This is a genomic window from Stenotrophomonas sp. RIT-551, from assembly GCF_026241915.1.
Classification (GTDB): Bacteria; Pseudomonadota; Gammaproteobacteria; order Xanthomonadales; family Xanthomonadaceae; genus Stenotrophomonas; species Stenotrophomonas bentonitica_A.
Window position 1 is genome coordinate 56981 of the sequence record NZ_JAPJIU010000007.1, and the last position, 56808, is coordinate 113788.

General features: G+C 59.8%; 53 protein-coding genes and 1 pseudogene (2 of these 54 only partly in view). 18 read left to right on the forward strand and 36 right to left on the reverse strand.

The features are described 5' to 3' along the window. Positions 1–175, reverse strand: the start of a protein-coding gene (gene creB, locus ORK51_RS10370; protein WP_070426902.1) for a two-component system response regulator CreB. It extends 515 nt beyond the left edge of the window; 175 of the gene's 690 nt are visible here — the first part of the coding sequence; it begins with the start codon at positions 173–175; its stop codon lies beyond the left edge, outside the window. Between the two features lie 45 nt (positions 176–220). Here creB and ORK51_RS10375 point away from each other — a divergent pair, with 45 nt between their 5' ends. The 4 genes from ORK51_RS10375 (at position 221) to ORK51_RS10390 (ending at position 6157) form a co-directional block, all read left to right on the forward strand. Beyond that, entirely contained in the window at positions 221–1078 is an 858-nt protein-coding gene (locus tag ORK51_RS10375; RefSeq protein ID WP_266084850.1) for a 23S rRNA (adenine(2030)-N(6))-methyltransferase RlmJ, read from the forward strand. A 127-nt stretch (positions 1079–1205) separates the two neighbouring features. Next, complete coding sequence (locus tag ORK51_RS10380) at positions 1206–1751, forward strand: GNAT family N-acetyltransferase (RefSeq protein WP_019184458.1); 546 nt, start codon at positions 1206–1208, stop codon at positions 1749–1751. A 235-nt stretch (positions 1752–1986) separates the two neighbouring features. Further along, a complete protein-coding gene (gene mfd, locus ORK51_RS10385) occupies positions 1987–5454 on the forward strand; it encodes a transcription-repair coupling factor (RefSeq protein ID WP_266084851.1) in 3468 nt (1155 codons plus the stop codon). 106 nt (positions 5455–5560) lie between these two features. Beyond that, positions 5561–6157 (forward strand): HD-GYP domain-containing protein, encoded by a 597-nt coding sequence (locus ORK51_RS10390; RefSeq protein WP_019184460.1) that lies wholly within the window; start codon positions 5561–5563, stop codon positions 6155–6157. Positions 6158–6243: 86 nt separating this feature from the next. Here the strand turns inward: ORK51_RS10390 and ORK51_RS10395 are convergent, their stop codons facing one another. The 3 genes from ORK51_RS10395 to ORK51_RS10405 form a co-directional block, all read right to left on the reverse strand. Then, positions 6244–8337 (reverse strand): M13 family metallopeptidase, encoded by a 2094-nt coding sequence (locus tag ORK51_RS10395; RefSeq protein ID WP_046272079.1) that lies wholly within the window; start codon positions 8335–8337, stop codon positions 6244–6246. A 220-nt stretch (positions 8338–8557) separates the two neighbouring features. Beyond that, positions 8558–9307, reverse strand: a complete 750-nt coding sequence (gene gpmA / locus ORK51_RS10400) for a 2,3-diphosphoglycerate-dependent phosphoglycerate mutase (protein WP_046272080.1) — start codon at positions 9305–9307, stop codon at positions 8558–8560. Positions 9308–9394: 87 nt separating this feature from the next. Next, a complete protein-coding gene (locus ORK51_RS10405) occupies positions 9395–10441 on the reverse strand; it encodes a cation diffusion facilitator family transporter (RefSeq protein ID WP_266084852.1) in 1047 nt (348 codons plus the stop codon). 143 nt (positions 10442–10584) lie between these two features. On the opposite strand from ORK51_RS10405, the gene ORK51_RS10410 reads away from it, so the two are divergent. Next, a complete protein-coding gene (locus tag ORK51_RS10410) occupies positions 10585–12009 on the forward strand; it encodes a diguanylate cyclase (RefSeq protein WP_266084853.1) in 1425 nt (474 codons plus the stop codon). A gap of 128 nt (positions 12010–12137) precedes the next feature. Further along, on the forward strand, positions 12138–13271 hold the full coding sequence (locus ORK51_RS10415) for a metallophosphoesterase (RefSeq protein ID WP_070426897.1): 1134 nt from the start codon (positions 12138–12140) through the stop codon (positions 13269–13271). Positions 13272–13303: 32 nt separating this feature from the next. On the opposite strand, the gene ORK51_RS10420 is transcribed toward ORK51_RS10415, so the two are convergent. The 4 genes from ORK51_RS10420 to ORK51_RS10435 form a co-directional block, all read right to left on the reverse strand. Then, positions 13304–13579, reverse strand: a complete 276-nt coding sequence (locus ORK51_RS10420; protein ID WP_266084854.1) for a hypothetical protein — start codon at positions 13577–13579, stop codon at positions 13304–13306. 69 nt (positions 13580–13648) lie between these two features. Next, entirely contained in the window at positions 13649–16339 is a 2691-nt protein-coding gene (locus ORK51_RS10425; protein ID WP_266084855.1) for a serine/threonine-protein kinase, read from the reverse strand. Next, positions 16336–16938, reverse strand: a complete 603-nt coding sequence (locus ORK51_RS10430; RefSeq protein WP_266084856.1) for an ECF-type sigma factor — start codon at positions 16936–16938, stop codon at positions 16336–16338. Before ORK51_RS10430 ends, ORK51_RS10425 begins: the two co-directional genes overlap by 4 nt. Before the next feature lie 112 nt (positions 16939–17050). Beyond that, positions 17051–19024, reverse strand: coding sequence for an oleate hydratase (locus ORK51_RS10435; protein ID WP_266084857.1), 1974 nt, complete (start codon positions 19022–19024; stop codon positions 17051–17053). Positions 19025–19246: 222 nt separating this feature from the next. On the opposite strand from ORK51_RS10435, the gene ORK51_RS10440 reads away from it, so the two are divergent. The 3 genes from ORK51_RS10440 to ORK51_RS10450 all read left to right on the forward strand — a co-directional run bounded on the left by ORK51_RS10440 (position 19247) and on the right by ORK51_RS10450 (position 23422). After that, positions 19247–19633 (forward strand): BlaI/MecI/CopY family transcriptional regulator, encoded by a 387-nt coding sequence (locus ORK51_RS10440; protein WP_266084858.1) that lies wholly within the window; start codon positions 19247–19249, stop codon positions 19631–19633. Further along, positions 19630–21132 carry a M23/M56 family metallopeptidase gene (locus tag ORK51_RS10445; RefSeq protein ID WP_266084859.1) on the forward strand — a complete coding sequence of 501 codons (1503 nt, stop codon included), beginning with the start codon at positions 19630–19632 and terminating at the stop codon, positions 21130–21132. Before ORK51_RS10440 ends, ORK51_RS10445 begins: the two co-directional genes overlap by 4 nt. Before the next feature lie 115 nt (positions 21133–21247). Further along, complete coding sequence (locus ORK51_RS10450) at positions 21248–23422, forward strand: TonB-dependent receptor plug domain-containing protein (protein ID WP_266084860.1); 2175 nt, start codon at positions 21248–21250, stop codon at positions 23420–23422. A gap of 6 nt (positions 23423–23428) precedes the next feature. Here the strand turns inward: ORK51_RS10450 and ORK51_RS10455 are convergent, their stop codons facing one another. Both ORK51_RS10455 and ORK51_RS10460 read right to left on the reverse strand, forming a co-directional pair. After that, positions 23429–24562, reverse strand: coding sequence for a fatty acid desaturase family protein (locus tag ORK51_RS10455; protein WP_266084861.1), 1134 nt, complete (start codon positions 24560–24562; stop codon positions 23429–23431). Positions 24563–24564: 2 nt separating this feature from the next. Then, a complete protein-coding gene (locus ORK51_RS10460; protein ID WP_266084862.1) occupies positions 24565–25638 on the reverse strand; it encodes a ferredoxin reductase in 1074 nt (357 codons plus the stop codon). A gap of 93 nt (positions 25639–25731) precedes the next feature. Between ORK51_RS10460 and fabR the strand changes: the two genes are divergently transcribed. Next, positions 25732–26394 (forward strand): HTH-type transcriptional repressor FabR, encoded by a 663-nt coding sequence (fabR, locus tag ORK51_RS10465; protein ID WP_026069985.1) that lies wholly within the window; start codon positions 25732–25734, stop codon positions 26392–26394. A 150-nt stretch (positions 26395–26544) separates the two neighbouring features. Here the strand turns inward: fabR and ORK51_RS10470 are convergent, their stop codons facing one another. Beyond that, positions 26545–26907 (reverse strand): glycine zipper 2TM domain-containing protein, encoded by a 363-nt coding sequence (locus ORK51_RS10470; RefSeq protein ID WP_019184476.1) that lies wholly within the window; start codon positions 26905–26907, stop codon positions 26545–26547. Positions 26908–27297: 390 nt separating this feature from the next. On the opposite strand from ORK51_RS10470, the gene ORK51_RS10475 reads away from it, so the two are divergent. Next, positions 27298–27693 (forward strand): barstar family protein, encoded by a 396-nt coding sequence (locus tag ORK51_RS10475; protein ID WP_266084863.1) that lies wholly within the window; start codon positions 27298–27300, stop codon positions 27691–27693. A gap of 634 nt (positions 27694–28327) precedes the next feature. Here the strand turns inward: ORK51_RS10475 and ORK51_RS10480 are convergent. From ORK51_RS10480 to ORK51_RS10505, 7 genes are all read right to left on the reverse strand, one after another. Then, the gene (locus ORK51_RS10480; protein WP_070426888.1) at positions 28328–28615 is read right to left on the reverse strand and encodes a hypothetical protein; all 288 of its coding nucleotides are present in this window, start codon (positions 28613–28615) and stop codon (positions 28328–28330) included. 693 nt (positions 28616–29308) lie between these two features. Next, positions 29309–30133 (reverse strand): hypothetical protein, encoded by an 825-nt coding sequence (locus tag ORK51_RS10485; RefSeq protein WP_266084864.1) that lies wholly within the window; start codon positions 30131–30133, stop codon positions 29309–29311. Then, positions 30130–30936, reverse strand: a complete 807-nt coding sequence (locus ORK51_RS10490; protein WP_266084865.1) for a hypothetical protein — start codon at positions 30934–30936, stop codon at positions 30130–30132. Before ORK51_RS10490 ends, ORK51_RS10485 begins: the two co-directional genes overlap by 4 nt. A gap of 56 nt (positions 30937–30992) precedes the next feature. Then, positions 30993–31499: an LA2681 family HEPN domain-containing protein gene (locus tag ORK51_RS17925; protein WP_429000656.1), complete on the reverse strand. Its 507-nt coding sequence runs from the start codon at positions 31497–31499 to the stop codon at positions 30993–30995. A gap of 267 nt (positions 31500–31766) precedes the next feature. Then, positions 31767–32516 carry a hypothetical protein gene (locus ORK51_RS10495; protein ID WP_266084866.1) on the reverse strand — a complete coding sequence of 250 codons (750 nt, stop codon included), beginning with the start codon at positions 32514–32516 and terminating at the stop codon, positions 31767–31769. A gap of 107 nt (positions 32517–32623) precedes the next feature. Continuing rightward, a complete protein-coding gene (locus tag ORK51_RS10500) occupies positions 32624–34894 on the reverse strand; it encodes a hypothetical protein (RefSeq protein WP_266084867.1) in 2271 nt (756 codons plus the stop codon). Between the two features lie 129 nt (positions 34895–35023). Further along, on the reverse strand, positions 35024–35542 hold the full coding sequence (locus tag ORK51_RS10505; protein WP_266084868.1) for a hypothetical protein: 519 nt from the start codon (positions 35540–35542) through the stop codon (positions 35024–35026). Between the two features lie 296 nt (positions 35543–35838). Here ORK51_RS10505 and ORK51_RS10510 point away from each other — a divergent pair, with 296 nt between their 5' ends. The 3 genes from ORK51_RS10510 (at position 35839) to ORK51_RS10520 (ending at position 37796) form a co-directional block, all read left to right on the forward strand. Continuing rightward, complete coding sequence (locus tag ORK51_RS10510) at positions 35839–36714, forward strand: lysozyme inhibitor LprI family protein (RefSeq protein WP_266084870.1); 876 nt, start codon at positions 35839–35841, stop codon at positions 36712–36714. Between the two features lie 61 nt (positions 36715–36775). After that, positions 36776–37294 (forward strand): hypothetical protein, encoded by a 519-nt coding sequence (locus ORK51_RS10515; protein ID WP_266084871.1) that lies wholly within the window; start codon positions 36776–36778, stop codon positions 37292–37294. A 109-nt stretch (positions 37295–37403) separates the two neighbouring features. Further along, positions 37404–37796 (forward strand): hypothetical protein, encoded by a 393-nt coding sequence (locus ORK51_RS10520; RefSeq protein ID WP_266084872.1) that lies wholly within the window; start codon positions 37404–37406, stop codon positions 37794–37796. 56 nt (positions 37797–37852) lie between these two features. Here the strand turns inward: ORK51_RS10520 and ORK51_RS10525 are convergent, their stop codons facing one another. From ORK51_RS10525 to ORK51_RS10545, 5 genes are all read right to left on the reverse strand, one after another. Next, entirely contained in the window at positions 37853–38179 is a 327-nt protein-coding gene (locus tag ORK51_RS10525) for a hypothetical protein (RefSeq protein WP_266084874.1), read from the reverse strand. An 8-nt stretch (positions 38180–38187) separates the two neighbouring features. After that, positions 38188–39333 (reverse strand): fimbria/pilus outer membrane usher protein, encoded by a 1146-nt coding sequence (locus ORK51_RS10530; protein WP_266084875.1) that lies wholly within the window; start codon positions 39331–39333, stop codon positions 38188–38190. Positions 39334–39344: 11 nt separating this feature from the next. Continuing rightward, positions 39345–39983, reverse strand: coding sequence for a fimbrial biogenesis chaperone (locus ORK51_RS10535; protein ID WP_266084876.1), 639 nt, complete (start codon positions 39981–39983; stop codon positions 39345–39347). A gap of 885 nt (positions 39984–40868) precedes the next feature. Continuing rightward, complete coding sequence (locus ORK51_RS10540; RefSeq protein ID WP_266084877.1) at positions 40869–41165, reverse strand: hypothetical protein; 297 nt, start codon at positions 41163–41165, stop codon at positions 40869–40871. Between the two features lie 129 nt (positions 41166–41294). Next, positions 41295–41975, reverse strand: coding sequence for an SPOR domain-containing protein (locus tag ORK51_RS10545; protein WP_266084878.1), 681 nt, complete (start codon positions 41973–41975; stop codon positions 41295–41297). 141 nt (positions 41976–42116) lie between these two features. Between ORK51_RS10545 and ORK51_RS10550 the strand changes: the two genes are divergently transcribed. Both ORK51_RS10550 and ORK51_RS10555 read left to right on the forward strand, forming a co-directional pair. Continuing rightward, positions 42117–42572: a hypothetical protein gene (locus ORK51_RS10550; protein ID WP_266084879.1), complete on the forward strand. Its 456-nt coding sequence runs from the start codon at positions 42117–42119 to the stop codon at positions 42570–42572. 82 nt (positions 42573–42654) lie between these two features. Continuing rightward, positions 42655–43113 carry a hypothetical protein gene (locus tag ORK51_RS10555; RefSeq protein ID WP_180855480.1) on the forward strand — a complete coding sequence of 153 codons (459 nt, stop codon included), beginning with the start codon at positions 42655–42657 and terminating at the stop codon, positions 43111–43113. 86 nt (positions 43114–43199) lie between these two features. On the opposite strand, the gene ORK51_RS10560 is transcribed toward ORK51_RS10555, so the two are convergent. The 10 genes and pseudogenes from ORK51_RS10560 to ORK51_RS10600 all read right to left on the reverse strand — a co-directional run bounded on the left by ORK51_RS10560 (position 43200) and on the right by ORK51_RS10600 (position 50466). Further along, positions 43200–44552, reverse strand: coding sequence for a hypothetical protein (locus ORK51_RS10560; RefSeq protein ID WP_180855481.1), 1353 nt, complete (start codon positions 44550–44552; stop codon positions 43200–43202). Positions 44553–44815: 263 nt separating this feature from the next. Then, a complete protein-coding gene (locus ORK51_RS10565; protein WP_266084880.1) occupies positions 44816–45574 on the reverse strand; it encodes a hypothetical protein in 759 nt (252 codons plus the stop codon). Between the two features lie 38 nt (positions 45575–45612). Further along, a pseudogene (locus tag ORK51_RS17930) lies at positions 45613–45720 on the reverse strand (SOS response-associated peptidase family protein); the annotation flags it as partial. Positions 45721–45860: 140 nt separating this feature from the next. After that, positions 45861–46136 (reverse strand): hypothetical protein, encoded by a 276-nt coding sequence (locus tag ORK51_RS10570; protein ID WP_180855483.1) that lies wholly within the window; start codon positions 46134–46136, stop codon positions 45861–45863. A gap of 137 nt (positions 46137–46273) precedes the next feature. Continuing rightward, on the reverse strand, positions 46274–46882 hold the full coding sequence (locus ORK51_RS10575; RefSeq protein ID WP_180855484.1) for a hypothetical protein: 609 nt from the start codon (positions 46880–46882) through the stop codon (positions 46274–46276). Positions 46883–46904: 22 nt separating this feature from the next. After that, positions 46905–47987, reverse strand: a complete 1083-nt coding sequence (locus tag ORK51_RS10580; protein ID WP_180855485.1) for a tetratricopeptide repeat protein — start codon at positions 47985–47987, stop codon at positions 46905–46907. Between the two features lie 202 nt (positions 47988–48189). Beyond that, positions 48190–48615: an H-NS family nucleoid-associated regulatory protein gene (locus ORK51_RS10585; RefSeq protein WP_100468001.1), complete on the reverse strand. Its 426-nt coding sequence runs from the start codon at positions 48613–48615 to the stop codon at positions 48190–48192. Positions 48616–48731: 116 nt separating this feature from the next. Continuing rightward, the gene (locus ORK51_RS10590) at positions 48732–49088 is read right to left on the reverse strand and encodes a hypothetical protein (RefSeq protein WP_180855486.1); all 357 of its coding nucleotides are present in this window, start codon (positions 49086–49088) and stop codon (positions 48732–48734) included. A 72-nt stretch (positions 49089–49160) separates the two neighbouring features. Then, complete coding sequence (locus ORK51_RS10595; protein ID WP_180855487.1) at positions 49161–50171, reverse strand: ArdC family protein; 1011 nt, start codon at positions 50169–50171, stop codon at positions 49161–49163. Beyond that, a complete protein-coding gene (locus ORK51_RS10600; protein WP_180855488.1) occupies positions 50161–50466 on the reverse strand; it encodes a hypothetical protein in 306 nt (101 codons plus the stop codon). Before ORK51_RS10600 ends, ORK51_RS10595 begins: the two co-directional genes overlap by 11 nt. 476 nt (positions 50467–50942) lie before the next feature. Between ORK51_RS10600 and ORK51_RS10605 the strand changes: the two genes are divergently transcribed. Continuing rightward, complete coding sequence (locus ORK51_RS10605; RefSeq protein ID WP_180855489.1) at positions 50943–51476, forward strand: type 4 pilus major pilin; 534 nt, start codon at positions 50943–50945, stop codon at positions 51474–51476. Here the strand turns inward: ORK51_RS10605 and ORK51_RS10610 are convergent. From ORK51_RS10610 to ORK51_RS10620, 3 genes are all read right to left on the reverse strand, one after another. Then, on the reverse strand, positions 51473–53356 hold the full coding sequence (locus tag ORK51_RS10610) for a DNA primase family protein (RefSeq protein ID WP_180855490.1): 1884 nt from the start codon (positions 53354–53356) through the stop codon (positions 51473–51475). The genes ORK51_RS10605 and ORK51_RS10610 overlap by 4 nt on opposite strands. A 688-nt stretch (positions 53357–54044) precedes the next feature. Continuing rightward, positions 54045–54812, reverse strand: coding sequence for a helix-turn-helix transcriptional regulator (locus ORK51_RS10615; RefSeq protein ID WP_180855491.1), 768 nt, complete (start codon positions 54810–54812; stop codon positions 54045–54047). Beyond that, positions 54805–56535, reverse strand: a complete 1731-nt coding sequence (locus ORK51_RS10620) for a tyrosine-type recombinase/integrase (protein ID WP_266084882.1) — start codon at positions 56533–56535, stop codon at positions 54805–54807. The genes ORK51_RS10615 and ORK51_RS10620 overlap by 8 nt, the downstream gene beginning before the upstream one ends. A gap of 177 nt (positions 56536–56712) precedes the next feature. On the opposite strand from ORK51_RS10620, the gene mutS reads away from it, so the two are divergent. Then, a protein-coding gene (gene mutS, locus ORK51_RS10625) for a DNA mismatch repair protein MutS (protein ID WP_429000653.1) crosses the window boundary here: on the forward strand, positions 56713–56808 show its 5' end (the start). Its footprint extends 2520 nt past the window's final position; 96 of the gene's 2616 nt are visible here — the first part of the coding sequence; its start codon is at positions 56713–56715; the stop codon falls past the right edge of the window.

Consider the following 56808-nt stretch of genomic DNA (forward strand, 5'->3'; position numbering starts at 1 on the left):
GGCCGACATCCAGCACCACCACGTCGAAGGCATGCTGGCGCAGGCGGGCCAGCGCCTGCCCGCCGAGCAGGCAGTGCTCGGCACCGTAGCCTTCGCTGCGCAGCGCATACAGGACGGTGTCGGCGATGGCGGTTTCGTCCTCGACCACCAGGACGTTGTGCAGGGGGTGGCTCATGCGCGCAGCATAGCCGCTGGGCCCGCCGCCCCGTACACTGCGCCGATGAATTACCGCCACGCCTTCCATGCCGGCAACCATGCCGATGTGCTCAAGCACATCGTGCAGCTTGCCCTGCTCGACACCTTCAAGCGCAAGGACAGCCCGTTCTTCGTGCTGGACACCCACGGCGGCGCTGGCCGCTACCTGCTGGCCAGCGAGGAAAGCCGCAAGACGCTGGAGGCCGAAGATGGCGTGATGCGCCTGATGGCCCAGCCCCAGCTGCCGGCCGTGGTCGAGCGCTACCTCAAGGCGGTCCAGGCCGACAACCCGGTCGGGGCGATGATCAGCTATCCCGGCTCGCCCCTGTTGACCGCCCAGACCCTGCGCGAGCAGGACCGCATGGCCGTCTGCGAAGTGCAGGACGCCGAGGCCGCGGCGCTGAAGGCACTGTTCGCCCATGACAGCCGGGTCGGCGTGTACCACGCCGATGGCTATGCCCAGAACAAGAAACTGCTGCCGCCCAAGGCCAACGGTGTGAAGATCGGCCGCGGGCTGGTCCTGATCGACCCGCCTTACGAAGGGCAGGACGCCGAGTACCAGGCCATCCTGGCCTCGGTGACCGAGATCCTGGGGCGCTGGCCGCAGGCCAGCTTCGCGATCTGGTTCCCGATCAAGCAGCGCCGGACGATCCTGCATTTCCTGCGCAAGGCCTGCGCCCTGCCGGTGAAATCGGTGCTGACCGCCGAGCTGCTGATCCGCCCGGACGACTCCCCGCTGCGGCTCAACGGCAGCGGCATGCTGCTGCTCAACCCGCCGTGGCAGTTCGACCAGGTGCTGGCCCCGGCGATGCCGGTGCTCAAGCAGCACCTGGGCGAGGCAGGCGCCTCGACCCGCCTGCAGTGGCTCAAGCAGGCCGAATGACCCCCTGAATCCCAGGCCGGCACCCCGGCCTGGCCGGCGTTTCCCGGCCGACACGGCGTGAGTGATCCGTTCACGGAACGCTGCCCCCGGGATGCGAGAATCCGAAGACCACCAAGGAATCACCGGTATGGCTACCCGTAACCGCATGCCGCCCTGGCACGAGATTTTCAAGGCACCCAGTGGCCACGAGCTGCTGATCCGCCCCATCCGGCCCGAAGACGGCCCGCCGCTGCATGCCGCGTTCAGTCTGTTCGGTCCCGAAGAGATCCGCGACCGTTTCCTGCAGTCGGTGACCGAACTGTCGCCGGAGACGACGCAGCGCCTGACCCACCCGAATCCCAAGAGCGAAATCACCCTGGTCGCGGCCGAGTCCCTGCCCGCCGGTGAAGCCGTGGTGGGTGCGGTTGCGCGCGCCTCGATCATTCCCGGCACCCGCGAAGCCGAGTACGCGATCCTGGTCAGCCGCTTCCTGGTCGGCCAGGGCCTGGGCCGCCAGCTGATGCGCAAACTGGTCAAATGGGCGCGCGGCAAGTACCTGGATCGCCTGTACGGCGATGTCGCCGAAGAGAACGAGCCGATGAAGCAGCTGGCCGCCTCGCTGGGCTTCCAGCCGATCCCCCACCCGAACGGCACCCCGGGCCTGGTGCGCATGGTGCTGGAACTGGACAGCTGAAACGGGGGCGCGTGTCCGCGCCCTGATCCTGATCCGTAGAGCCGGCCGCTGGCCGGCTCGCGGACATCGTGCATCGCCTGGAGCCGGCCAGCGGCCGGCACTACCGCACTCCCGGTACTACCTCACTACCGGTACTACTGGTACTACAGGCACGACCGGCAACGGGATCGTCCCTGCGCTTGCCGCCGCTGGATGACGCGGCCGCCACGTTGCGGTCTGCTAAAATCGACGGTTCATGTCACGCACCTCCTATCCCGCTCCGCCGCTGCCACGTCCTGGACAGCTCCGCGCCTGGTGGCGCGCTCCCGCTTCGGCGACAGCGCTGGCGTGGTACATCGCCCGCGCGGCACAGTCGCACGACGGGCCGTTGCTGGTGGTCGCGCGCGACAACCATGGCGCGAACCAGATCGAAGCCGACCTGCACACCCTGCTGGGCAGTGCTGGCGATGTGCCGATCGTGGCCTTCCCGGACTGGGAAACCCTGCCCTACGACGCCTTCAGCCCGCACCCGGACATCATTTCCCAGCGCTTGGCGGCGCTGCACGCCCTGCCCGCGCTCAAGCGCGGCATCGTCGTGGTGCCTGTGCAGACGCTGCTGCAGCAGTTGGCCCCGCTCAAGTACGTCATCGGCGGCAGCTTCGACCTGACGGTTGGGCAGCGGCTGGATCTGGATGCGGAAAAGCGCCGTCTGGAATCGGCCGGCTACCGCAACGTGCCGCAGGTGATGGACCCGGGTGATTTCGCCGTGCGTGGCGGCCTGCTGGATGTCTATCCGATGGGTGCCGATGCGCCGCTGCGGGTGGAACTGCTGGACGAAGACATCGATTCGATCCGCGCCTTCGATCCGGAATCGCAGCGTTCGCTGGACAAGGTCGAGGCCGTGCACATGCTGCCCGGCCGCGAAGTGCCGCTGGACGATCTCAGCGTCTCGCGGGTGCTTGCTACGCTGCGCGAACGCTTCGACGTGGACACCCGCCGCAGCGCGCTGTACCAGGATCTCAAGGCCGGCATCGCACCTGCCGGCATCGAGTATTACCTGCCGCTGTTCTTCGACCAGACCGCGACCCTGCTCGATTACCTGCAGCCCAACGTGCTGCCGGTGCTCGCGCCCAACGTGTTCGAGGCCGCTGCCGCTTTCTGGGCGCAGACCCAGAACCGCTACGAACAGCGCCGCCATGATGTGGAGCGCCCGCTGCTGGCCCCGGAAGAGCTGTACGCCAGCCCGGAACAACTGCGCGCCACGCTCAACGGGCTGGCCCGGGTGGAGGTCTGGCCGCCGGATCACGACCGCATCGCCGATGCGCAGCCGCTGGGCGACCAGCCGCTGCCTCCGCTGCCGGTCGCCGCGCGTGATGCGCCGGCCGGAGAAGCGCTCAAATCCTTCATCGGGCATTACCCGGGCCGGGTGCTGATCGCCGCCGATTCCGCCGGCCGCCGCGAGGCGCTGCTGGAAGTACTGCTCGCCGCGGAGCTGAAGCCGCCGGTGGTCGCCGACCTGCCCGGCTTCCTGGCCGATGACAGCGTGCGCTTCGGCATCACCGTGGCGCCGCTTGAAGACGGCTTCGCGCTGGAGAACCCGCCGATCGCGGTGCTCACCGAGCGCCAGCTGTTCCCGGAACGGGCCGGCCAGCAGCGCCGCAGCCGCCGCGCCGGGCGCGAGCCCGAGGCGATCATCCGCGACCTCGGCGAGCTGAGCGAAGGCTCGCCGATCGTGCATGAAGACCACGGTGTCGGCCGTTACCGCGGCCTGATCGTGCTCGATGCCGGCGGCATGCCCGGCGAGTTCCTGGAAATCGAATACGCCAAGGGCGACCGCCTGTACGTGCCGGTCGCCCAGCTGCACCTGATCAGCCGCTATTCCGGTGCCTCGCCGGAAACCGCTCCGCTGCATTCGCTCGGTGGCGAGCAGTGGACCAAGGCCAAGCGCAAGGCGGCCGAAAAGGTCCGCGACGTCGCCGCCGAACTGCTGGAAATCCAGGCACGTCGCCGTGCCCGTGCCGGCCTGGCGCTGCACGTGGACCGCGCGATGTACGAGCCGTTCGCGGCCGGGTTCCCGTTCGAGGAGACGCCCGACCAGCTCGCCGCGATCGACGCGACGCTGCGCGATCTGGCCAGCAGCCAGCCGATGGACCGCGTGGTCTGCGGCGACGTCGGCTTCGGCAAGACCGAAGTCGCCGTACGCGCCGCGTTCGCCGCGGCCAGTGCAGGCAAGCAGGTGGCCGTGCTGGTGCCGACCACGCTGCTGGCCGAACAGCATTACCGCAACTTCCGCGATCGTTTCGCCGATTGGCCGCTCAAGGTGGAGGTGCTGTCGCGCTTCAAATCCACCAAGGAGATCAAGGCCGAACTGGAGAAGGTCGCGGCCGGCACCATCGATGTGATCGTCGGTACGCACCGGCTGCTGCAGCCGGACGTGAAGTTCAAGGATCTGGGCCTGGTCATCGTCGATGAAGAGCAGCGCTTCGGTGTGCGCCAGAAGGAAGCGCTCAAAGCGATGCGCGCCAACGTGCACCTGCTCACGCTGACCGCCACGCCGATCCCGCGCACGCTCAACATGGCCATGGCCGGGCTGCGCGATCTGTCCATCATCGCCACGCCGCCGCCGAACCGCCTGGCGGTCAAGACCTTCATCACCGCCTGGGACAACGCGCTGCTGCGCGAGGCGTTCCAGCGCGAGCTGGCCCGTGGTGGCCAGCTGTACTTCCTGCACAACGACGTGGAGAGCATCGGCCGCATGCAGCGCGAGCTGGCCGAGCTGGTGCCCGAGGCCCGCATCGGCATCGCGCACGGGCAGATGCCCGAGCGCGAGCTGGAGCGGGTGATGCTTGACTTCCAGAAGCAGCGCTTCAACGTGCTGCTGTCGACCACGATCATCGAATCGGGCATCGACATCCCCAACGCCAACACCATCATCATCAACCGCGCCGACCGCTTCGGCCTGGCCCAGCTGCACCAGCTGCGCGGCCGTGTCGGTCGCTCGCACCACCGTGCCTATGCCTACCTGGTGGTGCCGGACAAGCGCGCGATGACGCCCGATGCCGAAAAGCGCCTGGAGGCGATCGCCTCGATGGACGAACTTGGCGCCGGCTTTACCCTGGCCACGCACGATCTTGAGATCCGCGGTGCGGGCGAACTGCTCGGCGAAGACCAGAGCGGGCAGATGGCCGAGGTCGGTTTCAGCCTGTACACCGAACTGCTCGAACGGGCGGTGCGCAGCATCCGCCTGGGCAAACTGCCGGACCTGGATGCGGGCGAAGAAGCGCGCGGTGCCGAGGTCGAACTGCATGTGCCGGCGTTGATCCCGGACGACTACCTGCCCGACGTGCACACCCGACTGACACTGTACAAGCGCATCAGCAGCGCGCGCGACGGCGGTGAGCTGCGCGAACTGCAGGTGGAGATGATCGACCGCTTCGGCCTGCTGCCGGACCCGGCCAAGCACCTCTTCGCCATCGCCGAGCTCAAGCTGCAGGCCAACGTGCTGGGTATCCGCAAGCTGGAACTGGGCGAGAACGGTGGCCGCATCGTGTTCAATCCCAAGCCGGAGATCGACCCGATGGCGGTGATCCAGCTGATCCAGAAGCAGCCCAAGCTGTATACGATGGATGGGCCGGACAAGCTGCGCATCAAGCACCCGTTGCCGCTGCCTGAAGACCGCTTCAGTGCCGCCAAGGCATTGCTGCTGACCCTGTCCCCGCGCTGATTTCACGCCTGGCGCCGCTCGCCAGGCGGTATCTTTCCACCGGCACGGGCGGCATGCCGTCCTGCCAGGATGGCGGTCTTCCGGCCGCCCACCACCGGACGCCCCCATGTTCGACTCCCCCCGGTTCGACGCTGCCCATCCGCAGGCGTGTTCCATCGATGCCCTGTCGATGTCACTGCAGATGCGCGACCAGTACACCCGATTCCATTGCGACCGCGTCGGCCTGCTCGGCGAGCAGCTCGGCCGCCTGTGCGATCTGGATGACGCGCAGCGCGCACACCTGGCCCTGGCTGCGCGCTTCCACGACATCGGCAAGATCGGCATTCCGGACAACGTGCTGCTGCACCCGGCCCGGCTGGATGACGAACAGCGCGCGATCATGCGAACCCACCCCGAGCGCGGTGAACGCATCTTCGCCGCGACCGGGCGCAGCGACGCGGCCGAGGTGGCGCGGCTGATCCGCGCACACCACGAGGCCTTCGACGGCGGCGGGTATCCGGATGGGCTCAAAGGCAGCGCGATCCCGCTGGGTGCACGCGTGCTGACCATCGTCGATGGCTACGACGCGATGACCAGCGCCCGCCCGTACCGGGGGCCGATGCCGCATGCCAAGGCGATGGGCATTCTTGCCGACCAGCAGGGCGGCCTGATCGACCCGGAAGTGTTCGGCCTGTTCACCCGGATGATGGCCGCCACTACGTAGTCTCGGCCTGGGTTTGGCGCGAGCGTGCGGGAAAAGAAAAACCCGGCTTTCGCCGGGTTTTTCATGTCTCACTCAACCGCGTGCGATCACCAGATCACAACGCGCTTGTCGTCGGCCCGCACCATCGCATCGCCGGCCTTGCACTCGAACGCCTGCGCGTACGCCGGCATGTTCGACGGCGCACCGTTGGCACGGAAGTTGGCCGGGGCGTGCGGATCGGTGTTCAGGCGCACGCGCAGCTCGCCTTCATTGAAGTTGCGGCGCCACACGGTGGCCCAGTTCATGAAGAAGCGCTGGTCCTGCGAATAGCCGTCGACCTCGACGTTGGCCTTCGGGTCTTCCTTCAGCGCCATCTGCAGCGCGTCGTACGCCACGGTCAGGCCACCCAGGTCGCCGATGTTCTCGCCCAGGGTCAGCTTGCCCTTCACGTTCACGCCCGGCAGCGATTCATAGCCGTCGAACTGCGCGACCAGCTGGTCGGTACGCTGGGTGAAGGCGGCACGGTCGCTGTCGGTCCACCAGTTGTCGAAGTTGCCGTTGGCGGCGAACTGGCTGCCCGAATCGTCGTAGCCGTGCATCATCTCGTGGCCGATGACCGCACCGATGCCGCCGTAGTTCAGCGCCGGATCGGCCTTGGCGTCGAAGAACGGCGCCTGCAGGATCGCCGCCGGGAACACGATCTCGTTCTTGGTGGCGTTGTAGTAGGCGTTGACGGTCTGCGGGGTCATGCCCCACTCGGTCTTGTCCACCGGCTTGCCGATCTTGTTGAGCATGTAGCGGTAGTTGAACGTGCGCGCGGCCTGCATGTTGCCCAGGTAGCTGTCGCCGTTGGTTTCCAGGCCCGACCAGTCACGCCACTTGTCCGGGTAGCCGATCTTCGGGGTGAAGCTGGCCCACTTCTCCAGCGCCTTCTTGCGGGTGTCTTCGCTCATCCACTCCAGCTTCTCCAGGCGCGCCTTCAGCGCCACCGAGAGGTTCTCCACCAGGTGCTGCATCTGCACCTTGGAGTCGGCCGGGAACACGGCGTCGACATACATCTGGCCCAGGCCTTCGCCGATGGCGCCGTTGACCGACTCCAGCACGCGCTTCCAGCGCGGCTGCATTTCCTTCTGGCCACGCAGGGTGGTGCTGTAGAAATCGAAGTTGGCCTTTTCGAAGGCGCTGCTCAGGTACGGCGCAGCGTCATCGATGGTGTGGAAGCGCAGGTAGGCCTGCCAGGTGGCCGCCGGCACGTCGGCCAGCATCTTGTCCACTTCCCCGAAGAAGCCCGGCTGGGCCATCGAGAACTTCTGCGCGGCCGGCACCTTCAGGGTGTCGAACAGCGCGGTCCAGCTGAAGTTCGGGGTCAGCTTGTCCGCGTCCGCGGCGCTGACCGGGTTGTATCGCTTGGCCGGGTCACGCATTTCGATGCGCGACATCGAGGCCTTGGCCAGGCGCGTCTCGAAGTCCATCACGGCCTTGGCCTGGGTCTTGGCCTGCTCGGCATCGACGCCGGACAGGGTCAGCACCTGGGCGATGTAGGCAACGTACGCATCGCGGATCTTGGCCTGCGAATCGTCGAAGTAATAGCCCTTCTCCGGCAGGCCGAGGCCGCCCTGGCCGACATAGGCGATGACGTTGGCCGAGTCCTTGTAATCGGCGTTGGCGAACAGCGAGAACAGCACGCCCTGGCCCACCGCCTGGCTGTCGCGCAGGTACTGGGTGATGGCGGCGGTGTCGTTCAGCGCGGCGATCTTGTCCAGCTGCGGCTGCAACGGGGTGATGCCGGCGGCCTCGATCTTGGCTTCGTCCGAACCGGTCTTCCAGATGTCACCGATCTTGGCTTCCACCGTGCCGGCCTTGGCCTGGCTGGCGGCAGCCTGCTGGACCAGCGCGTGCTGCACTTCCAGCGAGCGCTCGCGCAGGATTTCGAAGCTGCCCCAGGTGGTCTGGTCGTTCGGGACCGGGTTGGCCTTGAGCCACTTGCTGTTCACGAACCCGTTGAGGTCGGTACAGGCGGCGATGGCGGTGTCCAGATCGGCATTGTTGAGCGAGATCAGCGCGGTCTTGATCTGCGACTGATCGAATGCCGGCTTGGCATCGGCAGTGGCGGCAGGCGCGGTATCGGTCTTGCCACAGGACGCCAGCGACACGGCGATGGCGGCGGTCAGGCCCAGCGGGACCAGCTTGGAAAACTTCATTCGACTCTCCGGCTACAGATGGATGCATCACCCGGATCACGGGCAATCGGGCAGCGTAGCGCGGGAGGGGCCGGGGCGGACCGGCCAAAGGTCACACCATCGCGCAGCGGTAGAGCTACCCCATGGGTGGCTGCAGGACGCCGGCGTCGCGTGCAGCCCCCCATGGGGTGGCCCTGCCCGCGGGGGTAAAGAAAGGCCGGCTTGCGCCGGCCTTTCGTTGTTATTTCGCCTTGCCCTGGTTCGCCACGGCCTCAGCCGCCTTGCGCGCCGCTTCCGGGTCGCCCAGGTAGCGGAACGACTGCACGGTCAGGTCGTCGTTGAGTTCAAACAGCAGCGGGATGCCGGTCGGGATGTTGAGCTCCAGGATGGCTTCCTGCGAGACGTTGTTGAGGTACTTGTACAGCGCGCGCAGCGAATTGCCGTGGGCGGTGACCAGTACGGTCTTGCCATCCTTCAGCTGCGGGGCGATGGAATCGAACCAGTACGGCAGCACGCGGTCCAGCGTGGTGGCCAGCGATTCGGTGCCCGGCAGCGCGTTGCGGTCCAGGCCGGCATAACGACGGTCATGGATCGGGTGACCCGGGTCTTCGACGTCCATCGCCGGCGGCGGGATGTCATAGGAACGGCGCCAGATCTTGACCTGGTCCTCGCCGTGCTTGGCCGCGGTCTCGGCCTTGTCCAGGCCCTGCAGGCCGCCGTAATGGCGCTCGTTCAAGCGCCAGCTCTTGCTGACCGGCAGCCAGTCCTGGTCCAGCTCGGCCAGGGCGCCCTGCAGGGTGTGGATGGCGCGCTTGAGCACCGAGGTGTGCGCGACATCGAACTGCAGGCCTTCTTCACGCATCAGGCGGCCGGCGGCGGCAGCCTCGCGGCGGCCCTGTTCAGTCAGTTCCACGTCCACCCAGCCGGTGAAGCGGTTGTCCAGGTTCCACTGGCTCTGGCCGTGGCGCAACAGTACGAGTTTCCGGGTCACTGCAGTATCTCCGACAGATGGCAAGGCAGACCCGCATTGTAGCGGCAACCCTGCCCTGCCCGTCCGCCGTCGGGCCGCCCGTGGCGCTCAGGGATGCGGATGCCCGTGATGGCCCTGCGCGTCCGGTGCGGCGCGCCGGCTGTCGTTGCTGCCGTGTGCGTGGCTGCCGTGTGCATGGCCGGCATGATCGTGCGTGGCGTGGTCATGCCCGGCATGGTCGTCGGCATGCGGGTCACGCGGGGTGCCGACGCTGCAAGGGTCGCCGCAGTGGTCCGTCTCGATCTGCAGGGTCACGTGGTCGATGCCGTGCTGCTCGTGCAGCCGGGTGCCCAGCTCGCGGCGCAGACGGTCCGCATCCACACCGGCCCCCATCACCACGTGCGCGGTCAGTGCCGGGGTACTGGAGGCCAGCGCCCAGACGTGCAGGTCGTGCACATCCACCACCCCATCGTGCGTACACAGGGTGCTGCGCACCTCAGCGACATCCATGCCCTTGGGCACGCCTTCGAGCAGCACGTTGATCGCCTCGCGCATCAACACCCAGGTGCGCGGCAGCACCCACAGGCCGATCAGCACGGCCAGGATCGGATCGATCGGTTTCCAGCCGGTCCAGCGGATGAGCAGCGCGCCGAGAATCACTGCGACCGAGCCCAGCATGTCCGCCCAGACTTCCAGGTAGGCCCCCTTGACGTTGAGGCTCTCGCCGCTGCCAGCACGCAGCAGGCGCATCGAAATCAGGTTGATGACCAGCCCGAATACCGCGATCACCAGCATGCCGGTGGAGGCGATCTCCTGCGGCGCGCGGAAACGCTGCACCGCCTCCCAGAGAATGTAGCCAGCGACCACGAACAGCATGCCGCCGTTGATCATCGCGCCGATGGCCTCCAGCCGCGCATAGCCATAGGTGCGCTTGGCATCGGGCGGGCGTCGGCTGAGCCGGACCGCGACCAGCGCGATCATCAGCGCGAGGGTGTCGGTGGCCATGTGCGCGGCATCGGACAGCAGTGCCAGGCTGTTGGTCCAGAACGCGCCGGCCACCTCCACCAGCAGGAAAGTGGTGGTCAGGCCCAGCGCCCACCACAGCGGCTTCTCGTGGCGGATCTCGCTGGGCAGATGGTCGTGGTCGTGACCCATGAAAGCTCTCCTGGACAATGCCGGCAGGTTAAGCAGCGCCTCGCGCGGAGACTATTACACTTACCGCAGCGTTCAGTTTGCAATTCAATAACTACAGCGCCCGGCCGCTACCTCTCGACGGCCTGTGTGGCGGGAAGACAATCGTGCATAACGTTCCAAATCTTGATGAGGCCAGCCAACCGCTGGCGCTGGCCTGGGCCGATACGCTGGCGCGGACGCCGGCGGCGGCGGCGACACTGCTGGCTGGCCTGTCGGCGGAGAGCCCGCCCGGGCTGGCCCACCATTTCTACGACGTGCTGCTCGAAGACCCGCGCGCCAGCCGCTTCCTCTCGCACGACCAGGTGCGGCTGCGCCTGAAGCCAGCGATGCAGCGCTGGCTGCAGCAGATTCTCACCGCTACCCCGGACAGCATCAACGCGCTGGTCGCCGCCCAGCGCGTGATCGGTGACGTGCATGCCCGCGTGGGCATTCCGGTGGATCTGGTGGCCCGCGGTGCGCGTGTACTCAAGCATCGCCTGTTCGACCGCATCATCGCTCAGGCCGACGAAAGCGCGACCGCCTTCGCGGCGATCCACTGCCTCAGCGCCTCGATGGACATCGCGCTGGAAGGCATGACGCTGGCGTATACGCACGCACGCGAGCGTTCCTCGCGGACGGATGCGGCTTACCGCCTGTTCTCGCTGGTGCAGAACGTCAGCACCGAGCGCGAACGGCAGCGTGCCCTGCTGCTGGATTGGGAAAACGCCCTGCTCTATGCGATGGCCAGCCAGAATGCCGAGGCCGAGCTCACCGGGCTGGCCCAGTCCGAGTTCGGCCTGTGGTTTACCCACAAGGGCATTCCCAGCTTCGGCGAAAGCAGCGAAACCGGCCAGGTCGGCGCGCTGGTGGCCGCGGTCGATACACAGCTGCAGGAAGCCTTGGCGCATGCTGATTTCGCGGCGCGCTTCGGCGCATTGCAGGGGATCCGCGAGCGGCTGGCGCAGATCCGCACGCTGATGGGCATGTTGTTCGAACGGATCGGTGAGCTCGATGCCGGCAGCGATGCACTGACCAACCTGCTCAACCGCCGCTTCCTGCCAACCGTGCTGCGCCGGGAGATCGAACTGGCCAATTCCACGCAGACACCGTTCTCGGTGTTGCTGCTGGATCTGGATCACTTCAAGGCGATCAACGACGCGCACGGACACGATGGGGGCGACCGCGCCCTGCAGCACGTGGCCGCCCTGCTCGGCCAGCTTACCCGCGGCAGCGACTACCTGTTCCGTTATGGCGGGGAGGAGTTCGTGGTGGTGCTGGTCGCCGCGACTGCCGCGCAGGCCGAGGTGATCGCCGAGAACCTGCGCAAGCACATCGCGCAGAGCCCGGTGCAGCTGGCCAACGGCCACAGCTTGTCGTTGACCACCAGCATCGGCGTGGCCGCACACGATGGCCACCCCGATTACGAGCGGCTGATGGCACGCGCCGATGCAGCGATGTACCAGGCCAAGAAGCGGGGCCGTGACCAGGTGGTAGTGGCTACCGACGCACTGCCCGACGCCCCGGGCCGGCAGGCCCTGCAGCGCGGGTGATCCCGCCGGGGCGGATGCCGCCCCCTCATCCGCCTGTTGCGGCAACAGTGGCTGACCAATGGCGCATGCCTGGCGTGCCCGGTGCGGCGTAGCATCGCGGTACTGCCGTCCGCTACAGGAACCTCCCGATGTCGATCCGCCGCGCCCTGACCCGCCCTGCTCTGCTGCTGCTCCAGTCGGCGCTGCTGATCACACCGATGCTGGCCACCGCACGCGAGGTGGCGGCGCCAGCCGAGCACGTCGATGCCGATGGTCCCTATGTGTTCCGTACCGCCACGGGGCTGGAGGCAGCCTGGGTGTGCAAGGACCATGTGATCCGCCGCGAGCTGCCGGCGGGCGAACAGGCCACGATGGTCGCGCCCGAATGCGGCTATCCGCACCCGCTGAGCGTGCTGCCACCACGCACGGCGGAGGTCGCGCGCTTCCCGGCCACGCCGCGGATCGTCGCGCTGTCGGACATCCATGGCCAGTACGGCCTGCTGGTGAAACTGCTGCGGGCCCATCACGTGATCGACAACGACGACCGCTGGTCGCTGGGTGATGCCACGCTGGTGGTGGCCGGGGATGTCTTCGATCGCGGCCCGCAGGTCACCGAGGCGTTCTGGCTGCTGTACAGCCTGCAGCAGCAGGCCGCAGCCGCCGGCGGTGCGGTGCACTTCGTGCTCGGCAACCACGAGACGATGGTGCTCTACAACGACCTGCGCTATGTCAATCCGAAGTACCTCAAGAGCGCGCAGCTGCTGGGCCGTTCCTATCCCGCGCTGTATGGGCCGGATTCGACGATCGGCCAGTGGCTGCGCACCCGCCCGGTGCTGCTGCGCATCGGCGATACCCTGTTCCTGCACGGCGGCATCGCCCCGGAGAACCTGGACCTGGTGCGCAACATGGAGGCCACCAATGCCGGCTACCAGGCGGCGGTCGGTCTGCCGAAGGAGCAGGTCAAGGCTGCACCGGACACCGCTCGCCTGTTCGATGGCAAGACCAGCCCGATCTGGTACCGCGGCTACTTCGATGGCCGCATGGACACCGCCCAGGTCGAGGCCCTGCTCAAACAGCTCGATCTCACCCGCATCGTGGTCGGCCACACCTCGATGCCGCATGTCAGCAGCTTCCACGGCGACCGCATCATCGCCATCGACAGCAGCATCAAGAACGGTGAGAACGGCGAACTGCTGTTCATCGAGAACGGTACGCTGAGCCGCGGCCTGCTCGATGGCTCGCGGGTGCCGCTGGCCGAAGGCAGGATGGGCGAGAGCGACTGACCGGGCGTTGCCTGCCGGTCAGCCCGTCCGCGTCAGCGCGGCTTGTAGATGCGCGAGACCATCCAGCCACCGTGGCTGCGGAAGCGGCCGCTGTCGCCGGTCAGGGCGAAGCGAAGGGCGACCACCGCGGCGCGCCCCCGCGAACAATGCCAGTCGCGCGCTTTGCCGTAGGCCTTGCGGAACGCACGGAACGGGCCGCGTGCCTGCATGATGTCCAGCTCGGCGTCATGGAGGTCCATGGCGTCGGCCGGGGCTGCCGGCGGAGGCGCGGCAGTGCGGCTGGCATCGGGATGGAGATGGTCTGACATGGCTTCCCTTCGATCAACGAGGCCCGGAATCGGCCTCCTGATCGATAAACCGTGAAAACCATCACAAACCTATCGCGTCCCGGCCAGCTCCCGCGCATGGCCGCCATCGAGGCGCTGTTCCAGCACGGTGATGCGGCCGAGGAACTCCGACGTCGGCGCCAGTTCCTGCAGGTGCGGCCGGGCCCGGGCGATCTGGGCGCGGGCACCGGCGGCATCGCCGTTGGCGTACATGGCCTCGGCCAGCGGGATGCGCCATTTGGCGGTGGCCGTGGAATCGGCGCCGTAGAAGCCGGTGAACGTCTCGACGAGTTGCGCCGACAGCGGTACCGCGGCAGGATCGCCACGGCGCTGGGCCAGCAGCGCCTGCTGCATCTGCAGGCGCAGTTGCAGCCACGGTGGCAGGCCGGGATGGTCCTGGCCGAATGCGGCAAGGGCACGGGCGGCCTCGGCCAGTTGCCCGGCACGGGTCAGCCATTCGATCTCGACCAGGCGCAGTACCAGCAGCTGGGGCGACTCGGGCGGCAGCTCGCGTCGCCACAGGGCGGCCACCTGCTGCAGCGGTGCCTGCGCCTCGGCCGTGCGATCGGTGCGCAACAGCAACCGGGCCAGCACCATCTCCACGTCGAGTGTGTCGGCGTGCCCGGGCCCGAGCAGCGCCCGATAGCGCGCCAGCGCGGCGCGGTAGTTCTGCTCGGCCCGCGCATAGTCGCCGCGCGCTTCCTCCATCAGCCCATGCGCGTACTGCTTGACCGCGTAGGCACGGCTGTCCACGCCATCGACGGCGGCGCTGGTCTGCAGGCTGTTGCGGAAGTGCTGATCAGCGGCCTGGTAACGGCCCAGGTCCAGGTACTGGCCCGCCAGCGCGGCTTCGGCCGAGGCGGTGTAGCTGCTGCCTGCGCCGAACATCTGCCGGGTCAGCGCGAAGCCGCGCTCGGCCAGTGCCAGCGCTTCATCGATACGACCCTGGTTGAGCAGGGTCGAGGACAGCGCGCGGAGGACCCGCTGGTACTCCGCCCCCTGCACACCCTGTTCGCGGGATGCCTCGGCCATGGCCTGGCGCAGAATCGCTTCGGCCTTGTCCAGCTCGCCCTGGCTGCGGTACAGATCGCCCAGGTTGGCCATCGTAGCCAGGGCGCCGCGCTGCAGCGGTGCACGGTTGCCGCCCCGGCTCAACGCCAGCGCAGCGCGGAAGGACTGCTCTGCGGCAGCCGGCTGCTCCAGCCGCGCCTGGGCCTGGCCGCGGGCGTTCAAGGCCTTCAGTCGTACCACCGGATCATCGTCCTGCTCCAGCAGCGCCAGTGCGTGCCCGGCACTGGCCAGCGCCTCCTTTTCCTGCCCCGCGCTGAGCAGCTGCACGGCCAGGCTGGCGCGCGCGTCGGCGATCTCGTGCGGCGCGGCGCCGGTGCGCACCAGGCCATCGACACTGTCGCGCAGCAGGGTCTGCGCATCGAGGGGTTGACCAAGATTCTGGTAGGCGCGCCCCAGCGCGGCCTGCATGCGTGCGCGCAGCGCGGGCGACACGGTAAGGTCATGCGCGAGCCGTCGTGCACCCAGATCGAGAACTTCGCGCGCGGTCATCGGCGTGCCGTTGCGCAGGCCCGGATCGGCTGCGTCGAACGCGGCCACCAGCACATCGGCGATGCCTGCCGCGGCGGCCGCATTCTGTTCGGCCTGGTGGCGCGCCTCGCTCAGCCGCAGCACGAAGGCCAGCACCATCACTGCCACCAGCGCGACGATCACACTGGCGCGCCATTGCCGCCGCAGCAGCAGGCGCGCGCGATGCCAACGGCCTGGCCGCCGCGCACGCACCGGCCGATGGGCCAGATGCCGTTCAACATCCTCGGCCAGCGCTTCGGCGGAGGCATAACGTTCGGCCGGATCCGTGGCACGGGCCTTGCTGGCCACCGCCAGCAGGTCGGCAGGCACCCTGCGCACCGGTGGCGGTGTGGGCTGCAGCAGCTGCTCCAGCATCACGCCAAGACTGTAGACATCGCCCACCACGCTGGCCGGGCGCCCCGCCAGCCGCTCGGGGCTGGCATAGGCCGGAGTAAGGAATGGCGCGCTATCTTCGGCGTCACCCAGCAGATGCGCGATGCCGAAATCCAGCAACACCGGCTGGCCGTCGGCCCGCACCAGCACATTGCCGGGCTTGAGGTCGCAATGCACCACCGACTGCGAATGCGCGGCCTGCACCGCGCGGCAGATCTGCACGAACAGCCGCAGGCGGGCGGCCAGGTCCAGCGTGCCGCAGGCCCGGTCGAGCGGCTCGCCCGGTACGTATTCCATCACCAGATAAGGCTGCCCACCCTCGGCCACGCCAACATCGTAGAGCCGGGCGATATGCGGATGCTGCAGATCGGCCAGGATCTGGCTTTCACTGGCCAGCCGGGTGGCCAGCAACGGATCGTAGGCCCGGCGCATCAACTTGATCGCCACTTCGCGCCGGTACAGCGCATCGGCGCGCTCGGCCAGGAACACCACGCCCATCCCGCCAACGGCGAGCAGGCGGCTCAACCGCCACGGCCCCAGCCGCTGCCCGACCAGTGCGGCTGGATCGTCCATCGCGGCCATCACCGCCGCCAGCGCCTGCTCGATACCGCCCAGGTCTGCCGTCTGCGCACGCAGCAGCTGCAGGGTTTCGTCGATCGTGGCCGGGTCGTCACAGAGCTCATGCAGGGCCGGACGCCAACGCGCCTCGGGCAGGTCACAGACCGCGTCGAACAGCCCGCGCACGCACTGCCAGTGACCGGCCTCACTCATGCGCGCGTGGCCGGTCCGGCCAGGTGGCGGTTCAACCACGCCTTGGCGAACCGCAGGTCGCGATCGACCGTGGGTACCGAGACATCCAGCGCCAGGGCGATCTCTTCGCGGCCCATCCCGCCGAAATACATCCATTCCACCGTACGGGCGGCACGTTCATCCAGTCGTGCGAGTGCTTCCAGCGCGCGATTGAGCGCCAACACCTCCAAGGCGTCATGGTCCGTGCTGGCTTCCCGATCGACATGGGACAGGGTCAGGTTGACCACGCCACCGCCGCGTTTGGAGGCGGCCATCGCGCGCGCGTGGTCGACCAGGACGCTGCGCATCTTCAGGGCCGCCAGGGAAAGGAAGTGGACACGGTCGCGGTAACCGACCTCGCCATCAATCATCCGCATCAGTGCTTCGTGCACCAGCACCGTCGGCTGCAGCACGCCATCCTGGGGCGTGCCCAGGCGCGCCACGGCCATGCCACGCAGCTGCGTATACAGCAGTGCAAGCAGCTGATCGCGGGCGGCGATGTCGTGCTGCTCGCTCCAGCGGCGCAGCAGGCGGGTGACATCCTGGCGTTCGGCCGCAGGCGGTGTCGCATCAAAAGGCATGTGGGGCGGGTCCGTGCATCACAGCAGGCGATCAGCCTGCAGTATCGCCGATCCCCCTCCGCATGCAGAGGGGGCCGCGGTGATCCCCGGTCACCGCGGCACCGGAACCGGCCTACTTCCCGCGCTTGGACAGAGTCTCGCGCAGCGTTTCCAGCCGCGTGGAGAGATCCTTCAGCGCGCTGCTGCCCTTTCCGACCAGCCAGGACATTTCCTCTTCGACGAAACCGCTACGGCTGCGTTCGGTGTCCGGCAGCGGCGGCAGGATGTGCGCGAAGTAGGTCTTGTCCAGCACGCGCCGGAGCAGCCGCTCACCGGGGAAGGGCTCGTTGTTGTTGAGCGCACGCGCGGCCTTGACCAGGTTGCGGATGTCGTACTGGGTCGGGCTCAGGTCCGGCACCTGCTTGGGCAGGTCCAGCAGCGTATACACCGCCACCCGCGCGGTACGCACCGAGCTTTCCATGGTGAACACCACATCGTTGCGGGTCTCCACGAACTGGCCGAGCAGGCCCAGGTTGGTGCAGCCCCTGGGCACGACGTGTGGGCGATCGCCAGCAGCGCGCGGCATGAACTGCGCGGTGATGTACGGCATCAGCGCGGTGCGCACCTTGGTGTTGGCAGCGATCTCGTCAAGCTGGTCGACGATGCCCAGGTGGTAGCACAGCTCGGCCAGGATCTCGCGGCCGGTACAGGCCGGCATCGGCTTGGCCACGTGGTTGCCGTTCTGGTCCATCAGCAGCGCATACACCCACACCACCAGCACGTCCCTGGGCTGATCGACGAAGTGCGGCTGCCGGTTCACGGTGAAGCTCAGCACCCAGTTGGAGTCGGTGAAGGTGATCACCCCACCGGTCACGGTCCTGCCCGAGTATGGGTCGTTGACCGAGAGCGCCTTGATCTTGTCCACCAGCGGCGAGGGCCGGCAGGTCAGCGTGGCCGACTCCCACATCGAGCGGTCGATATCGCCATGGAATTTCGCCGGCTTGCCGAAGATCGGCGACTGCGCGGCGAGGTTGTGCCACAGCGCCCAGTCACTGTCCTGCCCGGGTGTTTCGCGGGGGCGCTTCAGCACCGGCACCGTGTCCATGTCGCCGTAGGCGGTGCCCTCGGTCATCGAGCCGGTCAGCGCGAACACCAGATCGCCCTGCGCAACCGGCAACAGGGTGTCGTTGCCCTCCACGCGGCAGCGAAGGCCGATGACGGTACGCGTCTCCCCCTCCACGCGCATGTCCAGGTCATACACCCGGGTGCCGAAGGTGACCTGCACACCCTGCTCGCGCAGCATCTTCACCAGCGGTTTGACGAAGCTTTCGTACTGGTTGTACTTCGGGAACACCAGCGCGGACATGTCGTTCAATCCGTCGATGGCATCCAGGAACCGGTGCATGTAGAGCTTCATCTCCAGCAGACTCTGCCAGTTCTCGAAGGCGAACATCGAGCGCCAGAAGAACCAGAAATTGCTCTGCAGGAAGCCGTCGCTGAAGTAGTCCTCGATGGTCACATCGTCGAGGTCTTCCTTGCGCTTGAGCATGAGCTTGACCAGTTCCCACTGCTGCGGCTTGCTCAGCCCGAACGTGGAGAAATCCTGGATCTTCCCCTGCTGGTGCATCAGCCGGGCCTTGGAGTAGTTCGGGTCGTTGTCGTTCACCGCCCGGTACTCGTCGAGCACGCTGTAGCCGGCGGGCAGCTCCAGCGCCGGCACATCCTGGAACAGATCCCAGAAGTTGTCGTAGTTCCAGTTCATTTCGCGCCCGCCGCGAACGAGATAACCCTGCTCGGGGTCGCCGGCGCCATCGAGCGAGCCGCCTTCGATGTCCAGGCTGTCGATCAGGGTGATGTTGCCTGCGGGCATGCCGCCATCGCGGATGAGGTAGAACGCGGCGGCCAGGCCGGCGATGCCGGTGCCGATGATCCACGCCTTGCGTGTCGCCACCCCCTCCGGTGCCACCGGGCGGTTGCGCATGTAGGCGCCCATCATGTCCGGCGGCGGCAGCGTGTTCTCCGGCCGGTTGGACCAGTAGCCACCCGTTGCGTCGGGTTCGTTGTCGATCACCGTCGCGCGGTGCACGTTCTTTTCCTCGGCAGCCATATCTCCACTCCTTATTCGATGGACCCACGGGAGGCACCGGATGACCCGGCGCCCGGCAGCACGGCTTCCCTACCGCTCGCGGCCCCCTCCTGGCACCGCGCTGCACACCGCGATGGTACGCACCCCACCTGTGACGGCATTGATCCGCATCAATGTCCTTGCGGTTGCATTCTTTGCGACAGATGTCGCACACTTGCGACACTCCGCCAAATCGGGATTCCCATGTCCGCGCTGCCTACCCCCTCCAACGCCGAGCTCGAACTGCTCAAGGCACTGTGGCGCCAGGGCGCCTGCAGCGCGCGCGAAGTCCACAACGGCGCCGTGGCCGCGCTCGACTGGTCCTATTCCTCCACGCGCAAGACGCTGGAACGGATGGTCGACAAGGGACTGGTCGAAGAAACCATCGAGCACGGGTTGAACATGTACCGCGCCCGGGTCGGCAAGGTCGCCACGCTGGCCGCCCTCAGCACCGACTTCGCGCGCCGGGTGCTGGAAATCGATGGCGCGTTGCCGGCCCAGGCGTTCGCCGACAGCCGCCTGCTCAGCGAACAGGAGCTGCAGCAGCTCGACGCGCTGCTGCGTGCACCTGCCAAGGACGACCAGGCATGAGCCTGACGCTGGGATTCTGGGCGGTGCAGGCCGCGGGCGCCCTCGCCGCTGGCGGGCTGGCCTGGGTTGCCGGCCAACGCCTCCACCGCCACCTGGGCCTGTCCCACGCGGCCTATGGCTACTGGCTGGGGCTGTGGTTGCTGGCGGTGATGCCCGTGCTGCTGTCGACGCTGGTGGCGCTGTGGGTGCCCGCACCGCTTGTCGCGCTGCCGCCCGTGCTGACGATGCCGCTGCCGGTCGCGTTGGACCTGGGAGACGCCGGCAGCGCCGGCGGCGTTGCGGCGACCTCTCCCTGGATACGTCCTTCCACCGCCATGCTGCTGGCGGCGCTGTATTTCGCCGGCCTGGGCATCGCCTTGCTGCGCGTGGCCTACGGCATGCGGGCCACGGCCCGGCTGTGCCGCGCCACGACCCCGATCACGCCCGCAGACTGGCCGGGACCGCGCAGCCGTGCCTGCGCGCAGCGGCTGATGTCGGCCGGCGTTGTCTGTCGCCTCAGCGCAATGCCAGTGAGCCCGTTCGCAGTGCGCTGGCCACGACCGATGATCGTGCTGCCCCGGTCGGCGCTGGCACACCTGGAGGACCGTGCGTTGAGCCTGATCCTCGGCCATGAAGCAGCGCACCTGGTGCGCCGCGATCCGCAGCGCGCGGGTCTGATGGCGGTGATCAACGCCCTGCTGTGGTTCAACCCGTTCCTGCCCCGCCTCACCGCACGCGTGCAGCTGGCGGCAGAACTGCGCTGCGATGCGCGGGCACTCGCCGAAGATGCCCAGGGCGGGCGCGAGTTCGCCACCGCCTATGTGCGCACGCTGCGCCTGTCCGCCGCCGCCCACACGCCTGCCCAGGCACTGACCCACCGCGATCTGGCCGGCCATGAAATCCGCATCCGCCACATGCTGCATGGCGATGCCGCGCGGCCGCTGGCACGATCACGGCGTGTGATGCTGCTGGGCAGCGCGCTGCTGGTCGGGAGTCTGCTGATGGTGATGCAGGCGAGTACGGCGCGGCCGCTGCCGGATCCTGCCGCCGGCAATGCGCCGCCTGCGGCCTCGATGACGCATGCCGTGCTGCCCCTGCCATTGCCACCGGTGCGCCAGCGCTCCAGCGAAATACGTTTCCAGGCGCCGCTGGCGACACCGCGGGTCACCGGTCACTTCGGCGACACCGGCAGCATCCGGCAGCGGCCGCACCGCGGAACCGATTTCGGTGCACGCTCCGGCACGCCCGTGCTGGCCCCCGCCGACGGGCGCGTCGTCGCGGCCACGACTGCCTACCCGGACGGTCCCCAGTACGGCACGGTGGTGGTGATCGATCACGGCCAAGGCTGGCAGACGCTGTATGCGCACCTGCAGGGCACCGATGTCGTGGTCGGGCAGCAGGTGAAGGCCGGCGAGCAGATCGCCCGCGTCGGCAGCACCGGACGCGTGACCGGTCCGCACCTGCACCTGGAAATGCTCCGCAACGGCGAGCGCGTCGACCCGCAGGCGCATCTGCCATGACCGGCTGACCGCTCCCCCCACACATCCGCCCCTCCGCTGCATTTCGTTTTCCTGGCCACAGGAGGGGCGCGTGTTGCCCCGCGAAATGCCCCTGCCCTCCTGCACGGACCGCCCCATGTCACCGACGTTCCGCACCGTACTTGCCCTGACCCCGCTGTGTGCCGCGTTCTCCAGCGCTGCACAGTCACTGCCCGCACCGCAGGCGCCGCCACCCACCGAGCTGGAGACCGTGCAGGTGCAGGGCACCGTGTACGACGCACGCCGCGAGGACACCGCCACCCGGATCGTGGTCGGCGCTGAAGCGCTGCGCCAGTACGGCGACATCGGCCTGGTGGATGCGCTCAAACGCCTGCCCGGCATTACCGTCGGCACGGGTGCGCCCGGCCGCAGCGGCACGCTGTCACTGCGGGGGTTGGGTGCGGGCTATACCCAGATCCTGCTCAACGGCCAGAAAGCGCCCGCCGGGTTCGACCTCGACTCGCTCACGCCGGAGATGGTCGAGCGCGTGGAGATCATCCGCGCACCCACCGCCGACCAGCGCGCCGAAGCGATCGCCGGCTCGATCAACATCGTGCTGGCCGCAGGCGCGCGAAAGGACAGCGGGCAGCTGTCGGTGGCCTGGGGCAACAGCAATGGCCGGAACACGCCCTCGGTCAGCTGGCAGCGCAACCGGCGCGCCGACCACCGCAGCAGCGCGATCACGGCGACCGCATCGCGCCGCGAGTTCCTGGTCGAGGAAACCGGTACCGAGCGTGCATGGAATCGGCAGGGAATACCGACCACCCTGCGTGACACCTCCCTGCGCGCCAGCGGAAACCGCGATGTGCTTTCACTGGCCCCCAGCCTTGAAGCGACGCTGGAGAACGGGGATACCTTCGCGCTGCAGGGCTTCGCCGATGCGAGCCGGTTCAACCGCATCACCTACATCGACTGGGCCACCACGCTCGGCGCCCCACTGCAGACCACCCGCTATCAACAACGCACGCGCATCGACGTGGCGCAGGCCAATGGCAGCATGACGTGGACGCGGGCGTTCGAACGGGGCGGCACGTTCACCACCAAACTGCGCCTGGGCGGCAACCGCGAGCGCTACACCTATCGGGAACAGGGCCAGGCAGCGGATGGGCGACAGAACCTGGAGGACCACACCGACGCGCGGTTGACCGTGGGCGATCTGAACAGCAGTGGCAAGTACACGCTGCCCGCCCGCGGGCGGCATGCACTGCAGCTCGGCTGGGAGGGCAGCGAGGATCGCCGCGATGAAGCACGCGTGCAGCAGCTGTTGCCTGTCCACGAGGGCGACGTGGTGGCGATCAGCGATCTGGCTTTCGACGCGCGCATCCGTCGCCTGGCGCTGTACGTGCAGGATGACATCTCACTGAGCGAGCGCTGGTCCCTCTATGCCGGCGCACGCTGGGAACAGATCGATACCCGCAGTGACGGCAGCAGCTTCAGCGGCATCCAGCGCCGTGACCAGGTGCTCTCACCGGTGTTGCAGTCACTCTGGAAAATGCCCGGCACCCGGGGCGACCAGCTGCGCGTCGCGCTGACCCGCACCTATCGCTCGCCTACGCTGGCCTCGCTGATCCCGCGCCCATACACCTCGACCAACAACCGCCCGCTCAACCCCGACGAACGCGGCAACCCGGCGCTGCGGCCCGAACTGGCGACCGGCGTGGACCTGTCCTACGAAACCTACGGCAAGGACGGCGCGCAGCTCAGCATCGGCGGTTATGCGCGCCGGATCAGTGAGGTGATCCGCACCGAAACACATCTGCAGGACGGGCGCTGGGTGACCACGCCGGTCAACGGCGGCACTGCGATGACCTGGGGGCTGGAGATGGATACGGCATTCCGTCTGCCGCAGTTGATCGCAGGCGCGCCGGCCGTGGCGGTGCGTTTCAATGCGACCGCCAACGATTCGCGCGTGGATGATGTGCCCGGTCCGGACAACCGTCTTGATGAGCAGGTGCGCTTCAGCGGCACCCTGGGCGCGGATTACGAGATCCGCACCGGCTGGACGGTCGGCGGCAGTTACACCTACCGCACCGGCGGCACGGTGCAGGTCAGCCCCGGCCAGTTCGAGATCAGTGCGTATGGGCGCGAGATGGACCTGTACTCGCTGTGGTCGCTGCGCGCAGGCAGCAAGCTGCGGCTGAGCCTCAACAACGCGCTGCACCGGGCGCTGCACACCGGGCAGGAGCGGGTCAGCGAAGACGGTACCGAGCAGCTGCGGCGCCAGCGCAGGGCATCGCCACTGCTGCGCCTGCAGCTGGAACTGCCGCTCTAGCCCGGCTCAGCCGGGCTGTCGGCTGGCCTCACCCACCGCCGGCAGTGACCGTGCGCGGCCGGGCTTGCTCGGGAAGGCATGGCGCACGATCCGCCACATCACCTGGCCGAACTGCCGCGGCAGCGAACCGGTGTTGTAGTGCTGGCCGTAGCGCGCGCAGATGTCCTTCACGTCCACGGCGATCGCGGCATAGCGGTTGGCCGGGATGTCCGGGTAGAAGTGGTGCTCGATCTGGTGGCTGAGGTTGCCCGACATGACATTCATCAGCTTGCCGCCGGTCAGGTTGGATGAGCCGCGCAGCTGGCGCAGGTACCAGTGGCCGCGGCTTTCATCGCGCACGCATTCCTTCGGGAAGGTCTCCGCGTCGGCGGTGAAGTGGCCGCAGAAGATGATCACGTAGGTCCACACGTTGCGGATCAGGTTGGCCACCACGTTGCCCAGCAGCACCGGCAGGAAGAAGGGGCCGGCCAGCGCCGGGAACAGCAGGTAGTCCTTGAACATCTGCTTGCCCATCTTGCGGCCGACTGGACGGAACTGCGCGCCCAGCTGACGCAGCGTCATCTTGCCGGCGAACACGCGACCCAGGCGCAGGTCCTGTATCGCGATGCCCCATTCGAACAGCAGCGCGAACACCACCGCCACCACCGGCTGCATCAGGTAGAACGGGCGCCAGCGCTGCTCGGGGAAGATCCGCAGCAGGCCGTAGCCGATATCGTCGTCCAGCCCGCGCACGTTGGTATAGGTGTGGTGGCGGAAGTTGTGGGTCTTGCGCCAGTTGTCGGCGGTGCCGACGATGTCCCACTCATAGGTGCTGCCCTGCAGCTGCGGATCGCCCATCCAGTCGTACTGGCCATGGATGACGTTGTGCGCCAGCTCCATGTTTTCCAGGATCTTGGACAGCGCCAGCATCACCACGCCGGCGATCCATGCCGGAATCAGCACGCTGTGTACGAACGCCCCCAGGAACAGCAGCGCGCGGCCAGCCACGCCGGTCCAGCGCACCGCCGCCACGACGCGGCGGATATAGCGCGCATCGCGCGCCCCCAGCGTGGCCAGATGGCGCGCCCGCAGTGCATCGAGTTCATCGCCGAAGGCCTGCAGTTCGGCCGGGGACAGCGCGCGGTTGTGCACGGAAGACATGGTCACAGCTCCAGGATCAGGTCGGTGCTGGCGCTGTTCACGCACAGCTTCACTTGCGTGGCCGGTTCGGCCGCGTGTTCACCGGTGAGGGTGTGGCGGGTGACGCCGGACACCTTGCCGCAGACGCAGGTATTGCAGATGCCCATCCGGCAGCCACTGGCCGGGCGCAGCCCTTCGGCTTCCAGCGCCTGCAGCAGCGAGGTGCCGCGCGGCAAGGAGAGCGTGCGCCCGCTGCGGCGCAGCTCGACCTGCACCGTGCCGCTCTCGGCCTCGGGCAGGACCGGCGGGGTAAACGCTTCGGACTGCAGCGAGGCGACCTGGCCCTGCAGGCGCGCCTGCGCTGCATCGACGAAGCCGCCGGGGCCGCATACCAGCGCACGGGCGCTGCTCAGATCGCCCAGTGCCTCGAACGCGAACGCATCGACACGCGAAGCGGGCGACGCCGGATCGCGGGTCAACGCAATGTGCAGCGTGAACGAGGGATGGCGTGCCGCGAGGGCGGCCAGCTCATCGGCAAAACACAGTTCCTCGCGGCGGCGTGCCCAGTACACCAGGTCCACCTGGCCGGGCATGCCGGCACCATCAAGCTGGCGCAGCAGCGCGCGCATCGGGGTGATGCCGCTGCCAGCGGCCAACAGCAGCAGGCGTTCGCTGGAAGGCGTCGGCAAGGTCATCTCACCAAACGCCTGGCCGAGTTCGAACACCTCACCGATCGCCGCGGCACCGGCCAGATGCTGGCTGACCGCGCCGCCGGCAATCGCCTTGACGGTAATCGCCAGCCGCCCATCGGCCAACACGGTCGGGCTGTAGCTGCGCGACAGGCGGCGCCCGTCGACCTCCACGCCGAGGGTCACGTGCTGGCCCGGCAGCAGGCCGCGGAAATGGCGGTTGGGCGTGAGCACCAGGGTCACCGCATCCGCGCTCTCTGCCGTGCGCGACACCAGCCGGGCCAACGGGCGGCGCAAGGTCCACAGCGGATGCAGGCGGGTGCCCCAGAAGTCGAACAGCTCCTCGGAGACCCAGCGGCGGGGGCTGGCGGCGTGACGGCGGGCGGCAATGCGCGGGACGGTGCTCATGCTGTGCACTATACGGCCGAGCATACGACTGTGTATACAGTTGTATATTGCCGGGACCGGCTATGATTCAGGGACTTGACCGCGCTGCCCCTGATGACCTCCCCAGACCTGCCCCTGCCCGCCTCCGACGACGCCCATCCCGCGCGCAAAGCCTCGATCTCGCGCGAGGATCTGCTGGCCGCCGCGTTGGCCCTGATCGGGCCGCACCGCAGCGTCTCCACGCTGAGCCTGCGCGAGGTCGCGCGTGAAGCCGGGATCGCCCCGAACTCGTTCTACCGCCAGTTCCGCGACATGGACGAGTTGACCGTGGCCCTGATCGACCTGGCCGGGCGCTCGCTGCGCACGATCATCGGCGAGGCCCGCCAGCGGGCAGCCTCCTCCGACCGCAGCGTGATCCGCCTCTCGGTGGAGACCTTCATGGAACAGCTGCGCGCCGATGACCGGCTGCTTCACGTGCTGCTGCGCGAGGGCACCGCGGGTTCGGATGCGTTCAAGCACGCGGTCGACCGCGAACTGAACTACTTCGAAGACGAGTTGCGGGTGGATCTGATCCGCCTGGCCGCCGCCGACGGCGCGCGCCTGCACGAACCGGCGCTGGCCTCCAAGGCGATCACCCGGCTGGTGTTTGCGATGGGCGCGACGGCGGTTGACCTGCCACCGGAGAAAGATCCGGAACTGATCGAGCAATTGACCCAGATGCTGCGTATGATCATCACCGGCGCGCGCACATTGGCAGGCAGTCCGCCGCTGCGGTGATCACGCCCTTGAACGGCCAGCTCGGCTGCGTGCGAACCAAGGCATTCAGCGCTGCGCCGCATCACGGCCCATGAAAATGGCGGCCCGGAGGCCGCCATCTGATTTCATCACCGCGGGCGCGACAGCCAAGGCTGCGGCGACAGCAATCGATCAACGGTACTGACGCTCACAGCGACGCTCGACCACGCGGTCACCGTTCTTGGACTGCTGGTTGCCCTGGATCTGGCGCCCGGCCGCGCCGCCTGCCACGGCACCGGCAACGGTGGCCAGCTTCTTGCCGTTGCCGCCGCCCACCTGGTTGCCAAGCAGACCACCGACCACCGCGCCGGTCGCCGTACCGGTGATGCGATTGGGATCCTTGGAATTACGCTGGACCTCGACGTTGTGACAGACGACCTTGCTGCCGTCGTTGAAGCGGCGTCCTTCGTCCTTGGGGCCGTAGGTCTGTGCGCCAGCCACTGCCGACACCGCCAGCAAACTGCCCAGGCACAACACGCGGATGCTCGTCTTCATGGTCGATCCCTGTTTATGGAACATGGGCCGAGTGTCTGCCTGCCCGCGGCAAGCGAGGGTGAATTCGCGTCGACACTGCGTCAAGGCACGTCGGGACGTTCAGGCCGCAGCCATCCACCTGACGGAGCTTGCCGCCGTGTGCCGGTCGTCTGACGCATCGAACGGGACGCCGAAGTGGATACCCGGGCATTCATTGGATGGCAAAGCGCCGTGCCGCACCCTGTTGCGCACACAATCGATCACTGGAACCCGCCAAGGTGACCGACGATGTCGCGTCCCGGACGGTCACCCACCAAACGCGTCACGAGGACTGCTGCCAATGCATGAACCCACCCTGCCGTCGACAATCACCGCCCGGTGCGCACAGCACTTGGACGCGCGGACCCGGGCATGACCGGCCCGACCTTGGTGCTGGACGGAAGCGCCATCCACGACATCCCCAGCTTCTACGCCGAGATCAACCGCGTGTTCATGGCCAACGAGGACTGGGAGCTCGGCCCCAGCCTGGATGCGTTGGATGACCTGCTCTACGGCAGCTATGGCGCACTGGCCGGGCACGCATCCGCCACCGTGCACTGGACGCACATCGCCCACAGCCGCGCCGCGCTCGGGGTGGCGGCCACCCGTGCCTGGCTGCAGGAAAAACAGGCGCGCCCCGGCATGTTCAATGCCGCAGGAATCGCCACCCAGCTGGACGCTCTGGAACGCGGCGTCGGCCAGACCTATTTCGACATCATCATGGAGGTATTCGCCGCCCATCCCGCCTTGCAGCTGCGCACGGACTGACCGGCTGCGCGTTACGCGCCCATCGAGCCGACGGATGTTTGTGGCCCTGCTCGCCACCTTCTGGAGCCGGCTTGTCAGTCAAGTTGCTCGTAGCTACGATCATTCAAACGCGGAAAAGCACTCACCTTGGGTTTGCAGCCCCGTAGTGGATGGTCGGGCTGTGTTCTCATTGATGAGCCGTCGAGCTCTCCAATGCGAAGCCGATAGCGCTGGAAAGCCAGAATCCTTTCGGCAGGTGAAGGAGTATCTGCAATGAGTAAAGGAAACACGAGTGGCGGTGGCGCGAAGTCCGGGGGCGGTGGAAGCAAGGTAAGCGCCCCTGGTTCTGGTGGGCGCGGTCCGGGGAACGCCGGCGGCTGGCCCAGCACAACGGGAAAGCCTTCAGGCGGAAGCCGTAGCAACGCACCTCCCCGCGGCAAGTAACGGTGCTGAAGGGCGTCGACGCTGACGTCGACGCCCTTTCATTCGATCCCGCATCCGGTTGTCGGCTGACAGGCGCCCCGGCCTATCAGGCGCGCGGCGCAAAAGGTTGCCAACGGTCTCCCAGTCCAACGTGAGGGTCAGGGGTCCGGATACTGGGACCGAAATGCCTTACCGCGCCCCCGGCACACGCCAAGCTGCCGGCACCGGCAGATCAGTCTTTTTCGACGACCATGGTCCAGAGTACGGTGACCATTCCGGGCTTGGCTGGATCCATGGTGCTCTGCGGGAACACCGACACAACCTTCCACCCTTTCGCATACAGCTGCGGAACGGTCACTTGGCCAACCGACTTGCATTGGAAGACGGTGCTGTCACTGAAGGGGGTCATGACCCCGGCCGGTGTGACTTGTTCAGTGGCCAGGCAAACCTCTCCTTGCGCGGCAGAAGCGGAGCCGGCCACGGCGAGCAGGGAGGCAAAAGCAAACGAAGTCCAGCGCATGAGCATTCCTTGGCGAGCCGACGTCGTGGCGGCGCTCAGACGATAGCGTATTGACACGGATGGGAGAAATGATTGGGCGCGGGCCCCTTCTCCCTTGAACACTGCCCACCAGCCCGCCCTCACGCGGCGCTTGGCTCCCGATCAGCACGCCATAATCCTTGCCTCCCTTGTCCACCGCACGTTCGACGACCCTGGCGCGCTTGGCTGCGCCCCATGGACAGGGATACGACGTACCGAAAGCTCCATCACCTGCTGGCGGGTCAGACTAAACTTGGTGACCTCGCGCCGTGTGGCGCGGCCCGTCGCACCATTTTTTGGCATCATCGTCCGCGTCCCGATTGGCGTCGCAACACGATGTTTGGCTCCTGACGAGCCGTCGCAGCACCATCGCAACAAAAAATCCCGTTATTTGCCGCCTTCGACGGCAACCCGCGTTCACCGACCGAGACGCACTCCATTGCAAGCCACTGATTCAAAACAAAAGAACAGCAGCACCAAGGCCTCGCCCGAACACACCCCGCTGATGAAGCACCATTGGCGTAGGAACAGTATCGATTCATAAACCCTTGCTCTGCAAGGGTTTTTTTATGCCTTATGGTGGACGCACCCCGCATGGACACAGCATGGACACAGGCTGTTTCTCGTAGCGTCTCAGCCTGTCTCAGCGTGCGGGTGCGTCAAAGGGCAAGCAGTTCATTGTGATGTGTCCTGTTCGTTCAACGGACCCAACCACTGTGGACGACGGAAGAAGCGCCCGCGCGCTACAAGTTTGTCCAGCCTCGTCACCCTGTCGTGGTCGTTGTGGCGTGGCGCACGCCTCTTGAACTCATCCAACGCGTCACGTGCGGCCGCAAGATCATCCTGTCCCATGTGCCACTCAACAATGTAAGTGATGAAGGACGTATTGATTGGCCGGTACGCGCCCATGGCCTTCAACACTTCACCAAAGCGGCCCGTTTCGGTTCGGTAGGGGTTGAGGTCGTACTGCATCTGTTGAGCCGTTAATGCCGCCTGGAAGATCTCTGCAGCTGGCTTCTTGCTCAGGACGATACGGTAGTAAGGGCGGATTGCTGCCTTCTTCTCGTTTTCAATTTTGAGTGCTGCGTAGTCCATACCACGATGGAAGCTGGCCTGATTGAGCAATCGCGTGTTGTACATCTCTAGCATCTGTTCAAAGATGCTTTGAGCATGAGCCTCAGACATGCCAACGGCCAGGACCACCACGCGGTACTCACCGCCCAGTCGTTCGCGGACGAACCACTCCCAGGCGATACCTCCGTTCTTCTGCCACGCAAAAGCACCGCGCCCGTACCCCGCGTAGAACGGCACACCCTCCCCGTCCACATGCAGCCAAGCGGAGTTCTTAGTGCAGTGTGGGCCTGACATCCACTGTGTCTGTGTCACGCACGCATCGTTGCTGTACGACGCAAGCAACGGCACGTCCACGCTGATCTTGCTTACGCCCGACGCTTTGGCCTGTGCAATCAGCTCTTCAACGTCAACGAGCTTGAACGTCACTGTCCGTCTCCCAATTCGTACACCTTGAGCACCTTGCCGGTTTGGACGTCCACCACCGCAATCTTGAGCAAGCGTCCTTCAATGAAGTGCTGCTCGTCCTCGTAGTGGGTTGGACGATCAATAGTCGGGTATTCGCGTTCGGTGTCCTGCGTGATGAGTGGCGGGACAACTTCGTACTGGAACACCTGCGTCAGACGGCCCTTGTAAGAGCGAGCGTCTGCGGGTTCCATCGGAAGAATGGCATCGACGGTTTCATAGTCCGTTTCCAAGCCCTGTGTATGGGAGACAGCAGTGATGAGTGCTTTTTGTGGTAGCGCCACTTGGTAGGTTTGCCGCTCAGTTTTGGGGATGCGCGCACTCACACCGTAGGCATTGGTGCCTACGTAAGAACTCTCACGCCTCTTCGTCTCCTTTCCATAAAGGGGAGCGTAGTAGCCACCCACACGATGCATCTTTAGGTACAGCACATCCCCTTCGTACTGCTTCTTCTCAGCGTTGTACTTCCACGTGTTGTCCAGCCCCCTAATCACCATGCTTCCAGCGCACAGTTCGCCTGTAGCGATGGCCGCAGGAAGTGCAGCAACCGCGCCCTTGGAGCGTGCGGCGTGATCTGCCTCACTCTCAAATTCGTCCTTCCCAGGTATCGACTGCAATGCGTTGTACACCGCCACCATGTCGTGCCCAGCAAAGGTCGGTGGGAGCGTAGTCCCCTCTTCCAGTGTGCACGCCGTTGAGAGCGGCAAGGGCGCGGCCGACAGACTTCCACACCCCATCAATGCAGCTACAGCGAAGATCCTTTTCACTCGTTTTCCCCTGTGTTGGTCTTAGATATCTTGGATTACGGATAAAGATGGGTGCTCTACCCTTTCAGATCATCGGGTATGTGATCCACTCCAAACGACATGGATCGGGCACTATCTTTTTCGACACGCTGTACTTCAGCTCGATGCATTGCAAGGCTTAGGTACACGATTGCAGAACGTGCCATGGTCAAGACACGCAAGGCTTTTGCTTGGAACTCGTCAAACGTCATCTGTTCCGACAGTCGATCATGATGCATCGATGCTTCGTCGCACTCGGAGCGGGTCCAAACAATCTTGAAGAACCGATGCTCCAAAGCATTACGTACGACGTGCAGTTCTTGAGCGTCCGGAGATGCGTATTGTCTAATGTCCTCGTTGAAGATGTCTTCGGACAGGCTGTACAGCGCGTGCAGCCATATATTTTTACTGCCTTCAAACTCCGGGCGAATGGTTGTCTCTGTGCCCTTCTTGGGTTCAGTCCCCCAGGATGGATGCCAAAGCCCACCATCGACGTGCCGGTGTCCGCGTGGGCGAAGAACGTAGCGACCGGATTGGAGATGCAGTGGCGGTTGAGATCCAGCCCGTCTCCATCGCCGTAGAAGTCCTCAGCGGGGCTCGGGAAGCCACACGTCACATTGACAGGCAGGACCGGGGCGCAGGCCTCAGCGGGCTGCGGGTGGGCTTTGGTGTGAGTGCTGGTGGCCATGCTCGTGCCTTGGCTGTGGCCCGGTATGGTACAGCCATCGTTAGCAGCATTACTAACGGCTTGGCCTGAACGGCTTCACCTCCGCCCGCTTGGCCGCTCTCCTACATGGCCCCTAGACAACCGCCTACTCTTTATCGAACACCTGCGCGCCATACGGCGTCTGTGCGCACAACGCCGCAAATGCCTTGACCATGATGTCGTCCAGTGAGGGCCGGTGCACAGCCTGCTCATACGCCGCGAAGACACCCTGGTCGAACGTCAAGAGAAGATCCATATCCCCTGCTGCAATGGTCTTGATCGCGCGCGTGTAGACAGAGTGATCGAACCACAGTCCCTTTGCGTAGTCCACAAGCGTTTCGCGATTGCGCGTGGCCTGGCCCTCCAGCTGGTAGTTCAGATGCATGTAGTCACGTTCACTTGAACCCTCACGCTTCAACTCATTGCGCAAGATGGCAACCACACGTTCCTTGCCCTGCTTCAACTGCGGACTCTGTTGGAGCAACAGAGGCGGATACCGACCACTGGCGGTCTTGAACTGTGTGGAGCGCAGAGTGTCGTGAAAAGCAGAGCCGACAATCCACTTGTCAATTTCGGCGTTCAACTTTTCGCCCGCCCGCATGGATTGCAAGGTCTGATCAAAAACCGACTGATCACCTGACAGCTTCTCAAATGCGGCCCGTTTGGCCTGCAAAACACACCACAATTGAATGACCTCCTCAGCGTGGCGCGGACCCTCTCGCAACAGGCAGCGCTCCCAACCCTCAGCGGCAACTCGGTGGCGAGTCTGCGCCTCGATATCCAAGGTTTGGTTCATTGAAGAACGTCGCTGGATGTCGGCGGTCCGCGCACGTGACCGCAACAAGAACAGGGACACCTGCGTATCCATATCAGACATGTTTAACCTAGCAGTCAGTGATGGAAAGGGATGGATAGTTCCAAAATTTCATCATAAAGAAACTAAAGAGCGAGACTACGGCAACCTTACAGAAACGTCTGACTCTGGATGCCCTCAACGCAACCAGAATACGTAATTGTGTTTCGCTCCCAATCGATAGTACATTCGGAATTCAGCCAATCCAATGAATGAAGCGCCACGTTGCTCTTGAATTTCTTTTCCCGGAGATGTTTGGCAACTCCACCGAAAATCAGATCAGGCAGCCGCCAGAAGCCCAAAATCCCGAGCAAGACGGAAGTTGTAGTGAGAACAGCTAGCCCCCCATCGCTCAGACGACCTGAGTATGCAGCGGGAACAACCGCAACGACGACCAGCAGCAATGCAACCACCGCATACGCAACTCTTTCCGAAAGCCTATAAGTCCTCTGTGCGGAAGAGGCAAATCCGGATAGAAGGTTAAGATCTCTCTTTAAATCGCGCAGCTTCGTGCTGTCCAGCTCCTTGCGAAAATCACCCAACGCACCCTCAAGTAGTTCAATCTTTATCGAATCGGAAGCCGACGCCTCCTTAAGCGCCTTTATCTCTCTATGCGAGGCTTCATCTCTATCATGCGCCTCGCTTTGAATGGATCGAACTAGCTCTTCATGGTTGGCGCTCAAATGGGCCATTTCAGAATCAAAGTACTGGTGCGCTGCGGAAAGCTGCTCCTCTCCTGCCAGTCTACCCCGCTCAATGTATCGTTCCTCGAGCTTACGCATCAGCTCTGACGCATCCTCAGTACTGCGCACCATCAATGGATCGCCGAGTGTGAGCTGCATGACATGTTGACCAGACCGCTCCTCTGTCATGAGCGCCCTAAAATGATCGGCCTTGTGGACATCCAATCCGGCTAAGAACTGGTGAACTTTTGTAACCACATCAGTGTTGGGTTCAAGCGCAGAAACGCAACTTGCAAGGAGACGGTGTCTAGTGACCTCTTCCGAGACACCACCAAAAGTAACCCACATAAGGCCAGCAAAAAATCTGTCGGTAAAAGCTGCCGGAACCGCTGATGAGACTTTCCTTTTTTTATCCAACACAAGCTTAGACGAACGGTCTGCGATACGATCATTCTCCGTTACAAATATGTACGCAGCAGAGTCAAAACTCTTGAAAGGCGACACATTCCCACGACGCAGGCGAATAACACCCGCTACGGATTTTGCATCTCTAATTTTCGCCTGATAGTTGTTGTAGGGCCCAAGATCCGATGCAAATGCGTCCTCAGCCTCCCGTGAAAATATCTGGTAGGACTGCGGTGTATCCGGCGACTCAATAACCTTGATGCCGAATCTCTCGACTGCACCACGGACATCGGAGCGAAGCGAGTCTACATAGACCCTGAAAGAGTGATCACTACAAAGGCGCGATGCCGTTGCGCCGTGCCCTTGGCCGCGAGCAACGTGATCCACTACACTCTTTATGTTGTATTCGATTTCTTGTATCGAATGAGAAAAAATTTTAATGGACGCCTGTTTGGCCTTAAGATCATCAAGAAATGCTCTTGCGTAACTAGTACTTTCCTTGTTTCTGACATCAAGAATAGACATCACCAAAGGCGCATCAAGGACTACAGTCAGGCGTCGCAAGTCTGCTTTCGAGCCAGGCTCTTTAACATTAAGAACAACTTCGGCGAGGAGTGCGCCGTGAGCAAGCCTAACGATAAGATCGTACGTCTCCCTTTTGTACTCAAACATATTGAGAATGTATGAAGCACAAACAGTCAGGAGTTGACTGCGCTTAGCAACATTAAAATCATCCTGACTGTCGTCATCTTTCCGGAGCGAGAGAATATCCGAATTTTTGGCCGGAACTGACGGCTTGCTCCGGATCAAAGAGAAATCAGTGAGAACCAAGTATTCCAGGAAAACTTTTTCTGCCTCTGCGTCAGTGATTTCGACACCGTGGCTGTTGAACTGATCACAAGCGAATGTTGAGAAATCGCTTAGCAGCGACCGCACTTGCGCCTCAGTTACGTGATCTCCAGGCCTTGTCTCGGAGGGTGTTGCGTACACATAGGTCACTGTGGACTCAGAAAGAGGAACTCTTTTCAAAATTCCGCATGCTTCTAGTCGCGGCGTGAGGTCATCGACGGCCCAAGGGTGGATTTTAATTCCATAAAACTCATTCAGCTTGTCGGCGAACACGTCTGCTGAGAAGCTCTCACCTTGCAGTGCCCTAGCAATAGGCGCGAACATCGGGGCCAGACCACTAGTCAAGTCAGCAGGATCGGACTTGGTGTAAGCCAAGAATGCATAAGCAATTAGAGCGCGATCTACTCCGTTAGAAAAATACTTACTCTCCACACCCTCGTTCATAAGCCCTCTAAAATTCGACATGATACGAAAATAAAAGCGCGAAAACTCACTGAAAGCAGCCTCAACGACCTGGAACCAATTAAAGTGAGTCCACCACCAAATTCAATTCAGTTACATTATTTCGATATTTCAATCGGGTAATCGAGCCCTGCATGGGGCAAGCTTTACGAAACCGTCTTGATCCAGCCCAACAATTTTTGATACGAGCGCGTACTGATTGAGATAGATCTTAACTGGACGATCCTCAACAGTTGCCCATGGGCGAGCAACCCCGTAGGCAACCGCATCCTTCTCACCATCCGTACGGAACTCAAGACGGTCGTGTCGGTAGTGCAACCCCAAGACCTCGGCCTCATCGCTGCCCCCACAGGCCATGATCAACTCGCGCTCGGAACCCGCGCTGAAAGACTTGAAGTCATCCAGGGCGAACGGCGGCAGTTCGTCAAACCACTTGACCCGTCGTTGGACACGGTTTAGAAGAACACGGTCTGCAATTGAATCCGTGAGCTGACGCAAAGCTGCGATCTCCCTACCCTGCTGACTAGCTTGCTCCCGAAATTCCAAAACAATGCGGTCACGAGCTGCAACCACATGGAACAGCACAAGTACAACCAGCACCAAAATAATTGCGCCGACAAACTCAACCATTGCGCCGCCCCCTCCGTTTTGGTGAGTCTAGCGCAGGCGAGGTGCAACTTCCCAGCAGTGAGAAGACACGAAGCCTCAGCACGCAAGACGTCGGCAAATGCATGATCAAAGGCCAAGCTTGCGTGTCATCCCTAGAATGCCGAAGCCACGCTGATTTAAGGTGGGATGGGTGCCGAAAGAGAACGCGAGGATCCTAAAGTTCTAGACCATGCGGCCGATAGTGCTTCCGCTAAAGGGAAGCATCGCGCTGACCAAATCTCATTGCCAGCTAGACTGGCCCAAAACGGTGATCCAGGATGGAATCGACCCCAGTGTTGTGCTTCGGGCGCAAAATAACCCCATACATCATTGCAGGCCTTGCAATGGTAGCCGTGAGCACAACTGCCCATGCGGCAAGTTTTGACTGCGCAAAAGCCTCTACCCCAGTAGAAGAAATGGTGTGCGGCAATGAGGTCCTATCGGAACTCGATTCAGCGTTGGCAGATGCGTACGCAGTGGCACGCGTACGCGTCATGGACGACGGGGCTTTGCTCAGAGCAGAGCAACGTCAATGGATCGCCAGCCGTCGGAACAGTTGTGACACTGAGGCTTGTCTTGAGGCTGTGTATCGGGATCGGGTCATCGAGCTGCGCCTTGTGGGCGGCTACGAGGACGAAGCGCAGATCGTCGCTTCGCTTCCAGGCGCAATCAAGATTGCCGCTGAGCCGGTGGAACCAAACGACGAACGAGAGCCGGAAGCTTCGTATGTTGCAGAGGCCTCAGATGATCTGGCCACGTCAGTCGAAAGTGCCAGTGAGAATGGCCTGATATCTGATCCGGTAGCTACGAGTGAAAGCCCGTCAGCGCAGATGGAACAGAACAGGCAAGCCCCAAAAAAAAGCACACATTGGAGCACCTACGCAATCGGCGCGATCCTTGTCTTGGGCGTGGGTCTTCGCGCGTTGGCCTTCTACCGCCGAGACATCAAAAAGCAGTGCCCAAAGTGCAAGGAAGCGGGTGCGCTCGAAAAGCTCGGAGAGCGTATTGTGAACAGAAGGCGTCGGACGGGGCAACCAAGCTCAACAGGGCACCGCATAACGCGAACAACTGAATATTGGCGTGCGAAGTACAAGTGCCAAGCATGTGCCCACAGCTTTGAGTACGCGTACACACAGACGCACCGAAATAACTAGCATGGAAGCTCGGTAAGCCCGCCAGATCACCGCCTACGAAGGTCCGTTGAGGAAAACGTGCGTGCGTATCAACACCGACGAACTCACCGACAGGCAGCTTCTAGAACTCCATTGCACCGTCATGGATGCATTGCGGAAGCGGGGTGTCATACGCTCATCGAACAACCCCGTGGCCGACTACACGGAGACATTGGTGGCGCGTGCACTCAATGCCACCTTGGCGGTGGGATCTCAGGCAGGATTTGATGCAGTCGGCCAAGATGGAACGCGGTATCAGATCAAAGGCAGAAGACTGACCGCCGCCAACAAAAGCACGCAATTGAGCGCGTTGCGGAACCTTGCATCAGGGCCATTTGATCAACTCGCCGCAGTGGTGTTCAACAGCAACCTGCACGTTGAGTACGCCGCACTCATTCCATTGGATGTGGTTCAGAAGTTAGGGCGATATCGCGCGCATACCAACAGCCACACGTTGTATTTTCGGCGCTCACTTTTCGAAGAGCCAGGCGTGACCAACGTTACGGACTTGATCATTGCAGCCACAACAATCACGCACAAACCACAATCAATATCAATTTGATCGATCTGTCACGATTGTAAATATTGGCGTAGAAATCATGAGACATCATTTCACAAAGATCATTGAAAACAAGGCGCGCACAAAGCAGTCCGAATTGCAGAATTACCGGATGACCAACACCATCGTTATCACGTACAAAGATGCGAACACACCAAGCCCAAAGTATTTCGTACTGGCGTGCTTCTTGAACGCCGACACGATGATCGACGCCGCTGCCGAAGCAGTCGAGCGAAACTTGACCGTACTGCAAGTTCTAACGCCCGTGTTCGATGCTATGTTTCAAGACACAACATATCGTCCTGCAACAATGGTCAGATCCGTTCATAATAGTTTTGAAACAGGCATTGAACTCTGCGAGGATGTTGCAAATTTTGAAGACATCCCCACAGACGCTCGATATACAGGCTTCATGGGATCGTGCTATGGACGTGAGTACATCCACTTGGTCTACAAGTTGCTGCACACCGACATCGAGAAAATTTCAGCCACTGTCACAGTCTGAGCATTGTGATCGAGGAACGAAGCTGGCTTACGAAAACACTGTCGCCCCTCGATCCTTCACTTGACCACAAAGGGCTTCTTGATTGAAGACGGCCCCAGGCTCCTGAGATCACCATTATTGGTGTTAGAACTGGTGGATGCCGAAGGTTGCTGCCCGGCCAGATCGAACACTTTCAAAATTAGACCAGCGCGAACGTTGATGACAGCAAACTTCTTAAGGGATGCGGTTACCAGCGTCTGTTTTTCTTCCGACTCAAAGGGCCAATCAATTTTCGGGAACTCATACTCAGAGTGGCTACCCACATACGGGCGAACAACACCGTACAAATACACTACATCAATATCATCCTTTTGAGCGCGTGCATCAGCACCACTCATTTCCACGTCAGCTCTCAGTGAAAGCTCCTTGTACGAAAGCCCTGGAAGCTCTCCGGCCTCCACCACTGATTGCTTGTCAAAGGCCACGTAATAGGCGTCCCGCTTCTTCTTTGTGACAGACACCGACACCCCATAGGCGTTGCTTGCGTCGTAGACGCTTCTGCGAACGTTTCTTTCACCCCCGTAGACCTTGGCGATATCGTGGTATTTCTCGCCATCAAACCATCGGCTGCGGCAGCAACGTCCCATTCTCTCTGGCCCTTGGGCAGGTTTGCGTTTGTCATGTAGAAGCGCTGGCTAACAACCTCTTCTCTTCCGAACTCATCACGGATGACAACACGAACATCATTCGATCCTGGCGACACTGGCACACGCCCAAGATCCCACGGGCCTGCGGCAACATTGCGGGATCCCATCTTGTCGTTGTTGACGAATATTTCTGCAGCACTGCGTGTGTCCGCCACACCGCCTATCAGCGGAACTGGCGTAAATTCCTGATCGCGGCGAAGCATACGATCTGAAGCGACGCGGACACCTGCAAGATTGACAGTGCCTGTCATTGCAGAGCGAGGAGTGAACACATCGCCTGCCTGGATGGCAACACCTCGCTTCAAATTATCAACGTTCCAGGTGCTGATGCCGCGTCTGTAGTCAGTCAGATTTTTCGTTGTGTTCAACTGCCCCGTCGTGATCAACGTGCCGGGCCCCACGCCAATGCGAGCGTCATGAGCACCGCTCACAGCGTAGGATCCAGAGTCATTCGTGCGTGTAGCAATGTCGTAGTTGAGTAGCACACCCTTTGGTTGTGGATCTACTTCTGTCACCCTCGCTGCGCGAACTCCGGAGAGGTTCTGACGCGTCATCAAGGATGCTGGAGCAGTGATCTTGAATGCCTGCTCTGCATCATCGAAGGCCACTGAGAGACCAAGATCATCTGAAGAAATGAGGCCTGTTTTCCCCTCCAAGGGAAGCGTCAGATTCGGCAGCGATTGCCATTCTTCAACGGACAAGTAGATGGATGAGTTCTTTGCTTTGATCAGTCGCGCAGGTAGAACCTCTCTCCCTGAGAGGACCACTGATGCGAGGATTTCCGCCGTGTCTTGAGGCTCGTTTGCATTTGCGCAGATGGGAAAGCAAGCAAGAGCCAGGGCGAGGGCCATGGCTCGATACTTCATCTAACCGCCAGTTCTTGGGCTACGCCATTTACAACCACATTGACTGATGCAGGCGCTGTATTCGCCTTCAATGTCATCCTGAACGTCTGTGATGGCAACACATAGCCAACAAGTCCATTCTTGTTTTCTCCACCCGCTGTCAGGTTTGTCAGTTGGGCTGTGGCCGTGCCTGTGTTTACAACCCCCAGGCGGCCGCCTTGCCAGCTTGCCGCTAGCTTCGGTTGCGCGTCCTTGGCCCGCCAGAACCAAGGCGAATCAATCTTTACGGTCTGGTGCAGGCCCGGAAGCTTCGCCACCTCTGGATCTATAATTTCTTGCACACGAACGCGATACGCCTGCTCGTCGCCAGTGCTGTTCGTTTTCAGATAGCGGATGACCTGGCGCTTGCCCGGCTGGATTGTCACAAGGCTGGGTCTGAAGATCAGATCGTTGGTCGCAACTCTTGTCTGTTCGCCGTTTTCCACGGCCCAGGCTTCTGCAGAGACTTGATAGGTCTTCGGCGTTGAGTCTGTATTTGTGAGCGCTAAAACACCCGTCTTTTGACTGGGGCTAAAAACGGCAACTACAGGCGATACTTCTATAGCGCCAGCAGCGAAGGACGTAGCAAGTGCGGCGGCCAATACAATTTTACGCATTTATCAAATCTCCGTTTGTATTTAAAGGTATACCTTTCATACAAACAGAGAATTAGAATTACGCAAGTCTCACGTGATCTATTTTGCCACCCCATGGCCTGACTTTAGGATTATTCGCGCTCATCGATATCAGCATGTTATCCACCATGGAACGCAGATGATCAGGCACGCGGCGACAATCGACAGGTAAATACAAAAGAACTGATGTTTTCTACGACGGGCAGCGTCCGCTCCTGCTCTCTCCATTCCCGCCCTCTCCATTGCATCCCTTACAGCGTCCCTTACGGCGCCCCTTAGAAATTCAAGATCCTCAGCTGTTAGTGCTTTCTTTTCCTCTTGACTGGAATCACTCATTGTTATTCTCCATTTGTATTTAAAGGTATACCTTTCATACAAACAGAGAATTAGAATTACGCAAGCCTCCCGCGAGCTATACTGCCATCCCATGGCCTGACTTTGGGCTCATTCGCTTTCGCTTGTATCAGCAAGCTGATCAGCGATTTTGTCTAGATGATCAGCGATTTTGTCAAGACGACGCTCCATCGAGTCATATCTCTCGTCTTGCCTTTCAAGCATCCGATCCACTTTAATTGATCCAACGAAATACATTAGTGCCGCAGTGGCCGCCAGGGTCAGGTAGATTACAAAAAGCTGGAGCTTCGACCGATTGACTTCCCTCATTGCGCCCCCCCGTTGAAATAGAGACCTCAGCATTTTTAGCTGGCAGACGCTCTTCAATTTTTGTGTCCAGCACATCTATTCTGATAGCCATTTTATTTAAACTATTGTTCATAAATGAGGTGACGCCAATGATCGACCCTCCAATCAGAATGGCTGCGCCAACTAAAAAAAGCTGGCACCTCGGCCAATTGACTTTGACTCCCCTCATTTCGCCCCCCCTTTAGGCACCTTCTTTTCTCCTATTTTTTCGACCAGGGTGACAGGAGCAAAGGCTTTTTCAAAGGCTTTTTCTATTGATCTTTCTATTGATCTTTGCAACAGACCATATCCGAACACCACCGTCACCAGTGCTACTGAGAGATGAATAAACAAAAGCTGATGCTTTCTCCTGCGGAGCTTTCTCCTGCGGACTCCTTCGGCCCTTACCGCCTCCATTAATGCCTCAAATTTAAGATCCTCAGCTTTATGCTTACTCTTTTCCTCTTGATTGGACTCGCCCATTGTTATCCTCCATTTGTATTTAAAGGTATACCTTTCATACAAACAGAGAATTTTGATTGCGCAAGCAATCTGTTATCACATTAACAAAAAAAGGGCCGAAAGGGCCCTTTTAGGTGTAAATTCATATTACTAGAGACTAAAGACAATACATTTTTTTAATTGAGGCGTTGACGCTATCGTGCCAAAACCTTCGCACTGCAGTGTAACCTCCTGATCTTTATTCAATCGAACCGCTTGCGCAGCAGGAATATCGCGCGCGTAAACGTCTTCGAAACGGCCACCGCCAACAAGGATGATAAGAGGTTGATCCCCCACACCTGAACGAATTGAACGTATCTGACCCGTCACAAGCATTCTTTTATGCTTGTATTGCTTGTCAGCCCTCACTTCATTATCAGAATATGCCTGGAAGAGCTCGACGGGCGTGGTCCTTATCGCCACAGATTGAGCCACTGGAGCAACTTCGGAATCCAATCTGATGATCTGGGCTTTAACATCACTACGCAGCGTTAACCCCTTTGCTTTCGCATCCTCTGCTTGCTGCCACGTTGAAAAAGGCCCTAAACGCACACGCCAAGCTGGCCGACCATTAATTACCGCTGGCTCGCTAAAACTCGGGATTTTTGATCTTTTCACATACGCCATTACGGCGTCAGCATCTGCTTGATTGGCATAGGCTCCATACGTGACCGCAAAGTCATTAGATGACCCATCCGCAATTCTGGAATTGCTCAGGCCCTGACCTGCGCTAGCCAGGGGCAAAGCTGTCAGGCAGGCAGCAAGCAGAACTCCCTTAAAAATATGTTTCATCTTCACTCCCGATCCATTGAATTCAAGATGATAGCGCTACAGGGCGAACCCAAGCCAGCACAATTATTTCCAATTTATCGACTCATCTGCGTTGAATCAGTGTAGGTTACGACTCGCAAACAACCAGCCAGGGAGAGTGTTATGCGAACCGTCATTTCCTTTTGCATTGCAACAGCATTCCTGTCGTTCACGGCCCATGCCAAGCCGGGCCTTGGTTGCCAGGACGCAATCAAACAGGCAAAACATAGTCAGATCGTCTGGAACTCAGCGTCGCCGGATCTACCGGCGACGAAGCATGTGGACACGACTGCTGGCCGATTGATGCTGGCAGCGGGAGAGGATGGGTTCACTGCCCTGTCACTCAATGGCAAGCCTGTCCAGGTTCCTTCCAGCGCCGCTGGAACGTTGGCCTACGGGCAGGTCTATGACCTGGGCAAGCAGATCCTGGTGGCAGCGTTCGTTGAGCGTCCTGAGGATAGCGGTGCGGTTCCGAGCGAAGTGCAGTTGCTGTTGTCAGGCGATGGGAGCGTGCTGGACAGCGCAGTTCACTCTGGGACGGCTCACAGCAAGGATTTCTGCTCGCGAGCTGACGGCTAAGATCCGCGCAAGGCTGCTGGTCGCACCTATAATTGCGTAGGGGCCAGCGGGCCCGTGTGTTCATAGAAGAAAAGGAAGTCTCTTGAAGATTGCGAAATTGTTAATTATTTCTGCCGCGCTAGCTCCCGGCTTTGCAATCGCAAAGGCGAGCTACTTGAAGTGCGAGCTTGTGAGCGCACCTAAGTATCAGCAATTTACTTCACAGCGCCAGAAAGACGCGTTCCTAGCTGGCATCCTCGACAAAGGAATGATGGGTTTCGTGGTTCCGCCTTCTGCCACGTGGAAGGTTGATATTGATGGTGGTCAGGTTGAAGATCTTGAAAATGGCCCGCGCTGGACTGTAAAGAACCTCAAGGTGACAGAGGGATTCATTGAAGGGAAAACAGAGTTCGGAAGCGATTTCCTGCTTAGCCGCGTGACGGGCCAACTGTCCTATATCAAATACTCTGGAACAGAAAATTTTGTCCTGGAAGGCATCACGGTGCCCACCTACGGCGTTTGGGTGTATCAATGTAGCGCCACTGACGAAAGAGTTGTATAGCGCCATATCCAGATCAAAAGAAAAGGGGCCCAAGGCCCCTTTTCTTTTGCTTGGTGTTTGCGCCACCTGCGCAATAAGCGTTTCCTTTACAACGGCGTCACCACAGCTTGCTCAGCCTCGCTTTCACTCACAGCTTGAACGGGACGCTCGATAACCGGCCAATTCTTCAAAGAGTAATCCCTATGGGTTCCATCATATTTGATTACGTCAAAAATGATCCGCTTGAATGCCTCGTAGCACTGGAAGAACCCATCAAGGTGGGTCTGCGTTGCATCACTGGTCGGCTCTAGAAGTCCGCCGTGCGCCGCTTTGTTCCGCACTTCGTCCCAGGAATCCAACATCTCTTTAGTCAGGACTCCGTTAGCGATTAGACGACGAAATGCGACCTTCAATTTGGGCAATTTGCTGTTCTTCAGAGAGCTTTTCAGCACGCCAAGCGCCCTATCGTCTACTGCAAGATCGCTCGTGGAAATCTTTTCGATAGCATCTTCAAGAATGGTTACAAAGCCCTGATCAATGTCGGTGTCAACATGATAGAGGGTGTTGATAAGGCCTTCGATAGAGGATGCGATGACCTGAACGCTGTTCTCCATGTCATTTTGATATGTCTTCAAAATGCGATGAAAATAGTGATATAGAACCTCTTGAACATCTCTAGTTGTGGACTCGTGCGTAGCCCTGATCCACAGATTCAGAAACGCGTTCCAGTATCCGCGATACACCCATTCCCTCGGAATGAACTCAAGCAGTCGGCCACCCTGAGGCCGCAACCCTTGAGGCAGAATGCTTATTTGCTCCCTATCCCCCTTGATGTGCCAACTGCAGGAAGGCACGGGTGATTGACCAGCGAGCAAACTGATACCCGTCAAAAATGAGCGGCTATTTTTTTCAAATTCATGCGCGAGCGAGTTGAACCGAAGCTCGACATTGCCATGATGGTCTTTGATCGCTTCCCACGTCCAATCTTCGAGCTCACACTTGAATTTATCCTCGTGCGGACGAAATGGGAGCTTTAATTCACCAGTGAAATACCAGCCACAGTATTCCTTTCCGTTCTTGTTCTCATGGACGGAGCGCTCTGTCTTCAATTCGCTTAGTGAGGCAGTTATTTTTAAGCTATGGCTGTGGCTCTGGTTGATCAGTTGACGCTCAGAAATCCACTCTTGCCCATTATGGTCGTGGCCTTTGATTGAAAACAGACCTGCATCCCCTATCAGCTTTCCAGAGACATAATTGTCAAGAATAGCGTAAGGGTCGTAAGGACCTTCTGTGCCTTGACACACAAGAACAAATTCAAGCTCTCCGTTCTTGTTTTGAGAGACGACCCCGACACCTTTGAAGATGATCGGATCGTTGTCAACGCATTGGGTTACTTGGCAGTCAACGAGCTCCAAACGAAATTCGCCCGACTGCAAATTGTCTCTAACCTGTTCGAACACATAGCCCCCTGAAGGTTCTTTAGTGACTAGCGCAGTGATCTTACGTCAAGCCGCGAGCCGATGCTGCTAGTAGGGATGACGGCGGTCATCAAAGATAGCGAACATCGCTTCCAGGTTGTTGGGATCGGGTGTTAGCCAAGCATCATCGAATTCCGATCACAGTTCCAACTTACGGCGTTTGGATCTATCAATGTAGCGCCGCTGGAGAACGAATTGTGTAGTGTGATACCCATATAGAAAAAAGGGACCAAGGCCCCTTTTCTTCAATCTTTGTGCCACCCGGACCAGCGGAACGTTTCAGCGATCTTCGATCCACACGCTCCATTGCGCCAAGGATCGTTGGGATTTTTCGTTACGCACTGCACCCTCTTAAGCGCTCCATCATCGATGTTCCAGATGACGCGAAGGCTATATAGGATTTTATCAGCTGACGCATCAATAGACGTGTCAAGCTCTGTAATGTAGACAATGTGTCCAGATTCTTCGACTCGCATCGTGCTCGCGGTAACCTTCACCGCGCTGACAGCAGCCTGATCTCCCCCGGATCGCGTAGATACGTTGTCCTTGATTTGCTGGATGTAGTGCCCTTCAATCAGCCGTATTGTCTCGGGCGTCACGGTAGCATCGAGCTTGTCAGGCGGAAGTAGCTCTACTGTGGAGTTGACGATAGGCAAGCGCTCTTCCGCTACATTCTGCGGCGAGCTGATAGGAGCCGCCGCTCTGGCTCCTTCATGCTGTGGCTGGACTACATAGCCCAGGTAGGCTCCTCCCAAGATCATGACAACCCATGCAATGACCCGACTCTTGATCATGACCAAAGCGGCAAAAATCAAGGGGATCAAACTGTATCCCAGCCAGTGCGCGTAGCTGAGCGTGAGCATGTAAAACCCGGATCCGAGCGGAGCAAACCCATGCGCAATTCCAGCAGCTACATAGGCAACGAATGGGCCTAATATAAGAAGCGCAAGATAGTTCAGCGTGCGAACCGGCATGCGCCGTTTCTTTACTGCGGTATCGTCCATGTGTCCCCCTGTGAGATGACTAGCGCAGTGATCTTACTTCATGCCGCAAGCCGATGCTCATAGTAAGGATGACGGCGGTCATCGAAGATAGCGAACATCGCTTCCAGGTTGTCAGGGTCGGGCGTTAGCCAAGCATCCGCGAATTCCGATCACAGTTCCAACTTAGGGCGTTTGGATCTATCAATGTAGCGCCACTGGCGAGCGAATTCTTTAGCCTGATACACAGATAGAAAAAAGGGGCCTTAGGCCCCTTTTTAATAGCCCCTACTAACTGGCGAGAAAAGGCTTACCTCCGCTTCATGCCTTCAACAAGACCGGGAGCCTCATCTGCTGGAACTTGCCCATCCCAGCACAGTGCCTTCTCATCGTGCAGATAGGCCTTCCCATAGTCATCCTCCGTCCTTGTTGGCTTTTTATTAACCACAGCCCACAGGAATCGACAACTACACTGATCAGCCGCATCTTGATCACTGATGTTTGAATAACCCTGCTTCCGTGCGCTTTCTTCATAATGAAGGCAAGATTTGACAAAGGGTGTATCCAAGACTTCTTCAGGAGTCATCCCATGCTCGTCTCCTCCCCATTTTTTTGAGGAGCCGCACGCAGTGATCAACAAGAAAACGACTGAAACGATAATAGCCCTTTTCACGACAGTTCATATCCCCCAATATAAAAGCACAACACAATTAAAATTTACAATCAGAAGGACGGAGCGGCCTTCTTCTTGCGCTCAAGCTCGTCCTTGGTAAATTGCAACGCTCGCGGCGTAAATACAGATATATAGCCAAAATCAAGCCTATTCACCATTCCTGAAAAATTGACCTCAAAGGCAGGCAGCTTCCATACAGCCTCATGCGAGCTAAAGGAAGCCCCCATCCTATTCTCCATAACATCTTCCTTTAGAGAACTAGGCTTGCCAAATTTATCTTGCAGAGCACGCAGCAATGCGTCCTGGTATTCCAACCCAGCCGTCCCCGCATCAACACCCTCAATCACACCATTGACGACGACCAAAGATGTTGAATTAGCCCTCACCCCTGCAGGGCGTTTGCTGCCATCTGCCACGAAATCGACCTTGAAACTCCCTTCTGTGTCCAAGTAATCACCTGGCTTACCCTTGAGGATGCTGTGTTGCCAACAAGGTCTTACAGGCTGGTCCATGTCAAAAGCATAGCCCGATGAATACCTGGCTCGATCCGCCTGACACTCTGGAAGATCAAACTTAGCTCCAATTTCAATGCCCATAAAATCCGCACCGTGGACAACAACTGGTGATATCAGCGCAGAAATTATTGCAGCCATCTTCATTACTTTCACCACACCCCCCTTTTTAGGATCCCGAGCCGCTTTGCGGCATATCATCAAAGATGGACCAGTCATTACCCGAGATCGCGGATACAATCTGCTGGTATGTCAGCGGCGTTGCCGACGACAAGTTCCAAGTCCATATCAATCCCTCTTGAATTTCAGCTGCCCTGCCAAGAGATATTTGACCACTGGTGGCGGCGATCACGAGACCTTTTCGCACCTCCTCATCCACCGCGATTTTCTTTAGTTCTTTGAGGTAGAGGTGAGCTAGCGAATAGTCAACCAAGCCGGGAGCTTTCTGCTTCCCAAGCTGCTGATTAAGAGCGTAGAGCTCCAGAATGAGAGGTATTTCAAGCTCGATCTTTGCCAAGTTTTGCTTAGCGTTAGAATGGCCTTGAGCAGCGGCTAGTTCAAACCATTTTTGTGCCTGCCCAATATCTCGCTTACAGCCCAGGCCTTGATAGTGGAGAACTCCGAGATTGAACTGCGCGTTGGCGAAGCCTTGCTCTGCAGACTTCCCATACCATTCGTGGGCTGACTTGTAATCGAGGGCAACACGCACTCCTTTGCCGTAGCAGAAACCGACTTCGTTCTGAGCTTCGGCCTCCCCATCAGCAGCCCTTTCCAAAAGCACCTGGAATGCTGAATTACTCTTCTGCCTAGCCAGGGTGCTGGTGTTCATCGACGCGAAGTCAGGATCCGGCTGTTCTCGGCCGCGAGCAATAACGGCATCCACGTCCTCGTGAAGCGCACGCGATACTTCTGCATGGTCCTGAAGAGTTATCGTGGTGCCCCCGTCCCGCTCTCGCAGAAAAACGGCAAAGTAGGCCTTCCCGTTGAGCATAATTGAAGCGGATGCCGACTCATGATCTGAGACCGTGCAGCCCTTAGATACCGCATAGGACCGAGCAGCTTCGTAGTAGAGCTCAGGGAATGTAACCATCTCCCGCTTTGTGACTATCATTCCGCGAATGCGTCCCTCCACGGCTTCTTCCTTCCGTGTGTGCCGAGAGGCATACAAGTATATGAGATAGCCTACAAGACCCAGCCAGAGCGGCGGAAAGAAAAAGCCAAGCACTAATAGTATTAGGATGACGACGATCATTTTTCTGTCACCCAAACAGTTGGTGATGCATTGCACCACAGTGCGAAAATACTTGAAGATCCCATGACATTCCCCCGACCCTACGATTGAGACAATTGTAGTGGGAATGTGAAGAAGATGGTGTCAGAAAATTCTTACACCCAGCTTTGATCCAAAAAAAAGCCCGCCAGTGGCGGGCTCTAAGTGAAACAAACTGGCTAGATTAGGCAGCAGGCCACTTCTGGCCGGGGTTGGCGTCACGCCACTTCTTTGCCTCATCCGACTTTTCCCACTCCGCAAAGGTCGTGGGGGTGCGGCCACGGCCACTCCAGGTGTCGCCGTTCGGCAGCTTGAACTTGGCAGCCACCGGGCCACGGGTGCCTGCATTCGAATTGGACGAACCGGCCTTACGGCCAGGACGCGAGGCACCGCCAACAAAACGGGCGATTTCGTTCTTCTGGCGAGCATCGAAGTAATCAGCGAAGTCAGACAGCAGGCTCACGATGTTTGCGTGTGCGCTTTCAGCTTCCGCCTGAAGCTCCTGCTTTTCCTGAGCTTCAATTTTCTGGAGTTCTTCCAGCAACTTCTTCTTCTGAGCAGCCAGGTTATCCAGCTTCTTACCCTGAGCTTCCGTCTTCTGTGCCGACATTGAATTACCCCTTGAGAAATTAATTACGATTTAACCACACCCGAATCGTAAAAGGTCGCAACAGGGAAATCAATAGGCCAAGAGCTATTTTTTAAAAGAAATATGCAATTTAACGATCAATTAAGGCGAAGGGCGTCAAGAGAACGCCTCTGTTCCTCGCCTACAAGTTCAAGCGATAGAAGGTAGAGGCCCGCTGGCTGAATTTTGATGATCGTTGATCCGGGCATGTAAAAGATAAGGCCAGCTTCGTCAGCGGCTTCCAGGGCGGCGGCGCAATGTTCTTCATCTTGCCCCGCCTCCTCCATGAGGTATTCCAACAGAGTTCGTGGAGCGGTAGAACGACGCATCAAATAGTCGAACTTGCGCCACTCTGTGATTGTCTTATGACAAGCACGCAAAACCGCACCTGGACTGATCGCGGGAAGGCATGTAACACCATCACCCTCGAAATCAAATGAAAGTTGAAGACTCATAATTACCTCCCTGGATAACCGTATTTAAACGTATACCTTTAGGCTAATTTAGATTGGCAACTTGTCAACCCGTCAGATGACCAGTTCAATACCTCTACTCTTGGATCTTTGCTTGACGACCAAGGCTGCTGGATTGTCAATTTCGGCGGACTTTTCAAGCGGCTTTGTAGGCTCGTGCTCATACTTTGCAACACCTAAGTGGGTAGCAATAGCCTCAGCGTCTTTTGCTGCTAATAATATTTCGCGGGGGTGTTCTTTGAGGATCTTGATCCAGGACGCTATGTAAGCCACATGCTGGCCTGGATCGTGACCTATACCAAGACGCTCGCCGACCATCATTGACGCCATCTCCGCTCGTAGCTCTTCCTTTGCATAGCTTTCGCTTCCAAACGCCCCTGTTAAATCGCGGTCAAGTCGGGATTTATGCCCTGTCCAGTGGCCCAGCTCATGCAGTGCGGTGGCATAGAAGTTGTCAGTTGACTTGAAAGCCTCTCTCAGTGGCAAATGAATGCTATCGCGATGCGGCGAATAGAAAGCTCTATTGCCACCATCGTGACGAATTATTGCGCCGGAATCCCTTAGGAGCTCGTCGCACTGAGCATGGCGCTCGGCTTCTTTAGGGAGCTGCCGGATGGGCGCTGCGGGCATTCCCTCAACTTGATTTCCATTGAAGACAGAGAAAAGGATGGGGATCATTCGCTTTTTCTGAGCAGGATCGGCCTCCTCCTCTTTTTCTGCGGCCTCAACCCACTTGACGCACGTCGTGGATTTTTCGCCTTTGCGGACATGGCAACCCAGATCTGCAGCTTGCTTGAATGTGAGCCAGCGGTCGTCTGTGTATCCGTTAGCTCCCTGCATCATCAGCAACATCATGGCATTTGCGCCTGAGTATCCCCTTCCTGTGATTGCGTTGTAAGGCATACCCTCGCCATGCGGTGGCGATACGCCAGGCTTCCATGGCCTGATCCAAGGCGCTGTTCCTTCTTGAAGAGCTGTAATCACGCGGTCAGCGTATAGCTGCGCATAGTCATCATATTTCGTGGCCGTGCTGCCCCTCGCTGCAGGCTTCTTTTTAGCAGCCATACTGACCTTCCACTTTGATTAAAATGCCGCTATTTATTAGCTCTTGAATGTCATGGAGGGATGCAAGGCGTATTCCCTTGTCATTACCCGCATAAACGGACGCCGTGTATCCCGATGCTGCGGGACGCAGCAAATAGCATTCGCTAGCAGCAAGCGCCTCAGCGACACTTATTGCATCTTCATCATATGCCTCATTAATAAAGCCCATTGAACCCTCATCGATTAATGCCTGGCAATAACTATGCGATATTTTCGAAAGTTGGCAACAGGGTGTTGACAAATTAATCAGAGCCATCATATTGATACTGTAATATTTTCAAAACTCCTCAGCTTGAATGTATTATGTAATTACTTCGTTTTTTTAGACTTCTTCGAAGGCCGTTTCGGTGGTGCCCGAAACTTCCAAATAAAAATGCAAAGCCCCTCTTAGGAGGGGCTCATCTCTATATTTGACGAATCCCCATTTTGGGGTTACTCCTTATATATGGACATATCAAATATTTATGAAGCACTAGTTTATGGAATAGCTTTCGGGCTACTCCACTTCTCTCTTGTGTGGTTTTTCATAAAGTCACTCAACGATAGGCACTTGCTAGTGTTCGCGGCCGCCGCGTCCGTCGCTAGTGCCATTGCGGGAATTACAGCGTGGATGTTGAGACCACTGGCATTTAGCGATTCGCTGTTGGACGCTCACATAGTGACGTGGTTCGCAGTGCTGGCGATATGCGTTGTAGCTTCAACCATTAGCCGCTACAGACAGCTGAGCATGCAATGAAACAATCAGGTAATTCACTGATTGAGTTTTTGCTCGTAACAGTTGTGATATTGGCGGTAACCGCAAGCATTCTGGCTCTAGCAGGTCAAACTGACAAAAAGAGGGTCAATGAGGAGCTAAGCGACTTAGCGACTCTGACCGCCACTGCAGAGCGAGCCTTGGGAATGCCACAAGGTCACTATGAAGGGCTGCCTGGCAAGCTGATTGACGAAAAGCTTGTGCCAGCAAAAATGGTGGACTCAGCAGGCCACTTACAGAGCAGATGGGGGCCAGTGAACCTGGTTCCTATCGATGTAGGCGCGAAGCGCCTTGCGGGCTACAGCATCACTTATACAAACGTTCCATCTCCTGCGTGCCCGCTACTTGTCAAAGGTGGCCCGAAGGACAAACGTTCGATCAGAGTTGATAGCGTTGAAGTAGGCAGCTTTGGAAACATCAATGCATCGGCTCTGGCTCAGGCCTGTTCAAAGGCAACTGTAAGTATTACTTTTGAACATCATCTCAATGAGCCGGGCAAACGCTCTCTTTAAGTCCATTGCCCGGCCTCTGCATCTGTGAGCTTTTCATACTGCTTTGAGCCCAAGATTTCTAGCGCGCATTTTGCTTCATCGCCAGCACCCGAAGGCTGATAGCAGATCATTCCAGAGTGCACCATCGCTTCCCAAAACGCCGCTTTGTTCAATACTTCTGATGGCTTCATAAGCGATAGTTCTACCCTTTTCTGGCTCCAAGCCTGATATGAAGCGAAGACAACACTGCGCTCAACTTCTGCTTTGTCACTAGAAGAAACTTGCTCTGTTGTTGCCCACTCCCTGATCTGCTCAGTGGCTCGCCCGCAGATCATCACTTCATAGAAGTCTGCTTGCTTACCTCCTACCCTGCGATTTGATTTTTGAGCCGGGTTGACCAGCCCAGCTTCTGACATACCGCGCCAGAATTGCCTTGGTGTGAGAATTTCAGCGGCTTGATACCCCTGAAGACCGCACCAGGCTTCATAGCCTGCGTAGATTTCTGTTAGCTGCACCCAATGCCCAGGCTCAGGCACGACACGCATTTCATCTGCCCAGGCACGGACACTGTCAGAGCCGTTGCGAGCTCGCTTTTTAGCGGCTCTGGCCGCTTCAGGAAGCTCCTGGTCAGACAGTGGACGGCCGCGAGCTACAACACGCCTTGCACCTTCAAGCATCCAGTCCAAAACCAGCTTTCCTTCAGTCTCTAAAATGGTTTTTTGGAAGTCAGGGATGCGCTCGCTCTCAGGGATGACAACGTTCCACTGCACGACAGTAAGACGACGCCACACACCGTCAGATTTATCGCGAACAAAGGGCGCACTGTTGCTAGTGATCAGCCACTTCGCTTTAGAGTGATAGCTAGCGAGGGCCTTTTCATTTTTACGATCAATGCCTATTCCATTGCCTGAAACAAGCGTTTTGAAGCGCCCTTCTGCCCAGCGCTCGCACTCAACCTCATCAACGAGGATCAGGCTTGCGCCCACGAGTGGTTCAAGGCTGAAGCGATCACCCAAGGCCTCTAGGCTCAAGCGAACAGACTGCCTGTGCATCGCTTCAACGAGCTCTGCTAATGTGGATTTTCCTGAACCGGCAGCGCCATACCACCACGCTGCTTTCGAATAGTTTCCTGGCAACAGGGTCATTCCGCATTGTTCCTGGACTAATGCGCGAACTTCAGGATCAGGCAACGCACGCTCCAGGAACTGCGCAAACAGTGAAGTTTTAGGCAGTGAAGTGGTGTTGTAAGGGCGGTGTCCTGAAGCACCACAATTGATGCGCACTGCATGTGTCATCCCCAGCGCTGGATCTGGCTTCAACGCCTGAAATCCTGTAGGCAGAACTTCTATGTAGTAGTCAGCACAAGGAACAATAGCGCGCTTGTCGCTCGGGGCAGGCAGGGGGTTGAGGCTTCTCAGGTCCACAGTTGCATGATCCCAGCACGAGGCGGCCCTCTTCTGACTCACAGCGTGTTTTGCGTTGGTCTTCAGCCATTGAGAAGCTACGCCGACTCCCACATCTGTGCTGACAGCCTTCCAAAAAGTTCCGTCCCATTTGTGAATTATTGCTCCTGACGCTTCAGTGGACTGGCAAGCCCATTTCCCAATTTTGCCAGATGAGATTTGGGATCCAAAAATATATTCAAGGGATGGAGGCTTGACCTTTCCTCGCGAATCTAATTCGTGAGCACTAACCCACTCCTTTTCGACCTTTTCCCTTTGCTTTATTCTCGCCTCTTCCAAGGAGACCGTATTTGCGTCGTTTGGGTCGTTTGCGTCGTTCTCCATGGCAACGGTCGCACGCGCTGGCGCACCGCGCACACGTGAATAGCGCCTGGTTGGTTCAAAGTGTCCTGAGGTGTTGACAGAACTCCCAACTGGTGGAATATTATCTATACGCATGTTTTCTCCTTAAATCCCTCGCCCTGCCAGGCGGGGGATTTTTTTATTGATTAATTGGGCAGCGCAGCATCTAAAATGCGCCTGATTTTGTCGCTTGTAGATATAGTTGACCGCTGGGCCTCGGCCTGGAGTCTCAGCGCCAACGCACGTTCTAGCCGTAGATTGATATGAACATCCTTGCGAACTGGAACTTTCGCTCCGCCAGCGGAATTCTCTTTATTATTTTCCACAAAATCTCCCGTATTACAGTTGGAATACACTCAATAAAACATAAATCCCAATTTCGTCAATAGGCTCTTTTATTCTGAAAGATGCCTGCTGGCCTTCTAAGGCCAAAAACAGAAGACCAGCAGAAGACCAGCAACAAAGACCAGCAGCTGAAACCATTGGTATATAAGGGTTTTGAACCAAATATCATCCTCTGCTGGCCTGCTGGTCTTAGAAATGCATATTTCTCACTGCGCATATTTGCTCTACATGCATGCATATAGAAAAAGTGGAATCAAAGGCCAGCAGGCCAGCAGAGCCAGCAGCAACCCCGAAATCCTTTGTGGGACAAGGCTTTCGGGCTGCTGGTCTTCCTGCTGGTCTTCCTGCTGGTCTTCGTTTTGCCCGCTAGAAGACCAGCAGAGAAAAACAACAAAAAAGCCCCCATTTAGGGGGCTTTTTAATCCTACTTTGAAAATGGTTAAAGCCTGCTGGGCCCTTTAATACTAATGGATTTGGGCGTATTAACATCCAAAAACCGCTCTTCATCAGCGGCTCTTTGAACCGCCCCTCCCCTCTCAATCGAGGCGATGAGGGAGTTCAACTCAAATTGAGCAACTTCAGCGTATGGTTGTCTATGTGCATCGCTCTTCCAGGGGAGAGCCAAGGCGGAAATTAATGAAACTTCAATCACGTCATCAAGATCAATTTCCACCAATTGTTCTTCAGGTAGAACCCAAAGATGACCTGCTATCCGCCCCTCGATAATCAGCCAAGGGTGGATATCTGCAATTCCTTCAAGACCATTGAAAGAGAGGACACCGAGCCTTCTTGCTTTTTCCCTGGCCTTGGCGAGAGCATCCTCAGCAATTTTTAATTCAATCGTCGCTTGAATGCGATCAACATCACGCAAGACGGATTCAACCTCGCTCCTTTTCCCTCTTGTGACCACTGAGCCCTCCCGAGATTTTAGGAAGCGATCAAGGGACTGCAGGGTAAAACCCATGTGCTGATTTACAGCCGTTGTGCCAGGGCGTGAGGGATTTTTAACTGGCTCAGGCCCTTCCCCTGCCCTCACCCAAGCCCTTAGGGTCGTGTAATGAACACCCAAGTAAAAAGCGGCAGCTTTCGTGCTGACCTTTGCTCTAACGCCGCTTTTCGCCTCCTCTATTTCCTGTTGCCACTGCGCCTTGTCAGGCGGTGGCGACACGGATAAGGGATCACGCGACAGTGGGAATACATTATTCATCCACTCCACCCTTTTCCCTTTCAGGCAGCAAAGGCCAGTCAACTGGCTTCAGCTGATTGTAGAACGTGGGTGCGCTGGAGGCCATCAGCTGCTCAACGCGAGACAGCGCTTCCTGCAGCTCATACCACTCCGGTTCCTGATATCGAATTGTTGAGGCGGATCCTGCATCAGGGTCCGTTGGGTCTTTAGGGGCAAGGTGATTAAAGAGCCTGCTTACGATGCGATCAGGGATTTGGAGCTTACCTGCGTAGCGTCCCAGCGTTCTGCGCAAATCATGAGGCGTTGGTCCAAATTCAACAGACAGCTTTTCGCCCAGGCCTTTCATAATGGCCTTGCTGTCTTTGTAATGCCCTTCGGCAGCCCGCGCGCTACGGGCGGGGTATACCCAGCGGGCGCGGGGATCATCCGCCTCCAAGCGCCTCTCAAAGCGGTGACGCATGAGGGCGGTGGAAAACGGGCCAAGTGGCATGTTGTGATCGCGCCTATTTTTGGTCTGAGCGAAGAATACTTGCGCGCCTTCCTTCCCTGTCATCGGGTTGATCGACGTGCGGCCCTCTTTCCTGGCCTTTGGATCCATGGCGTCCAGCCATACCCAAGAGGTTGTTTCACGCTCGCTCTCTGGCACGCGGTCAAACCACGCCAATTCTGCTGTTTCATTTCTGCGAGCGCCCAAGAAAAGCGTTGAGAGCAGGTAATAGACTCCGCTCTCGTTCTGGCCTCGCTGAGCCAAGCGCCTGCTCCAGAGGTAGTCAATAGCTGCGCCGAGTGTTCCATCCGCCTCGCCCAACGGATTGCGAACGCGAGCTTTAACGTAGTAGCTGTGAAGCGCCCTGGCATCCCGCATTCGCCCCTCTTCCCACAGGACCTGGAAATCATTTCCAAAAATGATCGGATTGCGCCCGGCCTTTTTAGCCTGCCGCTTTTCTTTGTCGATCACGTAGCGAACAGCGCGCGATGCTGCTGCAAAGGTTTGTTCTGCGGCGCTTACGCCTGCCGCCTTAATTCGAACCCTCATGGCTTCGCTAGTGACCCCCAGCTTATCTAGCTCTTCCTTTGTCAAATTCACCCGCCCCACGCTCTCCATAAAGGCCTTGATTTCAGGTGTAAGCCGGTTTGAGTGCAAGGCAGCGGAGAGCCAGGTGGCGTTAAAAGCTTTTAAAACATCCTCTTCTGTGATGTGCCTTATTTGCTTGGTTCCAAAATTGACCTCATCACGATCTAGGCGCGCAATTGTATTATTGAGCATCTTGATGGTGCCCTCAGCCGCAGGCGGCGTGCGCCTGATAAGCATGTCGCGATAGAGCGTAATTGCTCCATTGACTGTCAGCTGCCTCATTTCCTCAATTGAGGTCTCTGCGCGCTCATTGACCTTGGGGTGAGCACCCGTTTCCTTTGACTCCTGGAACTTGTGGCGGGCCAGCCTATGGGCTTCTTCAAGTGACAGATCCCGCGTGTCACCCACTGTGAAGCGCATCACCTTGCCGTTAATTTTGCGCTGAACCTCGTAGCTGGCCTTTGTCTTGCCCACATAGACACCAAAGCCCGTGGGAGCCTCCTTGGTTGCGTCGAGGAACCTCCAGGCCTTCCCGTCAGGATTGGGTTCAAGAACGGCGTAGCCGCCTCTGGTGGAGGCTACGGGACTACCGCTCTTGTCTAGCGCTGGGCGCACAGTGCTGCGAAGCTGTCGCAGTTGCTCTTCATTGAACTTCAAGCGAAGCGCCATCTAGTGTTCCTCCTGGATCTGGCTACCGCTGGAGCCCCGCACGGCCCCGGTAGCCAAATTCTGCCACCTTTTTGTGCCCTGCAGTGTTTTGGCTACCCTCTGGCTACCTTTTGCGCTGTCAAAGCCTTCCACAGCCTTCCACTCGCTCGCACTCCCGCATCTGCAGAACCGCTATAAATGACTGATATTGTTGCAAAACCCAAGAAGTCAAAGGCATCCGAAGACCACACACCTTTGATGAAGCAGTTCTTCGCCGCCAAGTCCGATTACCCG

What these genes read in the sequence shown, in the direction of transcription:
- ORK51_RS10375 (WP_266084850.1), top strand. Translation starts at nt 221, where the DNA reads ATGAATTACCGCCACGCCTTCCATGCCGGCAACCATGCCGATGTGCTC.
- ORK51_RS10380 (WP_019184458.1), top strand. Translation starts at nt 1,206, where the DNA reads ATGGCTACCCGTAACCGCATGCCGCCCTGGCACGAGATTTTCAAGGCA.
- mfd (WP_266084851.1), top strand. Translation starts at nt 1,987, where the DNA reads ATGTCACGCACCTCCTATCCCGCTCCGCCGCTGCCACGTCCTGGACAG.
- ORK51_RS10390 (WP_019184460.1), top strand. Translation starts at nt 5,561, where the DNA reads ATGTTCGACTCCCCCCGGTTCGACGCTGCCCATCCGCAGGCGTGTTCC.
- ORK51_RS10395 (WP_046272079.1), bottom strand. Translation starts at nt 8,337, where the DNA reads ATGAAGTTTTCCAAGCTGGTCCCGCTGGGCCTGACCGCCGCCATCGCC.
- ORK51_RS10405 (WP_266084852.1), bottom strand. Translation starts at nt 10,441, where the DNA reads ATGGGTCACGACCACGACCATCTGCCCAGCGAGATCCGCCACGAGAAG.
- ORK51_RS10415 (WP_070426897.1), top strand. Translation starts at nt 12,138, where the DNA reads ATGTCGATCCGCCGCGCCCTGACCCGCCCTGCTCTGCTGCTGCTCCAG.
- ORK51_RS10420 (WP_266084854.1), bottom strand. Translation starts at nt 13,579, where the DNA reads ATGTCAGACCATCTCCATCCCGATGCCAGCCGCACTGCCGCGCCTCCG.
- ORK51_RS10425 (WP_266084855.1), bottom strand. Translation starts at nt 16,339, where the DNA reads ATGAGTGAGGCCGGTCACTGGCAGTGCGTGCGCGGGCTGTTCGACGCG.
- ORK51_RS10430 (WP_266084856.1), bottom strand. Translation starts at nt 16,938, where the DNA reads ATGCCTTTTGATGCGACACCGCCTGCGGCCGAACGCCAGGATGTCACC.
- ORK51_RS10435 (WP_266084857.1), bottom strand. Translation starts at nt 19,024, where the DNA reads ATGGCTGCCGAGGAAAAGAACGTGCACCGCGCGACGGTGATCGACAAC.
- ORK51_RS10440 (WP_266084858.1), top strand. Translation starts at nt 19,247, where the DNA reads ATGTCCGCGCTGCCTACCCCCTCCAACGCCGAGCTCGAACTGCTCAAG.
- ORK51_RS10445 (WP_266084859.1), top strand. Translation starts at nt 19,630, where the DNA reads ATGAGCCTGACGCTGGGATTCTGGGCGGTGCAGGCCGCGGGCGCCCTC.
- ORK51_RS10450 (WP_266084860.1), top strand. Translation starts at nt 21,248, where the DNA reads ATGTCACCGACGTTCCGCACCGTACTTGCCCTGACCCCGCTGTGTGCC.
- ORK51_RS10455 (WP_266084861.1), bottom strand. Translation starts at nt 24,562, where the DNA reads ATGTCTTCCGTGCACAACCGCGCGCTGTCCCCGGCCGAACTGCAGGCC.
- ORK51_RS10460 (WP_266084862.1), bottom strand. Translation starts at nt 25,638, where the DNA reads ATGAGCACCGTCCCGCGCATTGCCGCCCGCCGTCACGCCGCCAGCCCC.
- fabR (WP_026069985.1), top strand. Translation starts at nt 25,732, where the DNA reads ATGACCTCCCCAGACCTGCCCCTGCCCGCCTCCGACGACGCCCATCCC.
- ORK51_RS10470 (WP_019184476.1), bottom strand. Translation starts at nt 26,907, where the DNA reads ATGAAGACGAGCATCCGCGTGTTGTGCCTGGGCAGTTTGCTGGCGGTG.
- ORK51_RS10475 (WP_266084863.1), top strand. Translation starts at nt 27,298, where the DNA reads ATGACCGGCCCGACCTTGGTGCTGGACGGAAGCGCCATCCACGACATC.
- ORK51_RS10480 (WP_070426888.1), bottom strand. Translation starts at nt 28,615, where the DNA reads ATGCGCTGGACTTCGTTTGCTTTTGCCTCCCTGCTCGCCGTGGCCGGC.
- ORK51_RS10500 (WP_266084867.1), bottom strand. Translation starts at nt 34,894, where the DNA reads ATGAACGAGGGTGTGGAGAGTAAGTATTTTTCTAACGGAGTAGATCGC.
- ORK51_RS10505 (WP_266084868.1), bottom strand. Translation starts at nt 35,542, where the DNA reads ATGGTTGAGTTTGTCGGCGCAATTATTTTGGTGCTGGTTGTACTTGTG.
- ORK51_RS10510 (WP_266084870.1), top strand. Translation starts at nt 35,839, where the DNA reads ATGGAATCGACCCCAGTGTTGTGCTTCGGGCGCAAAATAACCCCATAC.
- ORK51_RS10520 (WP_266084872.1), top strand. Translation starts at nt 37,404, where the DNA reads ATGACCAACACCATCGTTATCACGTACAAAGATGCGAACACACCAAGC.
- ORK51_RS10530 (WP_266084875.1), bottom strand. Translation starts at nt 39,333, where the DNA reads ATGGCCCTCGCCCTGGCTCTTGCTTGCTTTCCCATCTGCGCAAATGCA.
- ORK51_RS10535 (WP_266084876.1), bottom strand. Translation starts at nt 39,983, where the DNA reads ATGCGTAAAATTGTATTGGCCGCCGCACTTGCTACGTCCTTCGCTGCT.
- ORK51_RS10540 (WP_266084877.1), bottom strand. Translation starts at nt 41,165, where the DNA reads ATGGGCGAGTCCAATCAAGAGGAAAAGAGTAAGCATAAAGCTGAGGAT.
- ORK51_RS10545 (WP_266084878.1), bottom strand. Translation starts at nt 41,975, where the DNA reads ATGAAACATATTTTTAAGGGAGTTCTGCTTGCTGCCTGCCTGACAGCT.
- ORK51_RS10550 (WP_266084879.1), top strand. Translation starts at nt 42,117, where the DNA reads ATGCGAACCGTCATTTCCTTTTGCATTGCAACAGCATTCCTGTCGTTC.
- ORK51_RS10565 (WP_266084880.1), bottom strand. Translation starts at nt 45,574, where the DNA reads ATGGACGATACCGCAGTAAAGAAACGGCGCATGCCGGTTCGCACGCTG.
- ORK51_RS10570 (WP_180855483.1), bottom strand. Translation starts at nt 46,136, where the DNA reads ATGACTCCTGAAGAAGTCTTGGATACACCCTTTGTCAAATCTTGCCTT.
- ORK51_RS10575 (WP_180855484.1), bottom strand. Translation starts at nt 46,882, where the DNA reads ATGAAGATGGCTGCAATAATTTCTGCGCTGATATCACCAGTTGTTGTC.
- ORK51_RS10580 (WP_180855485.1), bottom strand. Translation starts at nt 47,987, where the DNA reads ATGATCGTCGTCATCCTAATACTATTAGTGCTTGGCTTTTTCTTTCCG.
- ORK51_RS10585 (WP_100468001.1), bottom strand. Translation starts at nt 48,615, where the DNA reads ATGTCGGCACAGAAGACGGAAGCTCAGGGTAAGAAGCTGGATAACCTG.
- ORK51_RS10590 (WP_180855486.1), bottom strand. Translation starts at nt 49,088, where the DNA reads ATGAGTCTTCAACTTTCATTTGATTTCGAGGGTGATGGTGTTACATGC.
- ORK51_RS10595 (WP_180855487.1), bottom strand. Translation starts at nt 50,171, where the DNA reads ATGGCTGCTAAAAAGAAGCCTGCAGCGAGGGGCAGCACGGCCACGAAA.
- ORK51_RS10600 (WP_180855488.1), bottom strand. Translation starts at nt 50,466, where the DNA reads ATGGCTCTGATTAATTTGTCAACACCCTGTTGCCAACTTTCGAAAATA.
- ORK51_RS10605 (WP_180855489.1), top strand. Translation starts at nt 50,943, where the DNA reads ATGAAACAATCAGGTAATTCACTGATTGAGTTTTTGCTCGTAACAGTT.
- ORK51_RS10610 (WP_180855490.1), bottom strand. Translation starts at nt 53,356, where the DNA reads ATGCGTATAGATAATATTCCACCAGTTGGGAGTTCTGTCAACACCTCA.
- ORK51_RS10615 (WP_180855491.1), bottom strand. Translation starts at nt 54,812, where the DNA reads ATGAATAATGTATTCCCACTGTCGCGTGATCCCTTATCCGTGTCGCCA.
- ORK51_RS10620 (WP_266084882.1), bottom strand. Translation starts at nt 56,535, where the DNA reads ATGGCGCTTCGCTTGAAGTTCAATGAAGAGCAACTGCGACAGCTTCGC.